General features: G+C 58.7%; 51 protein-coding genes and 6 pseudogenes (2 of these 57 running past the window's edge). 23 read left to right on the top strand and 34 right to left on the bottom strand.

Annotated elements, in window-relative coordinates:
- The 5 genes and pseudogenes from IPK17_RS17900 to IPK17_RS17885 form a co-directional block, all read left to right on the top strand.
- Position 1 carries a 1-nt sliver of an SWIM zinc finger family protein gene (locus IPK17_RS17900; protein WP_343419051.1) on the top strand. The gene continues 374 nt to the left of window position 1, outside the view, so just 1 of its 375 coding nucleotides falls inside the window; the start codon falls outside the window, past its left edge; its stop codon straddles the left edge of the window (only 1 of its three bases is visible, at position 1).
- 655 nt (positions 2 to 656) lie between these two features.
- Positions 657 to 1,097, top strand: a complete 441-nt coding sequence (locus IPK17_RS17895; protein ID WP_343419050.1) for a hypothetical protein — start codon at positions 657 to 659, stop codon at positions 1,095 to 1,097.
- Between the two features lie 242 nt (positions 1,098 to 1,339).
- Positions 1,340 to 1,723 carry a transposase gene (locus IPK17_RS41085; protein WP_502748912.1) on the top strand — a complete coding sequence of 128 codons (384 nt, stop codon included), beginning with the start codon at positions 1,340 to 1,342 and terminating at the stop codon, positions 1,721 to 1,723.
- 10 nt (positions 1,724 to 1,733) lie between these two features.
- A pseudogene (locus IPK17_RS41080) lies at positions 1,734 to 2,036 on the top strand (transposase); the annotation flags it as partial.
- Between the two features lie 441 nt (positions 2,037 to 2,477).
- The gene (locus IPK17_RS17885) at positions 2,478 to 2,792 is read left to right on the top strand and encodes a hypothetical protein (RefSeq protein ID WP_343419049.1); all 315 of its coding nucleotides are present in this window, start codon (positions 2,478 to 2,480) and stop codon (positions 2,790 to 2,792) included.
- 696 nt (positions 2,793 to 3,488) lie between these two features.
- Here IPK17_RS17885 and IPK17_RS17880 read toward each other — a convergent pair.
- The 25 genes and pseudogenes from IPK17_RS17880 to IPK17_RS17765 all read right to left on the bottom strand — a co-directional run bounded on the left by IPK17_RS17880 (position 3,489) and on the right by IPK17_RS17765 (position 20,463).
- Positions 3,489 to 3,965 (bottom strand): hypothetical protein, encoded by a 477-nt coding sequence (locus tag IPK17_RS17880; protein WP_343419048.1) that lies wholly within the window; start codon positions 3,963 to 3,965, stop codon positions 3,489 to 3,491.
- A 16-nt stretch (positions 3,966 to 3,981) separates the two neighbouring features.
- The gene (locus IPK17_RS17875; RefSeq protein ID WP_343419047.1) at positions 3,982 to 4,413 is read right to left on the bottom strand and encodes a tetratricopeptide repeat protein; all 432 of its coding nucleotides are present in this window, start codon (positions 4,411 to 4,413) and stop codon (positions 3,982 to 3,984) included.
- Positions 4,410 to 4,772, bottom strand: coding sequence for a hypothetical protein (locus IPK17_RS17870; protein WP_350341641.1), 363 nt, complete (start codon positions 4,770 to 4,772; stop codon positions 4,410 to 4,412). The genes IPK17_RS17875 and IPK17_RS17870 overlap by 4 nt, the downstream gene beginning before the upstream one ends.
- A 562-nt stretch (positions 4,773 to 5,334) precedes the next feature.
- Positions 5,335 to 6,006 (bottom strand): EsaB/YukD family protein, encoded by a 672-nt coding sequence (locus IPK17_RS17865; RefSeq protein WP_343419045.1) that lies wholly within the window; start codon positions 6,004 to 6,006, stop codon positions 5,335 to 5,337.
- Between the two features lie 3 nt (positions 6,007 to 6,009).
- Entirely contained in the window at positions 6,010 to 6,402 is a 393-nt protein-coding gene (locus IPK17_RS17860; RefSeq protein ID WP_343419044.1) for a hypothetical protein, read from the bottom strand.
- A gap of 37 nt (positions 6,403 to 6,439) precedes the next feature.
- On the bottom strand, positions 6,440 to 6,601 hold the full coding sequence (locus IPK17_RS17855; RefSeq protein ID WP_343419043.1) for a hypothetical protein: 162 nt from the start codon (positions 6,599 to 6,601) through the stop codon (positions 6,440 to 6,442).
- 66 nt (positions 6,602 to 6,667) lie between these two features.
- Positions 6,668 to 6,781, bottom strand: coding sequence for a toll/interleukin-1 receptor domain-containing protein (locus tag IPK17_RS40615; protein WP_350341638.1), 114 nt, complete (start codon positions 6,779 to 6,781; stop codon positions 6,668 to 6,670).
- Positions 6,732 to 7,574 carry a hypothetical protein gene (locus IPK17_RS17850; protein ID WP_343419042.1) on the bottom strand — a complete coding sequence of 281 codons (843 nt, stop codon included), beginning with the start codon at positions 7,572 to 7,574 and terminating at the stop codon, positions 6,732 to 6,734. Before IPK17_RS17850 ends, IPK17_RS40615 begins: the two co-directional genes overlap by 50 nt.
- A 6-nt stretch (positions 7,575 to 7,580) precedes the next feature.
- Complete coding sequence (locus IPK17_RS17845) at positions 7,581 to 7,973, bottom strand: hypothetical protein (protein ID WP_343419041.1); 393 nt, start codon at positions 7,971 to 7,973, stop codon at positions 7,581 to 7,583.
- 14 nt (positions 7,974 to 7,987) lie between these two features.
- Positions 7,988 to 8,674 (bottom strand): HesA/MoeB/ThiF family protein, encoded by a 687-nt coding sequence (locus IPK17_RS17840; protein ID WP_343419119.1) that lies wholly within the window; start codon positions 8,672 to 8,674, stop codon positions 7,988 to 7,990.
- 90 nt (positions 8,675 to 8,764) lie between these two features.
- Positions 8,765 to 9,865, bottom strand: a complete 1,101-nt coding sequence (locus IPK17_RS17835; RefSeq protein ID WP_343419040.1) for an MPN domain-containing protein — start codon at positions 9,863 to 9,865, stop codon at positions 8,765 to 8,767.
- Entirely contained in the window at positions 9,862 to 10,068 is a 207-nt protein-coding gene (locus tag IPK17_RS17830; protein ID WP_343419039.1) for a hypothetical protein, read from the bottom strand. The genes IPK17_RS17835 and IPK17_RS17830 overlap by 4 nt, the downstream gene beginning before the upstream one ends.
- Positions 10,069 to 10,416: 348 nt before the next feature.
- A complete protein-coding gene (locus IPK17_RS17825; RefSeq protein WP_343419038.1) occupies positions 10,417 to 10,797 on the bottom strand; it encodes a type III secretion system chaperone family protein in 381 nt (126 codons plus the stop codon).
- Between the two features lie 132 nt (positions 10,798 to 10,929).
- Entirely contained in the window at positions 10,930 to 11,364 is a 435-nt protein-coding gene (locus IPK17_RS17820) for a hypothetical protein (RefSeq protein WP_343419037.1), read from the bottom strand.
- Positions 11,365 to 11,698: 334 nt separating this feature from the next.
- A complete protein-coding gene (locus IPK17_RS17815) occupies positions 11,699 to 12,844 on the bottom strand; it encodes a HesA/MoeB/ThiF family protein (protein WP_343419036.1) in 1,146 nt (381 codons plus the stop codon).
- Positions 12,845 to 13,366, bottom strand: a complete 522-nt coding sequence (locus IPK17_RS17810) for an RING finger protein (protein ID WP_343419035.1) — start codon at positions 13,364 to 13,366, stop codon at positions 12,845 to 12,847.
- Entirely contained in the window at positions 13,290 to 15,089 is a 1,800-nt protein-coding gene (locus IPK17_RS17805; protein ID WP_343419034.1) for a proteasome accessory factor PafA2 family protein, read from the bottom strand. Before IPK17_RS17805 ends, IPK17_RS17810 begins: the two co-directional genes overlap by 77 nt.
- A 204-nt stretch (positions 15,090 to 15,293) precedes the next feature.
- Positions 15,294 to 16,400, bottom strand: coding sequence for a proteasome accessory factor PafA2 family protein (locus IPK17_RS17800; protein ID WP_343419033.1), 1,107 nt, complete (start codon positions 16,398 to 16,400; stop codon positions 15,294 to 15,296).
- 7 nt (positions 16,401 to 16,407) lie between these two features.
- Positions 16,408 to 16,896 (bottom strand): annotated as a pseudogene (locus IPK17_RS40610) (proteasome accessory factor PafA2 family protein); the annotation flags it as partial.
- 102 nt (positions 16,897 to 16,998) lie between these two features.
- A complete protein-coding gene (locus tag IPK17_RS17790; RefSeq protein ID WP_343419031.1) occupies positions 16,999 to 17,754 on the bottom strand; it encodes a hypothetical protein in 756 nt (251 codons plus the stop codon).
- Positions 17,755 to 17,833: 79 nt separating this feature from the next.
- Positions 17,834 to 17,965: an AAA family ATPase gene (locus IPK17_RS17785; protein ID WP_343419030.1), complete on the bottom strand. Its 132-nt coding sequence runs from the start codon at positions 17,963 to 17,965 to the stop codon at positions 17,834 to 17,836.
- 52 nt (positions 17,966 to 18,017) lie between these two features.
- Positions 18,018 to 18,113: pseudogene (locus tag IPK17_RS17780) on the bottom strand (hypothetical protein); the annotation flags it as partial.
- A gap of 341 nt (positions 18,114 to 18,454) precedes the next feature.
- Positions 18,455 to 18,605 (bottom strand): annotated as a pseudogene (locus IPK17_RS41075) (AAA family ATPase); the annotation flags it as partial.
- A gap of 1,190 nt (positions 18,606 to 19,795) precedes the next feature.
- Positions 19,796 to 20,146, bottom strand: a complete 351-nt coding sequence (locus IPK17_RS17770) for a hypothetical protein (RefSeq protein WP_343419028.1) — start codon at positions 20,144 to 20,146, stop codon at positions 19,796 to 19,798.
- A 146-nt stretch (positions 20,147 to 20,292) separates the two neighbouring features.
- Positions 20,293 to 20,463 carry a hypothetical protein gene (locus IPK17_RS17765; protein ID WP_343419027.1) on the bottom strand — a complete coding sequence of 57 codons (171 nt, stop codon included), beginning with the start codon at positions 20,461 to 20,463 and terminating at the stop codon, positions 20,293 to 20,295.
- Between the two features lie 120 nt (positions 20,464 to 20,583).
- Between IPK17_RS17765 and IPK17_RS17760 the strand changes: the two genes are divergently transcribed.
- Positions 20,584 to 21,462 carry a TIR domain-containing protein gene (locus tag IPK17_RS17760; protein ID WP_343419118.1) on the top strand — a complete coding sequence of 293 codons (879 nt, stop codon included), beginning with the start codon at positions 20,584 to 20,586 and terminating at the stop codon, positions 21,460 to 21,462.
- Here the strand turns inward: IPK17_RS17760 and IPK17_RS17755 are convergent.
- Positions 21,455 to 21,775 carry an IS110 family transposase gene (locus IPK17_RS17755; RefSeq protein ID WP_343419026.1) on the bottom strand — a complete coding sequence of 107 codons (321 nt, stop codon included), beginning with the start codon at positions 21,773 to 21,775 and terminating at the stop codon, positions 21,455 to 21,457. The two genes, IPK17_RS17760 and IPK17_RS17755, sit on opposite strands and share 8 nt — an antisense overlap.
- 999 nt (positions 21,776 to 22,774) lie before the next feature.
- On the opposite strand from IPK17_RS17755, the gene IPK17_RS17750 reads away from it, so the two are divergent.
- Positions 22,775 to 23,026: a helix-turn-helix domain-containing protein gene (locus IPK17_RS17750; RefSeq protein WP_343419025.1), complete on the top strand. Its 252-nt coding sequence runs from the start codon at positions 22,775 to 22,777 to the stop codon at positions 23,024 to 23,026.
- 84 nt (positions 23,027 to 23,110) lie between these two features.
- Positions 23,111 to 24,085: pseudogene (locus IPK17_RS17745) on the top strand (recombinase family protein); the annotation flags it as partial.
- A 1,165-nt stretch (positions 24,086 to 25,250) separates the two neighbouring features.
- Here IPK17_RS17745 and IPK17_RS17740 read toward each other — a convergent pair.
- Together IPK17_RS17740 and IPK17_RS17735 are read right to left on the bottom strand one after the other, a co-directional pair.
- A complete protein-coding gene (locus tag IPK17_RS17740) occupies positions 25,251 to 27,800 on the bottom strand; it encodes a heavy metal translocating P-type ATPase (protein WP_343419024.1) in 2,550 nt (849 codons plus the stop codon).
- Positions 27,801 to 27,804: 4 nt separating this feature from the next.
- Positions 27,805 to 28,248, bottom strand: coding sequence for a heavy metal-responsive transcriptional regulator (locus IPK17_RS17735; protein ID WP_343419023.1), 444 nt, complete (start codon positions 28,246 to 28,248; stop codon positions 27,805 to 27,807).
- 371 nt (positions 28,249 to 28,619) lie between these two features.
- Here IPK17_RS17735 and IPK17_RS17730 point away from each other — a divergent pair, with 371 nt between their 5' ends.
- Both IPK17_RS17730 and IPK17_RS17725 read left to right on the top strand, forming a co-directional pair.
- Positions 28,620 to 30,629: a methyltransferase domain-containing protein gene (locus IPK17_RS17730; RefSeq protein ID WP_343419022.1), complete on the top strand. Its 2,010-nt coding sequence runs from the start codon at positions 28,620 to 28,622 to the stop codon at positions 30,627 to 30,629.
- Positions 30,630 to 30,783: 154 nt separating this feature from the next.
- Complete coding sequence (locus IPK17_RS17725) at positions 30,784 to 35,016, top strand: type IV secretory system conjugative DNA transfer family protein (RefSeq protein WP_343419021.1); 4,233 nt, start codon at positions 30,784 to 30,786, stop codon at positions 35,014 to 35,016.
- 573 nt (positions 35,017 to 35,589) lie between these two features.
- Here the strand turns inward: IPK17_RS17725 and IPK17_RS17720 are convergent.
- The 4 genes and pseudogenes from IPK17_RS17720 to IPK17_RS17710 all read right to left on the bottom strand — a co-directional run bounded on the left by IPK17_RS17720 (position 35,590) and on the right by IPK17_RS17710 (position 40,425).
- The gene (locus IPK17_RS17720; protein WP_343419020.1) at positions 35,590 to 36,204 is read right to left on the bottom strand and encodes a tetratricopeptide repeat protein; all 615 of its coding nucleotides are present in this window, start codon (positions 36,202 to 36,204) and stop codon (positions 35,590 to 35,592) included.
- Positions 36,179 to 37,663 carry a DUF4062 domain-containing protein gene (locus tag IPK17_RS17715; protein ID WP_502748928.1) on the bottom strand — a complete coding sequence of 495 codons (1,485 nt, stop codon included), beginning with the start codon at positions 37,661 to 37,663 and terminating at the stop codon, positions 36,179 to 36,181. Before IPK17_RS17715 ends, IPK17_RS17720 begins: the two co-directional genes overlap by 26 nt.
- 7 nt (positions 37,664 to 37,670) lie before the next feature.
- Positions 37,671 to 37,766 (bottom strand): annotated as a pseudogene (locus IPK17_RS40605) (hypothetical protein); the annotation flags it as partial.
- Between the two features lie 196 nt (positions 37,767 to 37,962).
- Positions 37,963 to 40,425: a glycoside hydrolase family 65 protein gene (locus tag IPK17_RS17710; RefSeq protein ID WP_343419018.1), complete on the bottom strand. Its 2,463-nt coding sequence runs from the start codon at positions 40,423 to 40,425 to the stop codon at positions 37,963 to 37,965.
- A 178-nt stretch (positions 40,426 to 40,603) separates the two neighbouring features.
- Here IPK17_RS17710 and IPK17_RS17705 point away from each other — a divergent pair, with 178 nt between their 5' ends.
- Entirely contained in the window at positions 40,604 to 41,959 is a 1,356-nt protein-coding gene (locus IPK17_RS17705) for a DUF7282 domain-containing protein (RefSeq protein ID WP_343419017.1), read from the top strand.
- Positions 41,960 to 42,030: 71 nt separating this feature from the next.
- Here IPK17_RS17705 and mce read toward each other — a convergent pair whose 3' ends face one another.
- Entirely contained in the window at positions 42,031 to 42,447 is a 417-nt protein-coding gene (gene mce / locus IPK17_RS17700) for a methylmalonyl-CoA epimerase (RefSeq protein ID WP_343419016.1), read from the bottom strand.
- A gap of 126 nt (positions 42,448 to 42,573) precedes the next feature.
- Here mce and IPK17_RS17695 point away from each other — a divergent pair, with 126 nt between their 5' ends.
- From IPK17_RS17695 to IPK17_RS17665, 7 genes are all read left to right on the top strand, one after another.
- On the top strand, positions 42,574 to 43,764 hold the full coding sequence (locus IPK17_RS17695) for an acyl-CoA dehydrogenase family protein (RefSeq protein WP_502748906.1): 1,191 nt from the start codon (positions 42,574 to 42,576) through the stop codon (positions 43,762 to 43,764).
- The gene (locus tag IPK17_RS17690; RefSeq protein WP_343419015.1) at positions 43,764 to 44,795 is read left to right on the top strand and encodes a zinc-binding dehydrogenase; all 1,032 of its coding nucleotides are present in this window, start codon (positions 43,764 to 43,766) and stop codon (positions 44,793 to 44,795) included. Before IPK17_RS17695 ends, IPK17_RS17690 begins: the two co-directional genes overlap by 1 nt.
- A 164-nt stretch (positions 44,796 to 44,959) precedes the next feature.
- Complete coding sequence (locus IPK17_RS17685) at positions 44,960 to 45,442, top strand: hypothetical protein (protein WP_343419014.1); 483 nt, start codon at positions 44,960 to 44,962, stop codon at positions 45,440 to 45,442.
- A gap of 91 nt (positions 45,443 to 45,533) precedes the next feature.
- Complete coding sequence (locus IPK17_RS17680) at positions 45,534 to 47,117, top strand: Ppx/GppA phosphatase family protein (RefSeq protein WP_343419013.1); 1,584 nt, start codon at positions 45,534 to 45,536, stop codon at positions 47,115 to 47,117.
- A gap of 176 nt (positions 47,118 to 47,293) precedes the next feature.
- A complete protein-coding gene (locus IPK17_RS17675; RefSeq protein ID WP_343419012.1) occupies positions 47,294 to 47,896 on the top strand; it encodes a class IV adenylate cyclase in 603 nt (200 codons plus the stop codon).
- Positions 47,897 to 48,282: 386 nt separating this feature from the next.
- Positions 48,283 to 49,935, top strand: coding sequence for an acyl-CoA mutase large subunit family protein (locus IPK17_RS17670; RefSeq protein WP_343419011.1), 1,653 nt, complete (start codon positions 48,283 to 48,285; stop codon positions 49,933 to 49,935).
- Between the two features lie 96 nt (positions 49,936 to 50,031).
- Positions 50,032 to 50,787, top strand: a complete 756-nt coding sequence (locus IPK17_RS17665) for a TIR domain-containing protein (RefSeq protein ID WP_343419010.1) — start codon at positions 50,032 to 50,034, stop codon at positions 50,785 to 50,787.
- An 8-nt stretch (positions 50,788 to 50,795) separates the two neighbouring features.
- On the opposite strand, the gene IPK17_RS17660 is transcribed toward IPK17_RS17665, so the two are convergent.
- On the bottom strand, positions 50,796 to 51,236 hold the full coding sequence (locus IPK17_RS17660; RefSeq protein WP_343419009.1) for a hypothetical protein: 441 nt from the start codon (positions 51,234 to 51,236) through the stop codon (positions 50,796 to 50,798).
- Between the two features lie 93 nt (positions 51,237 to 51,329).
- Here IPK17_RS17660 and IPK17_RS17655 point away from each other — a divergent pair, with 93 nt between their 5' ends.
- From IPK17_RS17655 to IPK17_RS17635, 5 genes are all read left to right on the top strand, one after another.
- Complete coding sequence (locus tag IPK17_RS17655) at positions 51,330 to 52,763, top strand: aminotransferase class V-fold PLP-dependent enzyme (protein ID WP_343419008.1); 1,434 nt, start codon at positions 51,330 to 51,332, stop codon at positions 52,761 to 52,763.
- A gap of 379 nt (positions 52,764 to 53,142) precedes the next feature.
- Complete coding sequence (locus IPK17_RS17650; RefSeq protein ID WP_343419007.1) at positions 53,143 to 54,693, top strand: acyl-CoA carboxylase subunit beta; 1,551 nt, start codon at positions 53,143 to 53,145, stop codon at positions 54,691 to 54,693.
- A 79-nt stretch (positions 54,694 to 54,772) separates the two neighbouring features.
- Positions 54,773 to 56,302, top strand: coding sequence for an acetyl-CoA carboxylase biotin carboxylase subunit (gene accC, locus IPK17_RS17645; RefSeq protein ID WP_343419006.1), 1,530 nt, complete (start codon positions 54,773 to 54,775; stop codon positions 56,300 to 56,302).
- Entirely contained in the window at positions 56,299 to 56,793 is a 495-nt protein-coding gene (locus IPK17_RS17640) for an acyl-CoA carboxylase biotin carboxyl carrier protein subunit (RefSeq protein WP_343419005.1), read from the top strand. The genes accC and IPK17_RS17640 overlap by 4 nt, the downstream gene beginning before the upstream one ends.
- A 199-nt stretch (positions 56,794 to 56,992) precedes the next feature.
- Positions 56,993 to 57,671: the 5' portion of a phospholipid carrier-dependent glycosyltransferase gene (locus IPK17_RS17635; RefSeq protein ID WP_343419004.1), read on the top strand. It continues 659 nt past the right edge of the window; 679 of the gene's 1,338 nt are visible here — the first part of the coding sequence; its start codon is at positions 56,993 to 56,995; its stop codon lies off the right edge, out of view.

The raw sequence follows: 57,671 nt of genomic DNA, 5'->3' as shown, positions 1-57,671 counted from the left end.
ATTTCGATTCTGCTGGAATTAACACAAAGTGATCGAGAACTTCTCAACCAACTGCTCATTCACTTGGATGCAGGTGATTCCAAACCGATGGATTATCGGCGCGTTGTCAAAGATGCCCTGCGCGCCGGACGGGGTCTGTGGCTGCGCAAGGCGGGCACGAACGAGAGAATCTGTTGACCTATTGTTTGGAACGCGCTCGGAGGAAAGAGTTTCATAACTGGGACTGGGGATGGGATTTACTAGCGATTGCTGAGAAGTTAGTCAGTACCCCGCCACAACGCATTTTGTTTACGTCTGCGTTGGATGGCTCTGCAAGCTGAAATTTCGAAACCCAGCGACGGCGGGTTCATCAGCGACTACGGTTTTAGAACAGGTCGCGCTGTTCAGACTGGCGCTGATTGATCGATTTGACGGGCCGGAAGCTGCGCGCAAATTCCTGTTTGCCCATGTCCACCTTGACCGAAGTCCGCATGGAGTTAATTGACAGGTGTATCAAAGCAGGTGAACTAGAAGAGGCCATGCGTCGGATCCAGACGGGAATTGCGTCGAGCAATCAACGCCACGTATGGGGATTGACCAACCAATATCAAGCGCTGCGGGTGAAGCTGCTTCAGCAGACAGGTGACAAGACAGGGTGATTGAGGGCGCGCGCGCCTGTGGTTGACCGCGGCGCTGAGGAAGATTTTGAACTACTGCACTCGATGGTGCCATCAGCTGAATGGTTGGCGTTTGTCGAAGAACTGGTTAAGGCTACTCGCCGACCGGAGCAGCTGGCCTGGCTATACGCACGCGAAAATCGCTGGGATGATCTCTTGACGCTGGTCAAGACGGATCGTCAAGGGGATTGGTTGATCGATCCGTATCGCGCCCAGCTTGAGTCGCGTTTCCCGGCTGAAGTCGCCGAACTCTATGAGAAAATTGTCGGCGAAATTCTGGTAAGCGCCACTGGACGTGGAGGTTACAAGCAGGCCGTTGCCTATCTGCGTCAGATGAAGCAAATTGGACAAGCAGCGCGGGCCGAGGCGCTTGCAGGGCGGATTCGCGCCCAATATGCCAATCGCCCCGCGCTGCTGGATGAACTAAGCAAGCTGCGCTGACGGTCTGCGCTCTGGATCGGTAGCTGCCGAATGTTGCCTTTTGCTGCCTCTTAGGCGCAAACTGTTGCTGACGACAAATGCCGCGAAATTGGATGCACCATCGTAGTGGCTTAAGGCATCTAAAAATCATTGAGTTGCGCCTCCGATGCGCCATTATAATGTGCTGATTTGCATAAGAAGCGGTCTGAATATTCCTGTTTGGAAGAATAGCCGTCGCCAAACAAACAAACTACCGAACAGGAATGAAGAGAGTGTCGCATAAACGACGTCCATATTCCAGCGATGTGAGTGATAGGCAGTGGAAACGAATGGTCTGGTTGTGCCCGAAACGCCAGGGGCGGGGACGCCCAATGGAGCTCGACCTGCGGCAAGTGTTTAATGCCACCCTGTATGTTCTGGTGACGGGCTGTCAGTGGCGAAATCTGCCGACCGACTTTCCGCACCCGAAAAGTGTGTACTATCACATTCGCAAGTGGTGTCGAGATGGAACTTGGCAGCGGATCAATCGAGCGGCGGTCTGGCGCGAACGGCGCCGCGTGAAGCGGTTCGCCCGTCCTGGTGCCGGGGGTGCTGGACAGCCAGAGTGTCAAAACAACAGGACGGGGAGCAGAACGTGGGTAAGATAGCCACAAAAAAGTCAAAGGGCGGAAATGCCACATCTTGACCAACACGTTGGGCAATGTGCTGGAAGTGGTGGTGTTGGCGGCAAATCGGCTCGACCGTGAGGGGGCTATGGCCGTGCTGACGAAAGGTGAGCCGCTGATGGCCAAATGCCTGCTGAAGCTGTGGGTAGACCAGGGCTACCGGAGCGAAGACTTGGGTCAATGGTTGCTGGACGAATGGAACAGTGACCTCGAAATCGTAGTGGCTCAGCCTGACCAAGTCGGTTTTGCGGTTCAACCCCATCGCTGGGTAGTCGAACGCGCCTCGCTTGGTTAGGGCGTTGTCGGCGCTTGAGGGAGGATTAAGAGACATATCCCGTCAGCAGCGAGGGGATGATCTATCTCGCTTCGCTTTTCACCTTGCTCAAACGCTTTTATACCTAATTTTCAGACCGCTTCTATGACTATATAACCTTGTGAATCTCACATTTGCTATTTCAAACAAGTGATCCCCTGTAAGTCCAACGAACAAGATGCGCCATTATAGATTTGATATGCTTAGTTGCAAAGATAGGTTACGACAGTGAAATTAATGGACATGAACCAAAAACGAGAGAGTAAGTACGTTCTCTTTGCCCCGCCTTGCGTATGCTGTCGCCCAAGCGAGTGTGCCACGTTATGCCCATCCCAAAAGACCACAGCGGTTCAGCCAACCGCAAATCGTCGTTTGCCTAGTGTTGACCCACTGAACCTCAGCTACCGCAGTACCGAGGATTGGTTGCTGGCGAGTGCTGAAATGCGGGATACATTAGAACTGTCTGAAGAGCCCGACCACACGACCATTTCCCTCATGCTCAAACGGTTGACACTTGCCCGCCTCGAAACCATGCTGACGCAAATCCTCAACCAACTTGTGGGAAAACAGGATGTGGTTGCTCTCGACGCTACCGGGTTTCGTTTCACCCAAGCCAGTGCCTTCTACACCACCCGCAGTGGACAACAATACCGCGCCTGGGTGAAAGGCGTATATTCCAGTGGGCATCGCGTCTCAGATGATCTTGGCCGGAGCCCGCGCTCATCACATCGTGCATGACAGCCGCTTTCGCTCCCCTCAAATGTCGGATGGCACGGTAGGCCAGCAGAAAACGGCAAACGCGACTGGCTCGTCTTGGCGGATGTGGGCTTCGATACGGCCGCCTTGACCGACCGATCCGCCGCGGTGGCAAGCTGGTTAACCCAGAGCGCAAGGCTCGAGCGGATCTGGTGGCTCAGGCGCGTTTGGATGGCTTATTTGTCCAGCGGTAGACGGGTGAAACGCTCCATTCGGTGATCAAACGCTTATTTGATGATGTAATCCGCTCTCGCGCGTGGCGGCTTCAACAGCGCGAACCACTGCTCAAGGCTCTTGTTTACAGCCTGCATTGTTAAGTGCTAGCTAATTCTCAATTCATCTCTGCAACCGAGCATATTTCATAGTGTTTCATTAGTATGTTATTATAAAATTGATTATTTCCGTACATCAGATACCTCTGAAAAGCGTATACCTATCTCATCCCGTCGATTACTTTGTCGAAAGAGTGGATGCCTAAAACACAAACTGATCTGGCTTGAAACAAACTCAGTCCGACGGTAAAGTAGACGATGGACACACGTCGGCGGTAAAGGAACGGCATTTGGAGGAGACGATATAAGATGAAAATGCCTCCGATAGCGCCTGCCAACACCGACAAGTCCGTTAGATGAAGTGGTGAAATAGTAGATCGCGATCGCAACTGCTGCGATGGAGGAATCACACTGTACAGGGCGGTAATGCGGTTGCTTCCCTGATTGTCGCGGTGGTCATTCCCGGCGACGAAAGTGGCGTGCGCGAGCGCCTGTGCCACTGAGCAAGACCACAGTGAAGCGTGATCCACCATTCGCCAAAACGCTGGTGGAGGTCGATGCCGAGCATGATGCCCGGAAAGAGTCCGACCACAAAACCGATGGTTGCTTCGGCGGCGCGTTCAGCTTTGAGTTCGAGCTCAAACTCCTGCTGTTCCTGCGCCCGTTTCTGCTCGGCTTGACGCGCGCGCAGCATACCCGTGAGCTGCCCCATGACCTCACGAAACGCTATCGCCGAGCGCGCATTGGCTTCTTTCTGCGCCTCCTGCTGCTCGTGGGTCAGCACCTCGTCGGGAATATTGTTCAGGTCGATTTCGGTGCTGCTGTTCGATACGGAAGGCTGAAGGCGGGGCGGTTTGCTGTGATCGACGAGTGCTGTCGTCACATTGCAGAACGCGCACTCATAACCGATTCGATTCCCAACCAATCACGGTGTGTGCGGTCTTACACGTCGGGTTAGGGCAGATGACGATCTGATCGCCTTCCTTCAACTTACGCCGCGTAAAGGGGCAGCGCGCGCCGACTGAGGGTGAGTTCGGACCGAGCAGGTAGATGGGCAGCGATGGGGTGCCCGCTTCGACCAGCAGTCGCTTGTACAACTCCTGCTTCTCCGGCGTTTTGAGCGCCGCTAGTCGTGCTTTATCCAGCGCCTTGTTACAGGTATCGCGATCATTCTGGTCGATCACGTACCTGCCGAGCATAAACCATGCCGTCACGTTCTCGTCATCGACTTGGAGGGCTTGCTTGAAGTAGTTGCTCGCTTCTGCCAATCGACCCGCTTTGACCGCTGCTGTGCCTTTCGCGGTGAGCATTTCAACGATGGAATTTGTCATGTTTGCTCTCTTTCTTCCGATGTCCCAAGCGTTTCTTTCCCTTCACCGGCAGGTCTTCTGGATCGGCATACATGTTCGGGTACATAGGTAGTGATCCGAAGCCGTTGACCACTTGCTCGACAGTCGTCAAATCCGCACTGTACGTCAGAAATTCCCGACGCCAACGCGCTTGCCGGGTTGCGGAGAAAAATCCCATAATGCCGTTGGATGGGATCAATGACCACTGCCAACTGCCAGAGGTGCGTAAAGAACTGATTATGAATGCCGAGATCCATCCCCGAAAGAAAGACGCCAAAGCCGGGATGCGAGTGATACCAGCCCCAACATGCGGAGCGTCGGGAACTCGGATAGGTAGCGATTCATCAACTTCCGCCACGCTTCGCCAGTGAAAGTCAGTGATACTGGCGTCTGAATCACGTCGCCCTCTGCCTCATTGATCGCTTCGATGACTCGTTCTAGCCGCACCAGCAGACGTCGATCTTCGCGGCAGATGTACACCTGCCCCAAACAGAGTCCGCCCGCCTCCAACTCTGGAAACTGGGTGGTGTGGGTAACGGAATCCACAAATGCCTCGCGGGCAATATGCAAGCGCGGATAGTCTGGGCGAAAGTCGGGACAAGATCGCGCGGGTCGGTGACATCTGCCAGTTCCACTTCCTTAGGCTCTGATAGAGGGCTTCAGTCCCGCTTACCCTCTGGACAGTTATTTGCTTCATGGCGTTCATCCTAATGGACTTGTGTTCGCTCCCGACGAATCATTTTCCCAAAATGGTGATGTCGATCCCCGATGAAGCAGTTGTCGGCGCTGGGTTGTGCGTTTTCACCCGTTTACTCGGGTTCAGAATATCGCGGTCGTCGACGGGCAAGAACCGCTTATTTTCCGTTCTGAGCGCCCATTCCATCGCTTCCGGATTGAAGCCTCTCAGGCGGTGGCATAATTGCGATATTGGATCATCTCGCCGATCTTCTGCAGTAGGTCGGCAAGTGAAATCGCCGGTCCCCATTCGCCGATGCATACGGGGTGTCCGCTCGGATGAATGTTGGGGTTGAAGATGGGCGTAAGCCAATGGAGAAAGGGTTTGTCAGCGGGGTAGGTCGCCCCCAAGGTCAATTCCAACTGATGTTCTTCGCGCAAGACCGGCTGTTTTGCGAAATTTAGGTGATCTATCCCCTTGCACGTATACCGCACCCGGTAGTATTCCGGCGGATCGCCGCGCACGGCGATCAGGCTGAACAACCCGCCTAGCTCGTGCATTTCGACCACTTCTTCGTAGTCCGCCTCCAAGCGCATGATCCGTGCTTGGGGGGAGAGCATTCCCGCCGTGATTTCCGGGAACAGGCGAAGGGTCGCGCCGTCCTGAACATTGGCGGATTCCAGCGTCAAATCTTCCGCGATCCGCTCATATTCCGTGCCCTCGCGGCGGACATCAAGGTGATAGACGATGGGCTGCCCGTTCTGTTCGGTCGCTAGCCCCAAAGAGCTGACCAGTGCCGGAACCAGCCGTGTGACCGAGACATTGTTGGGGATCGCCACGTTCGTCTTGATGCCCCGCACATGATCCTCGACTGCGACATGTATCTTACTGTTTTCCATGAGTTAATTTCCTTCTCGATAACCCTGATTGACTTTAAGCGAATTGGCGCTTATCGCTCGATGACACTCGCCGCGACCGCGACAAAAAAGCGGGTCTTGCAGCAGTCGGTTCACCGGTATCTTCTCCCTGACGGCGATTGAGAGAATGCGCTGCGCGAGTTTGCGGCGCTCGGTCGGTGGCTGGCGACCACCGAAAAATTCGTCGATGCGCTCTTCCAACTGGTTAAGGATCGAGTCCACCACCGGATTGACGGCGCTGCGAAGGGCGAAGGCGAAACGCTTTTGCCGCCGCTTCTGCGCCGATGCTTTCGCTGAGCTCGTCAACCTGATGAACACGAACAGCAGCACCAACAGACAGATGACCAGCAAAAGATTGTCCTGTATCAACGTCAGCATATTTAGTCGTCTCCTGCTAACTGACCTCCGTGACTATTCAGCCTTCTTTTCGAGGCAGCAGCGTCTGCAACAACTCCTCCAGCCCCGCCTTGTAATTCTGAAAATCTATTCCCTGATAGCGGTGGACGCGCAGGGGCAGTTTCTTTAAGTCTTTCAGCCTCAAAATGGGGATGACGACCTTGTCGTTGTTGACCGCCACTCCTATCTCATCCTGTACATTGCGCGACGCACACGAGTCTTCGGTGGCGATGAATAGAAAACAGGTTTATGCTTCAATGCCCCGCTTGATGGCATCGTCCCACGTTTCCCCCCGCTTGATATTCTCCTTATCACGCCACGTCCGCAGTCCGTTTTGTTTCAAATCGTTTACCAATCGCACGGCAAAATCCTCGTCGTTGTGCGAGTAGCTGATGAAACAGTTTGGTGGGAGGAGAGTTTCTTGCCGCGAATCTCGCTCGCTCTCTGACGGCTGTACATCGATGATGATCGGGTCTTCTTTCCTTCTCCTTGGGTTTTGTCTCGATGACAATGGGGGGCGTGTCTGCCGGCATGTATTCGATCTCCGCGTAGTGTGTTTCCGCGCCAGCTTCATCCGGCTCATCGCTCCATGTGGCAATGCCTTTCACCGGAGTCAGTTGCAGTGCCATGCCGCTTTTCAGCCCCGCCTCGGCGAGCGTCTTGGACAGGAGATGCTCCGCATCGCGGGGGGGAGTGGGCACGTAGTAGACGGGATCGCCGTTCAGTGTGGTCGGCAGCTTCCATACCTTGTCCAAGCCGATGAGGAGGTCTACGAGCGTGGCATTCAGCGAGGAGAGCACGGTGAGTTTCTTGCGCTTATCGGGCGCGAGCACCCTAAAGACCGCCATATCGGACTCGCTGGAGAACACGATACCTTTGGGGACGCTGGTCAGCAGCAAGCGCACGATGGGCAGCGGTTCGAGATCGGCGATGGTCTTGAGATTGCAGTCAATCGCCTGTTTGGTGTCGCGATAAGACAGCGTATAGCCAATCGGGTCGCGGTCCTTGGTTTTAAGCGGCAGTTTCCAATGATCGATGAGCAGTTCGACAAGACTGCACAGCCGCATATCCGCCTCGGCGGCGACGACGAGGGCGAATTGGTTGGGATTGCGCTCGTTATTGTGCGCTGGTTTGATCGGTATTCCCGGCATCATTTTCCCTCATTCGAAGTCGAAGACGTGCGACACATCGCCCGTAAGTTCTAAGCCAAGAAAGCGCCGATTTTTGCGCGCGGTGAGGATCGCCAGCGGTGGAACGCCGAGCGCCGCCAGCGTCCAGTGGGCATGTTCCTCGGAACCCCTGAAACTGCTGATCACCTGCGGTTCGCGGATAGTGCCGCACACTGGGCAGAGCGCCTGCTTCTCGACCACACCGTACAGCGGGATATTTTGCGCGTCTGTGCTCTCGCATGTGGGACAGTTGAAGGCGATCAGGAAGTCGTAGCCGAGGAACAACTGCACATCGTCGCCGAGCTGCGTACGCGCAGCTTCGAGTAGATCGGCGGGGGTGGTTTGATCGGCGCGGGCTTCGGATAGTTCGATGATCGCTTCCAACGCGGTGTTATGGCTCAGGCAGCCTTTGCGAACCGCCAGCTACTCTGATAGTTCTCGTTAGTCAGCCCGTTGACGACGATGTTTGTTCCCGGCTGCACCGCCATGTGATGCAGCAGCTTGAGGGCTTCCTGTGTCTGGAGCGCGCCCACGATTGATGCGGCGGTGGGGGTAGTCGGCACCTTGCCTTGGGCTATATTCTCCCGCGCGAGCATTGAACATGAGCGGCGCATTTCGATGATCTGGAAATCACGCTCGGTCAACATGCATTCATAGCACGCACCCTCGCCGGGCACAAAGACGCGCGCAATGCCCATCAAGCTCTCAATCGCGCCGTCAATCCACGGATGGTTGATCTGGTAGCACATGCGATTGATGCTTAAGCGCGCTTCGCGGTTATCCAGACAGCCGATCACGACATCGGCATGGCGAAAAACCCCTGCGCCCAGATCGTGATTGACATCGGCGTGGAGGGCTTTGACCTGCACATCGGGGTTGAGTTCTTTGACGGCGCGCGCGGCAACCTCGGCTTTGCGCTGCCCGGCATCTGCCTGACGGAACAGCGGTGAACGGCTCAGATTGCCGATTTCGATAGTGTCAAAATCGACGATCAGAAAGCGCCCAATGCCCATCAGCGCCAGATTCTTCAGCACCTCATTGCCGAGCGCCCCCGCGCCAATGACGAGCGCCGTCGCCTCCCGCAGACGTTTTTGTTCCCACCACGAGGGATGAAACCGAAGGCGCTGTAACGGTCATGGACCGTATCCGGCACATCGATGATGATATCTTCGCCGTCAGTCTCCATAGAGATAGTACCCTTGTGTCTGGGCGATATGTCCGTTCTTACAGCCAAAGAATACGTCCGCGCGGAGTTTGACATCGAGGACGAGGTCGACGTCCCACATTTCCGGGAAGAAATTGCGATGTAGAAAAACATCTGCCTGAGAGAAGAAGGTGCGGTAATCCGCCTCATACTGACGCGGCATATCCACTACCGGCAGCAGCACCGCCTGACTGATCAGATGGGTGTGATACCAGCCAACGGGAAACTTATCTGGGAACTCGGCATCGATTTTGTCGAGCACCTGACGCCACGCCTGATAATTGAAGTCCAAGCGCACGTAAGTCCCCTTGGCTTTGTCCGTCGGCACGACTTCGGCGATCTCGACGAACATGCGCCCGTTTTTCGTGTCACGGCACACGTTGCCGAGCATGAATCCGCCGACTTCTTCGGTGACTTCCTTGCTCAACACCGCCGATTTGTGCGCTTCTGCCATTGCCCCGCGCCGGAAGAAGATCGGCATATCATCCTGCGCGATCAGTCCGCACATTTGTAGATTGGGGTAAGCGTCCATGCTCTTTTCGATGGGCTTGATCAGGTCCTCAACGTCGATCACTTCGATCTTAATGTCCTCGCTGTCCGCGCCCGCTGGCGGGGAGTCGGGTAAGGGCGTGATTTCGATGGGCGGGGCGTCGCTTTCGACCAGCGAGTTAGACGTAGTCTGCAACATATCCGCCGAGTCGCCGGAGGCGGGCGGGGCATTCTGCGCTTTGAGCATGATCGTCGGCACATCTGCCGATTTCACCTGCGCTCGGTCCAGCAGCGGGTTGATCAACATGGCGTCTCCAGTTCTTGCTGCCAGCGAGAAGTCGAAGCGCTCTCCCGCTTTGAGGACGCCAGAATCCATGAGTGCCTGTGACACCTCTAGCAGGGCGCTGTTCATCCACGCATCGTCGAGCGGCAGATCGAAGCTGTAGCCGAAACCGCGATCCGCTGAGTGCAGCATCAGCGTGATATAAGTGATGTCCTCCACAGCCGTCTGCTGCTCCGTTTCGAACTGGATCGACAGATAGCCCTTTTGATCGCCATCCGAGCGGATGTCCGACCCCTTCAAAATCTGCGGCTTGTCGAAGTTGGGATTTGAGTCTGGCGCGCGGTGATGAGCGCCCGGTACTTTTCACCTTGATAGAACAAACCGCGCTGCAGCAGCGCCGATACCAGATATTGAACTGGCAGATCAAAACTCAGGGGCGGCAGGTCAGTGACGAAAAATGGTTCGCCCGTCGGACGTTTGAGCGTTAACGTGAAATATTTCATGAGGTTATCTGGTTTCCTTTCCAGCGGTCATCTCCGGAAGGATGGAGCACCGCGCCCTCGGCGATACCTGCATCCGACAGCGTTTGTTGTTCGGAGAGCCGCTGTGCTTCCCCTCCGACTCCGTCGGTCGTCAGGCAATACTGCTGCGTTCCACCGCCCTGCCGTGCTGCCGGCAAGCCCAGATTTTGCACCAATGCCGGATGAGACGGGAGATCGGCACGTCGTTGGGCAGATGGACGTTCGTCTTTGTGTTATTCGTATGGTTGATGATTGACGCTCTAATCCGGTTGCTTATGCTGTTCGTCATAGCATATCCGCTCCTTACTGCCAGTGTGATGCTGGCACACTCTAAGCTGAGGACTCGTCCAAGCGCATCCCCATGTCCGTTTCGATTAACTTCCCGCGGGCGATCAATTTCAGCATTTGGGCGTTCAGAGTGATGTCCTGTGCAACAAGCTGTATGTCCGGGTAGTACAGGCGATAGTAGCTCACCAGCAGTTTGATCGCCTGCTCCAGTTCGGCGATGCTCACGTCCTCAATGTGCCAATCGATCATCAAAGACACAAACCCGTCTGGCGTCAGCCCGAACTTGGCGGCATTCAGTTCTTCATTGAGCCGGAGCACATAACGGCACAGGGCTTCATAATTTGACCGGTAGATGACCAACTGTTCCAGCGTGGCGTGGAAATAGATCATGTGGACGCCGAGCTCGATCCGAAAGCTGAACATGGGCTGGACGCCGTGATACTTTCACCTCCCAGTAATCCTGTTCCTTTGTTGTGCTCCCAATCCCATAGTTCGCGTTCGCGGTTTTTCAGAACCTCCAGACAGGTGCTGATGATATAGGCGTGCGGTGACATGCTATTCAACCTCGATGTTGATGTAGATTTCCCGTTCGCTGAATGTGCGCTGGTCGAGAAGCTGCCGTTTGTCGATGGGCAGCAGACCGCCGCCCTTCTCCGCCTCGTTTGTCCACAGCATGGCTTCCCCGTTGAACACGTCCGGCGCTCCGCGCTCGTTGAACAGCCGATAGTTCTGGTAGGTGATCATGCGTACAACCTCCACGCAGATGTCATAGAGCGAGAGTTCCGGTCGGAAATTGCCACCCTCCTCCGGTCGTTTCAGCCCATCGATGCAGATCGGATAGCCGAGCAGTCGCTTGTAGATGTCGGCATGGCGCCGTTTGAATTCATCTTCCGTCATGTGCGCCTGCTCAAGGATGACTTGATTGCGTTTTTCGGCTGCCCGTTCGACCGAGATGATGTTGGGATGAAAGATCGGCGTCTCGAACCACATTTGTGGGAACGTCCGGGAAGCGGCTCGGCAGTTGATTCGCATGACGTGGCTTTCGCCGATGTACCTTCGTTCGGAATGCGTCCGAAGAACACACTCTGCGGACCGGGATTGGCGATCAGCGCCTTACAGGAATAGGTGACGAGGTATTCCTCAGGATATTTGCCTTCCGGATCGTCGGCTCGAGTGAAGTAGTCAAAGCTGATCAGCGAACTGTCTTCGATAAGTTCGCGCATTCCTTCCAGTTCGGATGTCAAACGTCGATCACGTATCGTTGGCATAATTCCCCTTTGCCTCTAAAGTCGATTTGGTGAAAGCGCCGCCGGGAAATCGCCCGTCAATTGAAATAGGCGTCTCGATTACCACAGCGCGCATGAATGATGTGTCCCGGCGGAATGCCGACTTCGCTCAGTTTCAGCTCGAGATACGGATAGTCCTTGCCGATATGTCCTTCAGACAGCGGTCGGCGCGAGCTGTGACAGTGGGGGCAGGTGATCAGTGCTTCGCTCACTTGAAGGATGGAACCGAACCAGCGTTCGAAGTTTCCGCATTCACTGCACAGCAGCCCGCTGACCACCTCGTTATTGTCGAAGCGCAAAGCGGCACGTTCATCGTCGAAGTGGCGTTGCGCTGTGTGGAGTAGGTCGCGCAGCGTGAATGCCGCCGCCGCTGCTTCTGGTAGTTCGATGAGCGGATCGGCTTTTTCATGGCTGATGCAGTCTGCGCGCTCCGGCAGTTTGAAACGCTGGAGGTTCGGCGGCGTACTGGTGTAGACGATGCCAGTCCCAAACTCGACGGGCATCCCGTGCAGCCAGCGAATCACTTCCTGCACCTGAAGGGCGGCAATCAGCGAAGCGCCCGTCGGCGTGGTCGGGATCGTGCCTTCGAAGACGCCGCTGCGCGCGACGCCGGTACACGACACACGATCCCAGAGGAGGGCACGATCCTGTTCGGTTAAAATGCACTCGTAGCACGGCGCTTGTGCTGCCCCAAACAGATGTACATGCCCGTTCAAGCCATCCAGCGCGCCTTCGAACCAAGGAATGCCAACACGCCAGCAGTAACGATTGATCCACAGCCGTGCCGCGCGATTATCCAGACAGCCGATGACGGCGTTCATCCGGCGGAAGACGCCGACGCCGATTTGCCACGTCAGATCACCGTGCAGCCAGCTTAACTCGACATCAGGATTAATCGGATGCGCGCGTTCGGCTGCCATCTGCGCCTTCGGCTTGCCGACATCCCCGGCGCGGAATAACACCGAGCGGGATAGATTCGTCTCCTCGATCCGGTCAAAGTCCACGATGTAGATCGCCTTCACGCCGATCAAGGCGAGATTCTTGATCACCTCGTTGCCGAGCGCGCCCGCGCCTGCGACCAGCACCCGCGCCGATTGCAGCGTCGTCAGATTCCAGCCCGCCTGCAGCAAGCGGCTGTAGCGGTTTTCCTGCTCAACGTCGATCACTTCGACCAGTGGTTCCACTTACGCGCCTCCGCTGCTGACGTTGCCTAAATTCCTAGAATAGTCACAGGAAGCACAATGCCCGTTGTCGTGTGTTTGCCAGCACTCGACATGATGCGGCTTGCTGCACTCCGGGCAGATGATCACCTCTTCGCCCACGTGGAAAGAGGCTAAACAGTACGGGCATTTGCGCTTGCGTCCATAATCGTCGCACTCAAGCAGGTAAGAGCCGGGTTCGATGATGAAGCGATCAATTTCGTGAAACAACACCTTCAGGTTGTTGAGCGAAACGCAGTCATTTTCGCGGACGATCTTGAAGTCAGCAACGCGCAGCCCGCCGACTTTCGTTTGTGTGCCGGTGTAATCCAACACGATCCAGATTCCGCGCCGTGTGCGGAAGAAGGCGCACTGCTGCGGCGGTTTCTTGGCTTTTTGATCGTCCGTCCACACCGTGATCGTGCCGCGATCATTGTATATATAGTTGAGTTTGTCGCTCGCCAGCGCGAAGCTTTCGCGCGTGTCTTGGTTGATCAATCGCGCCATGCTGCCCTCCCGGCTGCTTATTCCAAAGGTTTTGTGTCAAGAATTTCGATTTCAAAATCATCATCGTCCGACGGTGGTGCGGGTGGGCGATAATCCGGAAATAACTTTTCAGAGACGACTCGTCGCTGTCCAGCGGATCGAGCAGCGCGAGGTCGATCCGAGGATCGTCGCCGCGAATATGATGCCAATCCATATGCAGACGCTTGCCGCGCGCTTGCGCCCCGTGAATAGCCTGACTTCGCACGTGGGCGCGCGTCCCGCTTGGCGCTTTCTGACGTGCCCGCTGTACCGGCGCTGGGTCGTGAATAATCGATTCAACATCCGGTAGGCGGTAAAACAAGCCGTTGGCGCGATCAATCTCGTGGTAGCGTAGATCGAGCGCGGTCAGCTTGAGCACAGCCGCGCGCGCCTTACCGTAGTGCGCCCAATCGAGGTGCGCGCGTTGGCGCAGTTCATCGACGCGCTGCCATTGATCGCGGTCGAGCTGGTTTTGGAACCACGCTCCCCACGGTGCTTGGGCGGGCGCCTTTGCCAAGGACGCAGTTCGCGCCAGCACCGGCTGCCACTGTTCCATCTCTTCCCACGTCATGTCCAAGTAGCTGAGACCTTCGGCGAGGATTTCGGCTTTGATCGCCCAATCCAGCAGGGTTGGCAGCGCGGGGGTATGGCGCTCAATCGCGTCGAGCACCCGCTGCCAGAGTGCCAACAGCTCGTGCGCGTCGGGGTCGTTCGGGTAGTACTGTGCGGTAAAGTTGCTGGCGGCGCGCCAGTACGCCCACTGAATCTCAAGCGCCGTTGCGCTTGCTTGCGCCTGACCCCGCAGCAGCAGTCGTGTCTTGAAGTTGAGATCATGCGCGACCGCATGAAGCGCCCGCACGGGGTTGACGATCTGAATTTCCGGGAAGGCGGCATCTGCTTCGAGCATGTCGAGCACCAACCCTGTTGTGCCCAGTTTGAGCAGCGACGCCACTTGCGCCATGTTTGAATCGCCGAGGATCAGATGCAGCCGCGCTGTGCTGCGCGGGTCGCTCAAGGGTTCGTCGCGGGTGTTCACGATGGGGCGATGGCTGCGGGTATCGACAGAGGCTTCGACGGTGATCAGATCGGAACGCTGCGACAACTGGAAGAAGGGCGGCTGATCGACGTCGAGCTGCGTCCCGATGCGTCCCGCGCCGCACATGATTTGCCGTGTGATCAGGAAGGGCACCAAGCGGCTGATCGTCTGATCGCGGGCACGTCCGGGAGCCATCAAGCGCGCTTGGATCGAATAGTTTTCATGACAGCCATAGCTGGCGTTCGTGCTGTAATTGATGTTGTTCTTGACGATCAGCACCCGCCCGCCGTTCAACTGCGCGGATACATGCTGCGTTGCGCCCGCCAGATCGTAATCGGCAGCGAGATCGTAGATGAGCGCCTGCTTCGGCGAGCTGGATTCCGGCGCTGCCCATTCAAACAGCCCGGTGTCCTGATAGAAACGCGCTCCGCTGGGGATGAAGAAGCCCTCGTCTACTTCGACGAGACTGCTGCGCGTGGTCGAACCGCGAACCAGTGTCGGATCGCAGATGGCATACGGACGCTGACCGAGATCGGTGGGTGCCAGCAGCCAATCACGAAGCTGTGCGTACAGCCGTTCGGTGGTGAACGGCTGCACAGTTCCCGCGCCGCCGGCGATATGGTGAGTCAGCGCGTATTCGGTTTCTAGGCTGTAGACCCGCTTGTGCATGATGTGCTATTCGCCACCCGTGCTGCCACGATTGAGATTCTCGACAATGCCGGTGTCTTCCATGAATTCACCCAGATTGAGACCCGGTCTGCGTTTACGGGGCATAGGGACCGAGCTGGTCCGTCAGGGGGTCTGATCCTGAAGGCGGCGGTGGTGGCTGTTTGGTCTTCGACACCTGTTTTTGCTGCTGTTTCTGCTGTTGAGTCACGGATTTGTGCTCCTCTCTGAGTGCGAATCGCTGGTGTAAAGCAAACGGATCAAAGTTTCTAAATCAGGGGATTGATCCCAGTACGCCGCGAGGCGGGTGATCCCGTCATCGCGGGGGTCGTCCAAGAACCAGCGCCAAACGGTTTCTTTCGCACCTTTGAAGACGAGCGAGTCCCAACTTGCCGCTTGAAGTTGTCTGCCGTAGCGTTCGAGACACGCTGTGCGTAAACGAGCGCGAGTCGAAGGCGGCGGGGCGGCAGCTGCCGTCTTCACTTGTTCAGCCGGAATCAGTGTTTCAGCGACCCCTTGGCTCTTCAAGTAGCTGAACAAGGTAGGCTGTACATCGATTTGGTGATATTTGATGTCCAACGCGCGGAGGCGTGGATCGTCCCAAGCACAGCCGAGCTCTTCCTGCTGTGCCAGAAGCAGATCGTATTTGATGATCCAGTCGATCCGTCCTGCCAGTTGAAACGGGTCGGCGGCTAGCTGGTCGAGGACATTTATCCAGTGCTGGCAGAGGTCGCGCCGGTAGCCGTGATCGCCTTGGGCGTCGAGGTACTGCCCGACCGCCTGCGCCAGCACCCGCTGAAGGTCTATCGCCGTTAGCTCTCTGCCGTCTTCCAGTTCGACCGTCGCGCGACAAGTGATCGTGAGGCGATTGCCGGTTCCCGCCCAGATGGGGTCTGCCAGTGCAAGATTGAGCCGCAGCCGCGATTCGGACAGCGCCTCCAGAACGAGGGCGGTAGTCCCCACTTTGAGGTAGGTGCTGAACTCGGACAGGTTTGCGTCGCCGACGATTACGTGCAGCCGTCGGAAGCGCGCCGGGTCGGCGTGCGGTTCGTCGCGCGTGTTGATGAGCGGGCGGTCGTGGGTGGTTTGAAGCCCCAACACCGTCGTGAAGAAGTCGGCGCGCTGCGAAATCTGGTATTTGACCTGCTGACCGATTTGGGCGATCTTGCCTGTGCCGCAAAGGATCTGACGCGATACGAGAAACGGAATCAAGCGCCGAATACAGTTGGTGCGAACGTGCGCCGAACAGATTGCGGTACTGATCCGCCGAGACGAGATAATTCTCGTGGCAGCCGTAAGAGTTGCCGCGCGCATCAACGTTGTTTTTGTAGAGGGTGAATTGTTCGGCTTCGGGACGGTTAGCATTGATGTGCGCGATCAAACTGCTCAACCACACTTCGCCCGCGCGATCATAGCAGACGACCTCCTGCGGCGTTGCGCATTCCGGGGTAGACCATTCCGGGTGGGTGTGATCGAGATAGAAGCGCGCTCCGTTGGGCAGCATGAAACTCGGAATCAGCTCCTTTTCGACGACGAAATCGCGCTCCTCCACCGGCTTTGTCAGGGTGTACTGCGGTTGAGTGGGGATGTTCCCGGCATCAATGAGCTGCAGCGCGCCCTGCGCTTCGATGGTTCCGGCTGCCGGGGCAAAACCGCGCGCATCAAGCCAAGGACGCTCGGTCGCATAATCCCAAGGCGTCGCGTAGCGCGGTTCCCATCCGGTGAACAGTTCGCGCGCATCGGCAGGACCGCCGCCCTTGGTAGCCAGCGCATACTCGGTTTCGATCCCGATAATCTGCCCGGTGATCATGGTGCGTTAGTTCCGGCGACGCGGGTCCACTGCTGTTTTTGCCGCCAGCCAAAGGACTTGGAGAAGTTGCGCACCAGCCAAGCTTCTTCGCTATCGTCAACCTCATCTTTCAACTCGACGCTGATTTCGAACTGGTCGCTGTCCATGTAAGCGCGCTGCAATTCCGGCTGATTGGCATTCCTGTTTGACGGCGAACCGCTTCGCCCGGGCGATGATGTTGTTCAGCATCGCGCCGCTCATGATTTCTTTCAGTTCTTTGGTTAGCGAACGCGCTGCGCCTGGCTTAGCGCCCTCAGTCTTGTTCAGTGCGACGACGCGCATAATGCTCCCATGGTTGTACAGCAGCTTGATCATTAAGTTGGTCAAGCGAGCGGCTTCGGTGATGCGCGCCTGAATGACCGCAGCAACGACCGGAAGCCAGTTGTCCTGAACGTAGCGCGCGACGGCGGCGGACAGCGGCGCGTGCGCATAATCCAGCGCCAAGACGCCCCACACGCGCGTCGAGTCATTGGGCGAATGCAGCACCCACAGCGCATAGCGATCAGCGGCGTTTTCTGTGTAGCGCACGTCGATGCGCGGTTCCTGCTCATCCAGCACCGCCTGTGCCGCTTTCAACCGCTGCTTGACAAACGGATCATCCTCGTCAGGCGAGAAACCAGCGGAGGCATACAGCGCGAATTTTTTCGCACGGCGGCGATTTTCATCGTACTTATAGGCATCGCTCAGGTACAAACTGGCGCGACTCCCCGGCAGCCGAGCGGTGAGCGTTTCCAGCGCCTCGCTCATCTGCTGAACCAGATTCTCCGGCATCTCGATTCCGTGTTCCGGCGCGTAGGTCGGAAAGACGGCGGCGATCATCTGCGGCGAGGCGTTCTCTGCCGGAACGCGAACAGCGCGGTGCGAAGGGGAGGTCGGGCGTGAGGTACTGCGTCAAGATTCAAGGTGCGCCTTCGTCATCCGGGCGTGGGATTTCGATCTTGAAGTCCATGCGACCGGGACGCTGCACCGCCTGATCGACGAGATCGAGACGATTCGTCGCGCCGATGATCATCGGGTGGCGCGATCTCAACGCCGTCGATTTCGGCTAGAAGTTGGGGAACAATCGTCTTTTGGATGTCGCTCGAAATCCCCGATCCGCGCTGGCTGAACATCGATTCGATCTCGTCAAAGAACAGCACGACCGGCGTATAGAACGTTGCTCGCTCACGGGCAGAGATGAAGACGTTGCGAATGTTGGACTCGCTTCACCCACCCATTTGCTGAGCAGTTCGTCCGTTGATGCTAATGAAGTAGCTTTTTGCGCCGTCGTTAAGGCCGACAGTGATTTTATCCTGCTCTTGATCGAGATTCCGTAGGTCAATGCCGCGCAGTCGCAAGAAGTGGCTTAGATCAGACGGAAAGTGTCGGATTGCCGTCGAACGCCGGATAAGCGCGTCCGCCGGTTTCTTGCCAGAAGCGGTAATCTTCGTCGTCGAGTTGGATGGCTTCGTCCTGCTGAAGATGCAGCATCAGCGTGATCGCCGCGAGGTTTCTTTCAAACTGCGCTCAATGTTCTGTGAGAGGCTGCGCGCGATTGCTTTGGCAATCATCGTCTTGCCACAGCCGGGAGGGCCGTGCAGCAAAATGCCCTTAGGACGATCCAACCGGTAACGGTTGAAGATGCTGGCGTAGGTATAGGGGGCTTCGATTGCCTCACGAATCTGTTCGATTTTCGTCTGCAAACCGCCGATTTCCTCGAAGGTCACATCGGGGATTTCGCCCAAAAACAATTCTCTGTTGCTGTGTTCGAGGAGTTCAACGGCGATGCCGAGACCGGGCAGCACCCGCAGTTTGTCGCCTACGCCGATGTTCTCTTGACGCAGATGCGGCAGTCCTTCGATGATGCTCTCACTTTGCCCGTTGCTGATCTTGATTTTGAGGTAGCCCGTTGAGGCGGCGGGCGCTGTGCCACTTTCCGTATCGTCGTCATCTAGCACCTTGACAACAGAGACGGTTTCACCCTGCACATAGGTGTCGAGCAGTTTGAAGATGTCGCGCGTCTGCTGATCTACCCAGATTTGGCGTCCCGCAACCAGTTCCGCTTCCTCGGGTACGGGGGTGATCCACATATCGACTTCATAGCGTTGACCGCCGACACCGACTAGATAACGATCATCGTCCGCGCGACCGAGCAGCACACCGTCGATCAGCGTCATAAACGTGTTTTGCAGGCGCACGACGGCGAGCGTCTCGCGATCTACCCAGACTTCGCGTCCGGGGATGAATTCGGCGGGGTCGGGGAACGGGGTAATTTTGACATCGACCTCGAAACGATCACTGCCCGCGCCGATCACGACCCGTTTGTGCTCATCCAACGTGCCGAACAACACCGCCTGCATGATCGTTGGCGGTTCGGCGGATTGTTCCAGCAGTTGATCGCGCAAGTGGCGTGCCGCTTCCAATCGCCGGAATTTGCCAAATAGAGCACGGCGTCCCAGGATTTTCTTCCAGCAGCGCTTGTGCCTTAGCTTCGATCTGCTCGCGCCCGGCAAAGGTGTCCTCCGAGACACGGGCGAGAAGTTCATCACGAAGTTGGCGAGCAGCTTTCCATTCCCTTTGACCGCGAGATACAGTACGCGCTCCCAAGGTTTTGTTTCTGCTTCTTGTCGAAGCTGATCGATGTCTTTGAGTGAGACTTCGCCGATCTTTTCTACAAGATCATCTATATCCTTCATGCTTTTCCCAACCCTTTGACGATTCGCTAGGAAGATGGCGAAAACAAGAGCTGTATTTTCCTTATGGCACCGGAATTATGAATCCGCTATCCATAGGTCAACTTATTATAGTGCTGTTTTATCTCGTACTTTATTCAATTGACGTAATGGAATTTACCTGCTGTAAGTCATGTAGTAGCTAGGAGCTAACTATCAAGCGCGTGAGCAGCAAACTGATGCTGTTGCGGGCCAGAAGTCAACACAACGAGGTGACTAATGAGCGTTCTCCGTAGATTCGCTATGTACAGCGTCACCAAGGACAAGGCGTTTCCACCAGCACCCGCTCGTTCCAGATGCCCCGCAAACAGCTTCAGGTTTGCGGGAATGCCGTTCGCATCGTTGAAACCGGTGTCGGCAAAGACAATACTCCCGTCCACCTGCGTAGTGACCAATGGCAGAGAGACTCGATCATGGACGTTGGCGCTGTGCCCCCCAACTGACGACTTGTCCCAGTCAATGAGCAACCAACACCGCTTCATGCCGACAATCCAACGCAAGTTCGATCTGCCTTTCTTGCAGATCTGAGATGGGCTGCGTTTCTCTCGGATCGGATGAATCAGTTCAATTCCATAGCGGTCGATGACCGTGAGGAAAGTGGACTGGCCAAGAATCGTCTAAACCAGTCTTGATGGGTTCGCAACAGTCATTGCAGGTGTGTTCGTTCTAATACACCTGCGAACAGCGCCGCGTAATCACCGCTCAACCAGCGGTAAAATGCGCGGAAGTAGCCGTCTTTGAGCGCGAAAAGCAGTCCAATCGTGACCAGTTCGCTCGGATACAGTTTCGCCTGTGGAAGTTTCTCAACACTGCCCATCTGGTCATCTACCCAACAAAATAATCCGATGATAAAGTCTTCTGTGGTTCTGGCTCATATCTTCAGCAGGCTGGTGACTATGGGTTGTATGATGTTCGTGACCTTTTTCAACTAGCACCAATGGATAGTAAAATATTCACGGGTGAAGAGAATAATGAACCCTTCTGGAACCCCTGTTGGGGTAGGCATCTGTACGAGATATACTTGTGTCAGCTAAGTTTTACGCCGGGATTGTTCATGACAAGAATATTCATAAACTATCGACGCGCGGATAGTGCCGCCTATACAGGCAGAATATATGACAGGTTAGTTGCTCAGTATGGAAGAAAACGAGTGTTCATGGATGTTAGCAGTTTGTGCCCCGGAGTCGACTTCATTGAAGAGATTGAAAAAAGCGTTAATGGGTGCAACATATTTATTGCTGTGATTGGTCCTCAATGGCTTTCTATCACAGATTCACAGGGAATACGACGTCTAGACAGTAGCGAGGATTATGTGCGGCTTGAAATAAGTATGGCCCTAAAAAGCCAAATACCAGTAATCCCTGTCTTAGTTGCTAAGGCTATAATGCCGAGAAGCGAGGACTTACCAGAGGCATTGATCGCTTTTGCAAGAAAACATGCACTTGAAGTGAGCGACGATAGATTCGCCTATGATGTTGGAAGGTTACTCTCTGCAATCAATGACTTAAGAAAAAACGATAGCAACGCTACGAAAATTCCGGTGGTGATTTTGGTTCAATCGAAAGGAAGGAAGTTTAAGGCTGAACTGCCAATTCATATAGAACTGAGGCGCTTGATCAGTCCTTTAATAAATCGTTTGGGATTGCCAGCAGAGAGCCAAGACGGCAGACCAGTAACATATACTTTTTACAGCGAAACGCAACAAAGACCCTTAAATTCTGTGCTGACACTTGATCAAAATGGTGTTGAGGCCAATGATGTACTGTCCTTAATTCTTCAAATGGTTGCGGGAGGGCCAATTCGCTCGGTTAAGTGAATGGTCGTATAGGCGAGCAAATAGGCATCGGAGGGATCTGACTTCGAGCGGCGTGGGCGGCGATGGGCAACGACGGATGAGGGCGTGACGTAAACGGCCCAGTGTTGTTCCAGCATCCAATCGACCAGCAAGCCATCCGAGCGCTCAATGTTGAGCCGAACCTGCACGGTTCCATACCGCTCAACGAGTGCTTGGGCTGCTCAAAACCTGCATGGGACTGCTTAATCGTCAGTTGGTGCAAAATCGTGCCGGCCGCGTCGAGTAAACACACATCGTGTTTATCCGTGGCCCAGTCAATGCCCAGAAAGAACATCGTGCTTTCTCCTTCCAACTCATCCCGACAGTGCATCCCACATTCCTACGCCAATGTGCAGGCTAAGGCGCTCACGGCGCGACAAGTTTATGACGGCGCAGCAATGCCCGACCTCGGCGAACGCTCGCCAGGAAGTTCTCGCGGAACGGCAAGCTAAGGGTTCTGCGGACGTCGGTGGCATGCAGGGCAAGTATGCCGTTTATCCTACAGGCCAGGCACACGGTGTGCGGAGGTACTCTGCGAACGACCTGGCAGTCGTTCGCCCTGCCGCTGTGCGGCAGGCGGCTAACGTTGGGAATAGCGTGCAGGGCACAGCGTCTGGTCGCTGTGTCCTGCACGCTATCCCTGCCGTGGCAATGTCTCTTCACATTCCCAACGTTAGCCCGCAAGCTAAAAGCTTGCCACCTCATGCGCCGGTGGGGCTATGTGCCGCACTCACGTGCCGCACCCCGCCGTCCCCTACGGGTGACGACGGGAACCTGAGCGCGACCTGTCGCGCTCAGCGGACGCACCCCGCGACGCGCGTCCGAAAAACCACCAACCGCCGACATTTTCCCGCCCTTCTGCAATGCAGATCCCTCAGCCTACCCTCTTGCACTGCAACCGGAGGATTCCGGTCCTGACTGGACGATTCCGGATACGAAGGCGGCCGACCTTGATAGACTGCAAGAGAAACAAAGCTGAATTGAGGCGGTTTACTTGAGCGGTTCGCAACTCAAAAACTCGACAACTGAATATCTCGAGCGGCAGCGCGATCAAACGTCTGACGGAATCGAGACTGCACCAAACATGTATGACTTGAGAGCTGCCTACAAAGCACTCATCCTCGGGTATGTGCGAAAGGGGGGTGTGAGCGCCGCACCAGTGCAAGGCGCTACGCCGGATGCAGCGCGGGCAAATGATGCACAACACTCGTGAGCTTGGGCAAGGCAATGTAGACTCTAGCCATTGAGATATTGTGATTGTACGGGTTATCCTGTACACTGTGAGAAGCTATCAATGGCAGAGGAACTGCTTAGCCCGCCACAAGCGGCTGAAATCGCCAAGGTTCACGATGATACTGTTCGCCGTGCGATCGAGTTTGGGCTGTTGAAAGCGCAGAAGGTTGGAAGAACATGGGCAATTCGGCGCGATGACTTGCAAGCTTGGATCGATGCGGGGAAACCTAACCATCGACGCAAGTCAACGCGAAAGCCTAAAGCTGACGAGGATGACAGTCAGCTAAGCAACGGCACTGACAGGAGTCAGTGAGAATGCAAAGTCGGGTGCCCGCCTAGGAAACTGACACCCGACTTAAGTCCAGACGCTAATCTAGACCTATAAGGATTCTACCACATGCCCGCGAAGCGGAAATATCAGCCGCAGCGCAGTGCCGACGTGCCTGCGCTCCCCGGTAGCTTGCCCCTTGATCGCGCCGTCGCCGTCTACTACCGCCAATCATCTATGAAGCAGGTAGGGAATGTCTCGACCGACATTCAGCAGATTGATCTACCCCGTTATGTGAACTCGCTTGGTTGGAGCCTCGATGCAATTCTACTGATCGATGAAGATGAGGGCGTGAGTGGTGCGAAACGTATTGACGAACGCAAGGGGATGAGCCGCCTATACAACCTCATCATCACTGGTTCGATTGGAACCGTCGCAGTGCAAGCTGAAGATCGCCTGTTTCGCGATGAAACGCAAATTCAGGTCAATGTGTTTATCGATGCCTGCGTCAAGAACAATGTCCGCGTGATCACGCCTTACTTCAAATACAACTTCGCTGACAAGCACGAAGGACCATACCATCGCTTGCTTTTCCGAATGCGCGCCGAACAAGCCGCTGATTACCTGAACTCGTATGTCCGTGGACGCCTCATGGCAGCTAAAGAACGTATGATGCTACAGGGCATGTGGGTAGGAGGAAACATCAACCTCGGCTTCATGGTAGATGATCGGAAAAATCTGGCCAGCGGCATTCCTAATCCGGCTTGGCGGCGCTATGTTCCATTTGAACCTGTTGCCGCTGTGGTTGTGCAAATCTTCGAAACGTTTGTTGCCAAAGGCGGTAACATCCGGGCGACACTGCGCCACATCTTCGACAATGGCCCGCATTTCCCCGACTTCGACGATCCCGCGCTCCAGCATCTTGTGCCGCCCGGTTTCATGTGGGCTAAGCCGCTGCGCATGCTTAAGCGCGGCAATGTTTACATGCCGGGCAATCTCGCGCTCGTAAACATGATGACCAATCCGGTATATCTGGGACATTGGATGCATAAGGAGCGGGTTGTTGTCTGGAATAATCATCCGGCAATCGTGCCCGAAGAGTTGTTCTACAAAGCTTTCAACTATCTGTCACCGTACACATTAGAAGGCGAAGAGAACCCGCACTACACGCCACGATTGGGGCGTGTGCATTCAACCAAGAAGAAGCTTCGTACCCCACCAAAAGCCGTCTATGAAGGGCTGCTCGGTAGTTTTCATGAAGGAAAATGGCGCAATGCCACTGTTGCTTGGCGTAACTCGATTGCGACCTATGCCTATAACTGTCACTACATGGATTTGGCCGATAATCAGCATTTGCTGTGGGCGCGGCACTGTGAATACTTCGACAACGCGATCACCGATATGCTGCACGCGAAATTGCGCGCCACGTTTGATCCTGCTGTGTGGGAGGAGGTCATTGCATCCGCCAGTGAAGATTTTGACACAGCGCGACGAATGCTTAGGCATCAGTTGGTCACGGTGGAACAAAAGATGCAGGCACTTGTCGCCAATTTCAGCTTTGTCCAATCAGAAACACTGTTCAAAGCGCTGGAACGCGAGTATGCCAATCATGATCTAGAGAAATCACGATTGGAAGGCAAGCTTGCCGATCTGGAACGGCGAGCCGAACAGCAGGACTCACTGATTGCCTTGGCAAAACAGGCTGAGGTTGTGCTGGCAACGTGGGATGAAATGGCAATTGACGCGCACCAGGCCGTTGCTCAGGCATTCATCGCGCGGATCATTGTTGATGTTCCCAATCGCTACAGCGTTGCCCGCGTTGAAATCTGCTGGCGAGATAATTCCAGCGATACCATCGAAGTCGCCTACCGTGCCGATGGCTCGACAATTTGGTTTCCATGGGAGGTTGAGGCGCTCACGGAGATGCTTAACGATGGCGTCGATCAGGTGACGATGGCGGCCACGCTGCCCGATCGCAACTGGCACGCAATTCGGTTGAAGGCCTACGAAATCATCGGCTCGCGCAATTTTCATATGTCTCCAAAGCCGATCCGCGACGAAGAGAAATATGCCGATTATCTGGAACGGCTTGAGCGCGACGGACACAAAGCCAACAAGACCAGTGGGAACCGTTGGCGCACGGATGAGTTGGAGAGTCTGGAGCGTTTACTGGATAGTGGGGCAACGCAGCTGGACATTGCCGCTGCGTTGCCCGTGAGAAGTTGGGAAGCAATCCGCAAGAAGATCGTGAAACTACGCGGACGTGGAATTACCGTGCCGGAGAGTGGGCATCTTGAGAACGACGAGACCATTCATGACTATCTAGATCGGAACCCTGAGGCCGCCGCTGCCATGGAGTTTTCATTCTCAGAGAATTCGTCACAACGAAGACGGACGAGAAGGCCATCGCCCCCGCGGCGAGCATGGGCACGAGCAGCCCGAGCATTGCGACCGGGATGAGGATGATGTTGTAGATGAACGCCCAGAACAGGTTTTGGTAAATTGTGCGCATGGTCGATTGGCTGAGCTGAATGGCGCGCGCGACGCTGCGCAGATCACCGCTCACGAGCGTCACATCCGACGCTTCAATGGCGATGTCCGTACCCGTGCCAATCGCCATGCCGACATCGGCTTGCGCGAGCGCGGGCGCATCGTTGATGCCATCGCCGACCATCGCCACCTTCTTGCCCTCGGCTTGCAGCGACTTGACCGCCTCCACCTTCTGATCGGGCAGTACCTCCGGCAGTACGCGCGTGATGTCCACCTCGTCGGCAATCGCCTGCGCCGTCTTCGCGTTATCCCCGGTGATCATTACGACTTCTAAACCGAGTCCGCGCAGTGTGGCGATGGCTTCGTGCGACGTCTCTTTGACCGTGTCCGCGATGCCGATCACGCCAATGACGCCGCTCTCGTCGGCAACGAGGATCGCCGTTTTGGCGTGCGCTTGCAGCGTTTCGACATGCGTGTTCGGTTCAGCGGAGATGTAGCGCGGGCTGCCCACACGGATCAGCTTGCCGTTGATGGTGGCGCTGACGCCGCGCCCTGACTCCGATTCAAAGCCCTGCGGCTGAGTGAGTGGCAGATTATTGGCCTTCGCCGCTTCAACCACCGCCTGACCGAGCGGATGTTCGCTGCCTCGCTCGACGCTGGCCGCGAGGCGCAGTACGTCATCCGCGCTGAGGCTGCCAGTAGCGATGACATCGGTGACGGTCGGTTCGCCTTTGGTGATGGTTCCGGTTTTGTCGAGCGCGATCACCTGCAAGCGATGTGCGTTTTCCAGCGATTCGCTGTTTTTGAACAGGATGCCCATCTCTGCGCCGCGCCCGGTGCCGACCATAATGGCCGTCGGCGTGGCGAGGCCGAGCGCGCACGGGCAGGCGATGACCAGCACGGCGACCGCGTGGACCATCGCCGTCGTGAAGCCAACCTGACCGATTACCAACCAGCCAAGGAACGTTAGCAGCGCTAGTCCGAGGACGATGGGCACAAACACAGCCGACACCTGATCGGCGATGCGCTGAATAGGCGCTTTCGACCCTTGCGCCTGTTCAACCAGGCGGATGATCTGCGCGAGGGCGATTTCTGCGCCGACGCGGGTGGCTTCGATGATCAGGCGTCCGCTTTTGTTGACGGTCGCGCCGATCACCGGGCTGCCCGTTGCTTTGTTGACGGGGAGGCTTTCGCCTGTGAGCATCGACTCGTCGACCGAGGAGCGGCCTTCGATCACCACGCCATCCACGGGGATGCGTTCGCCGGGGCGCACGATCAGCGTGTCGCCCGCAACGACATCATCCACGCTGATTTCCATTTCGACGCCTGCGCGCAGTACCAATGCCGTCTTGGGCGCGAGATTCATCAGCTTCTTGATCGCTTCGCTGGTCTTGCCCTTAGCGCGCGCTTCGAGCAGCTTGCCGAGCGTGATTAGGGTGATGATGACTGCTGCCGTCTCAAAGTACACATGATCGCCCACTTGATCCTGAACGCCAAGCACAATCGCGATTAACACGGCGACGCTGTAAATGTAGGCGGCGAGCGATCCCATTGCGATCAACGTGTCCATATTGGTGGTGCGGTTCTTGAGCGCCTTCCACGCGCCGACGAGGTACTGCCGTCCGACGTAGAACTGCACCGGGGTTGCCAGCAAACCGAAGACGAAGGGGAAACCCGCCCACAGCAGCCATGATACCAGCGGCGAAACCGTGGGTTCCATCGCCATCCCCATGCTGTCAACGGTCGGCGCGGACATCATGGCCTGCATGACGAAGTCGCGCCCCATGCTGAGGATGAACAGCGGCACGGTGAACAGCAACCCGATGAGCAGGTTGCGTTCCTGCCGCTGGATTTCAGCTTCACGCGCCGCGCGTTCGGCATCGACTTCTGTCCCCGGCGCGGCCTTCGAGAGATCGAGTACGCCGTAACCAGAGGCCTCCACCGCCTTGATGAGATCCGGGCGGCGGACCGCGCCGGGCAGATAGGTGACGGTCGCCTTTTCGTTGGCGAGGTTCACGTTGACGGATAGCACCCCCGGCGCTTTGTTGATCGCGCGTTCGACGTTGCGGACGCATGAGGCACACGTCATGCCCGTGATCGGCAGTTCGATAGTCGCCGTGGCGACGCCATAGCCCGCATCTTTGATCCGGTCGATCAGCAGGTTGGTGTTAAGTTTTGTTGGGTCAAAGACGACACTGGCGCGTTCGGTGGCGATGTTCACGTTGACCTCGGCCACGCCGTCGGCCTTCTTGATCGCGCGTTCGACGTTGCGCACGCAGGCCGCGCACGTCATCCCTGTCACGGGCAAATCGATGCGTACTTCCGTCAAGATACTACTCCTGTTCCAGCGCGGCAAACGCGCGTTCCATGTCTTGGGCTTCCGAAAAACTTTCCAGTATCGGGCATTCGCTGATCGGGTGTTCGCCGCCGGGGCAGTCCTCATTCAGCGTGACGAGCACATCGCGCATGGCCGTCAGCGCGGCGATCTTCTCGTCAATTTCGGCGATCTTGCCGCGTACGACGTTGCGTACGCTGCCGCAGGTTGCTTCTTTGCTGAACTTGAGATCGAGCAGCACCTTGATTTCGGTGAGTGAGAAGCCGACCGCCTGTGCCCGTTTGATGAAGCGCACGCGCTGCACCGTTTTGGGCGCAAACAGACAGTAGTTCGCCTCGGTCCGGTCGGGCGTGGGCAGCAAGCCGTTGCGCTCGTAATAGCGGATGGTTTCGCGATTGACACCGCTCTGTTTCGCCAGCTCACCGCGCGTTAGGTCGCTCATGACTTTCCCCGTTCAATCAACTTGGTGGTAACTCTACACCTTGTACTAAGGTACAAGGTCAAGAGGTAAAAAAGGGATGAGATTCATCCTATAAACCTGAGACGATGTATAGTAACGGGGTCTTACAACCCAGACAGGCGGAGACTGAACACTTTGACGATCCTACATGAAGCCGATGTTGTAGGGGCAAGGCATGCCTTGCCCCTACGCTGGATCAAGCAGCATCGTTTGCGCATCATCCATGCCGGGATATTAGCTACGTTCGCTCTCATCCCAGTGTGGTACCGTTTTGCCGACGTGCCGCCGCTGCTACCGCCGCTGTATGTCTCCAACTTCCTGATTCTGCTGCCGATGCTGATATCGATCACCGCGTGGGTGATCACGGGGTGCCGGGACTGCGCGATCTGCGCCGTTCGCGCTGGGGACGCTGGTGGACGCTGGCGCTGCTGCTGCTGGCCCTGTGGGCGTTCGCCTCGACGCTGTGGGCGTTTCAGCGGCGCAATTACCCGGAGGTCGGGCAGACGGCAGCGCTTCAATTCGGGATCGTGGCACTGTTCGCGGTCGTGTGTGCGTGTGCCGCGCCGCGTCCACGACACATCGTCGCGACGCTGGCGGTCGTGTGTGCGCTCAACGGGCTGATCACAGTCGGGCAGGTGTGGAATATGGGCGCGCTTGGTTTGCGCGCGCTGGGCGAGTTTCCGTACACCGCGGAGTCGAACTGGATCAGCATTTTGCGCGCGGGTGATTTGACCTATGTGCGCCCCTACGGCTTGATGCCGCATCCTAACGCGCTGGCGGGCACGTTGATGGTCGGCGTGCTGGCGGCCTGCGCGTGGGTGATCAGCGCGCGGCGCGGGCGCTGGTTGGCAGGTGTGGGCATCGTCACGCTGGGCGGGTGGGCGCTGCTGCTCACATTTTCGCGCGCGGCGTGGATCGCCGTGGCGCTCGGCGGGGGGCTGCTGCTCCCGTTCGCCCGCCTGCTGATCACGCGGCGGGCCTTACTCGGCATGGGCACGGTAGGGCTGGTTGTCGCTCTCTTCTTCATCAGCTATCGTCCCTTCTTGGCCGCGCGGGTGGGGGTTGGGGACGGGCAACAAGCGATTGAACTGCGCTCGATCTCGGATCGACTGGTGTTCACCGATTTCGCGCTGCGGTCGATTGCCGAACGTCCGATCTTCGGCGTTGGCATTGGCAATTTCCCGTGGCGGGCGAGCTACTTCATCGTCGGCACGCACTACGATCTGCGGGGCGACAATGTGCATCACGTGCTGCTTTCGGCGTGGGCGGAACTCGGCACGGTGGGGTTGGTGCTCGTTTTGATCGCGCTGATCTTCGCAGCCCTCGCTATCGGGCAGCGCCTGCGAGATCGCACGGTGCCACACGAAGACCGTGCCGGGTTGATCGCACTGGCGGCGATCACCGTGGCGTTGATCGTCGTCGGCTTCTTCGATCATTACCCGTGGACGATGGTCCAGATGCAAACGGCGTGGTGGGGGTTGATGGGCGCGGCGCTGGCTCAGAACTCAGTTGACCCCGTCGGACTGAACAGCGTTACCATTGTCGGCGGTTTAGGTGGCTGGTGGAGCTACCCGCATTGCTTGCAGGATGATGGTATGTACGACTTCTACGAAGCCTTCTACAAAGTTGTGGAGCACAGCGCCGCGCACGCTGAATTCTGTCGACGGGTGTTCGGGCGCAATTTGTGTCAGCATGGTTTCGCCGACATGGAGCAGGTAGACGCGCTGATCGCCACGCTCGACCTCCAACCGGGCGATCAAGTCCTCGAACTTGGCTGCGGCAACGGCATGGTCGCTGAATACATCGCCGACCAGACGGGTGCACACATCACGGGCATTGATTACAGCCCGCAGGGAGTCGACCAGGCGCAGCGGCGCACGGCAGGCAAGCGCGAGCATCTCACGTTCGCGGTTGGCGACCTCAACACGCTGGAACTGCCCGCAGCGACCTACGACGCGATTATCTCCATCGATTCGATCTATTTCAGTAACGACTACACGCGCACCGTCCGAGAATGGCGGGCGGCACTGCGTCCCGGTGGGAAGCTGGTGCTTCTCTACGCCTATGGACGGGAGCCATGGGTGGCGAAAGACGATTTCCCTGCGGAAAACCTCGCGCCGGAACGGACGCCGCTCGCTGCCGCGCTGATCGCGAACGGGCTGCGCTTCACGACGCAGAATTTCACGGCGCAGGATCACGCGCTCGCCGTGCGGCGCACAGCGGTGCTCGATGACCTGCGACCGCAGTTTGAAGCCGAAGACATCCTCTTCATCTGGGAGAACCGCTGTGGGGATGCTCAGGGGGTGCGACAGGCCATCGAGGAAGGGCTGCATGCACGTTATTTGTATCGCTCCGAAACGTGATCGCGCAGAGGTGAAACAGAACTCGATAGTTCTAAGAATACAAGGTATTACTCTTTTCGGTAAATAAGTTGTAATGCGGTTTGGATTGCGGATCGAGCATAACGGGTGTATAGCTGATCTATCTGCCCCGCACGTTGACCCGAGGTCGCCCGCTATGCCTGACTTCCTGTTGGAAATCCGAAGCCTTTTCGAAAGCGGCGAACAGGATGACGCTCTCGATCTCCTCCAACTGCACTTGGACGCGCATCCGCATGACGCCGACGCCCTGATCCTCAAGATCACCTTTTGTCTCGACCTGAAACAGCAGCATGAGTTCATCGGCACGGCACTGCTGGAACTCGATCCAGCACCGCAGCGCGCCGAGCTTATGCAGCGGCGCGACGCGCTCGTCAAGGATTTGCTGCGCGAGGGACGCGAACACCTGAAAACGCGCTCACCATTTCGCGCCTACGACCCATTCGACAAAGCCGCGCTGCTCGCCCCGCGCGAAGCCTATATCCCGCTGGCGGCGGGGCTGGCGCTCCTGCGTCACCCGCACAATCGCGTCGAGAGCCCCTTCGGTGGGCTGAATGCGCCGCCGTTCGGGTCTGGTCTGACGAAAGCGCCGAATCCTGGTTGGTCGGGGGCAGTGGAAAAGTATTTCCGCGCTGCCTACGACCGGGCGACCGACGACGCCATGCGTGAACGCGCGATCTATCATCTGGTCAAGCATTGGCTGGCCCAGGACAAGATCACGCAAGAGGCGCTGTCGCTGCTGTTGGAGATCAAAGCGCCGCAGCAGCGGACGCTCAAAGTGATCGCTGAGGCCGCTGACGAGGTCGAAGCGACAACGCTGGCGACCGCCGCCGTGTTCCTGACCGCCGAGCATGAGGTAGTGGCCGAACGCTTCCTGAAAGCGTGCGAACGAGCGCGCGTCAGACAACCGTTTGCCGCGCTGCTGCGCGCTGAACTCGCGCTCAACGACCCGCCGACCGCGCTCAATCACTACCAGACCGCGCTCAAGTGGAGCAAGGCGAAACGCGCGTCGATTGCGCTGCGCGATGCGAAGACGCTGCTCTTGTTGGTGCAGGAAACGCCGCTGATCTGCCCGCACTGCGGCAAAGAGGCGTCGATCTCGCTGGATGACTGCGGCATTTGCGGTTCCAAGCTGGCGATCCGCTCGCTGGTGGCGCAGCGCTATGGGCTAGATGAGGGCGCGGCAGCGCACTCCGGCGTCATCGCTTATGTGGGCTTGGCCGAAGCACACGAGAAGCTCGGCGACTTGGCGGCGGCCTATGCCCAAGCGCAGTTGGCGCTGGCCGCGCTGCCCGCTGAGCACAAGGCAGCACCCGCTTTACGCGCGCTGGTGACGCGATTGCACAGCGGCGCGCCGCCTACGCCCGATCAAGCCGCGCTCAAAGCGTACGCGCTGTTCCAACATGGTGGCTTGAATGCCGAAACGCTCCTGCAGGTGGGGCGCATCAACGAACGCCAGCCCACCGATTGGAAAGCGCTGCCCACCCAGCAGCGGACGCGTCTGGTCAAGGCGCTGATCGCGAGTGGACAGCTCAAACTTGCCGCCGAAACCATCGACGCGGCGTTCGCCGATAAGCCGAAATCCGTCCCCGGTCTGCGGGCGGCGCTGACCGCGCAAATCGAGGCGGAGATCGCCGCGCTGCTGGACGACCCCCCCGCCCCCGAAGCGCTGATCACGGCGGCGTCCAAGCTGCTCGAACTGCAAGCGGATCCCGATTTGTTCTATGCGCGGGGCATGGCGCGGCTGGTGACCGAACACGATCTGCTGGCGTTGGATGACTTCTACAACGTGATGCAGTCGGAGGCCGCTAAGCCGCTCAAGACGCGAGCGCGCAAACAGGCGGTCGGCGTGCTGGAACGGCGCTGGAATGTCGAAGGCGCGCGCACCATCCTCGATCAACTCGACCCGCGTGACCCGGATGTGCAGGTGATGCGCGAACGGCTGGATCGGCGCGAGAATGGCGAACCCGTCGTGCACATTGAAGCGGCCAACGAAGTCGTCATGGAAGATACGCTGACGCGCAAAGCCGCGCCGCCGTTCTATCACGGCTTCTTTGCGGTGGCGGTGCGCGAGATTGGTTTCCCCGGCGGCGGGGACTGGTATCAGAAGCTGATGACTGCGCACTACGAATTCGTGCAGGTGCTGGGCGCGCTGCGGGATGTGATGGGCGATGCGATCTTCGTGCTGCGCCTGATCAGTCAGCCGCACCCGCTGATCCCGGAGCGCGGCTCGATGACGGTGGCGCTGCTGGCGCGCGTATCATCGGCGACGCCGGAGCAGTGTCACGCTCACGCGCTGCAATTGTGGACGGACATGCACGCGATTCTGCCGCTGGCGCAGGAGAACATCTACATCTTCGAGCCGGTGGTCGACGAGGACGAACTGCGCAATCTGCTCACGCCGTTCGAATACGCGCACACTGCCGAAATCGCGCGGCGCGAAATTGAAGTCAACGAGGCCAAGTTCATCGCGCCGTTTACCCCCGGCACGTTTGACATCCACAATCTGCACTGGGTGTTCCTGCGCCAGAACAAGCCCGCTATGATCAGCATTCATCTCAAGCCGACGAGTTTGCTGCCGTGGGAGAAGCTGACGACCGCGCAGGCGCTGAACCGGGCGGGCGCGGCGGTCAACGACGACCCGACGGCACAGGCGGTGACCCCGGAAGGCTTCAAGATGATTTCGCGCGTGCAGTTGTGGGAAGAACTGCGCCAGACGCACGCGCACAACAACACGCTCAAATATGCCTACCTGCTGCGCGTGTATATTGCGGGCAGCGCGGGCACGAGTCAACTGCTGCCGGAGATGGCCGGCGCGGCGCTCTTTGGTCCGGTGCGCGACGCGGGGACGCTCGGCGGCTACGAGATTCTCCGCGCGACCAGCTCCGACGAAGCGAACGTGCTGCGGCGCAACCTCTCCCGCCTCGACGTAGAAGCGGCGGCGGGTGGATCGCGCATGCGCTACCTCGTCGCGGAAACGGAAGCGGCGAACATCTTTCGCCTGCCCGTGCCGCAAGCCGATGGTATCCCCGGCATGGTCAAGCTGGAAGGGCGTCCGGTTGTGCCGCCCGCGGGTATGCCGGACACGGGCGCGCGGCTCGGCGTGAGCGCGGCGCGCGTCAAAGGCGTGCCGATGGCGATTTTGCAGGGCTTGAACGACCGCCGCCGTCACATGTACGTGGTCGGCAAGACGGGCATGGGCAAATCGACGCTGCTCATGACGCTGATTTTGCAGGACATTGAGGCGGGGCGCGGCGTGTTCCTGCTCGACCCGCACGGCGACCTGTGCGAGGACGTGCTGGCACGCATCCCGTCGTATCGCGCCGACGACGTGATCGTGCTCGATCCGTCGGAAGAGGCGCGCCCGCTCGGCATCAACATCCTCGAAAGCGAAAACGAGGCGGACAAGTACCGCATCGTCAACGAATTCATCGCCATGCTCCAGCGGCTGTACGATCCGCATAATCAGGCCATCGTCGGGCCGATCTTCCAGCAGACCGTGCGCAACGCCATGCTCGCCGCCATGTCCATGCCCGACGGCACGCTGATCGACGTGTACCGCATCATCAGCGACCCGGAGTACATCAAGCGGGTGCTGCCGTTCATCAAAGACCCGCTGGTCAAGGGGTACTACGAGGACATCGTGCGCAAGATGAGCGGCGCGAGCGATCACTGGAAGGCGGAACTGCTGCCGTACCTGCTCTCCAAGTTCAGCCGCTTTGTCGAAGATGCGACGCTGCGCCGGATGATCGGCCAGCCGCGCACGAGCATCCCATGGCCCAAGGTCATCGACGAGCAGAAGATTCTGCTCGTCAACCTCGCCAAAGGGCGCATCGGGCAGGACAACGCTTCGTTCATCGGCGGGCTGGTATTGAGCGGCATGCTGCAAGCGGCTTTCAAGCGCGGTGAACTGCCGATCAACAAGCGCAAAGACTTCTTCATGTACATTGACGAGGTGCAAAACTTCAGCACGCCGATGTTGGCGACCATGCTCAGCGAGGGGCGTAAGTTCGGCGTGGTGATGACCATCGCCAACCAGTTTTTGCACCAGCTTGACCGCACGATTTTGGAGGCGGTGTTCGGCAATGTGGGCAGCATGGTGGCCTTCCGCGTGGGGACGCAGGATGCGCCCGCGCTCGCGCCGGAAATGTACCCGTCGTTTAGCGGCGGCGACCTGATCAACCTGCCGCAGTTCACCGCCGCGGTCAAGCTGATGGTGGACGGCGTGGCGGCGCGCCCCTTCACCATGAAGACGCTGCCGCCGATGCGCCCACCCGACCGCGCCAGCGCGGATACCATTCGCCGGATGTCCGGTCTGCGTTACGGGGCCGATATGGCGATCGTGCAGCGGGCGATCATGGGGAAGTTTTGAGGTCACCTTAAATCGTCTCTCCGATAAGAGGAGAGGGAAAAGCGTGTTTTGCGTAGGGACGCAATTTATTGCGTCCCCCGTCGCCTAAGGTGGGAGAAAGGGAACCTGATGATGACGAAAACGCTTGGACTATTTGGCGCTGCCGTAGAGGATGGCTCTCGAAAAGGTGTGTGGTTTGCGTCGATCCCATCTCCGGGCTGCCACTTGAAGGTGATAGCCGTGCCGAAGTCTTGATGATGCTGGACCGAGGCGCGATTGATGGGCTGGAACGGGCTCGCCGAGGATCCCCATTCCAGAACCCCCCGAGTGGCCTGCCTTGCGTGACCGGTGGCTCCCGTTCCAGCCGGAGAGGAGGTTGGGTGAGGTTGCCCCGTCCATTTCCGACCGCCACTTACTGAGCATGCTATCCTCATCTTTCGTGCTGATGTCGATGCCCACTCTGTGGGCGCGGGCGGTCTGCATGTACTCCATCGCCTTCGCCCGGTCGCCCTGTTCCCACCGCGCCATCGCTTGTTGAAAACTGAGGCCGCGTCAGGTGAATATTGCCGATCTCGCGATAGAGGGGAGCGCCCTTCAAAATAGGTCGAGTGCTTTTTGTTTGTCGCCCATCCTGTCCCATGCCGTGCCGATGCGTTTGAGATTGATTGCCTCGCCGCTCTTATCGCCGACCTCGCGGAGGAGCGGGAGCGCCTGTTCGAAATGGTCGAGGGTTTTGGCGTTGTCGCCAAGGTTCCGCAACAGGAAACCGATTCTGCTGAGGAGGTCCACAGCGCCATGTTTGTCACCGATTTTACGGAGGAGTCGAAGCGCCTTTTCGTAGTATGCGACGGCTTGTTTCACGTCGTCATCATCACCCCACATCAACTTATAAGCGATGTTTTGGAGAATGGTCGCCTCTTCCTGTTTATCTCCAAGCGCGCGTGCCATTGCCAGCATGCGTCCACTACTCGAGTTATCGTCGTCTTTGGCCAGCAAGAAACAGAGGACGAGGCCTGTGGCCGTCCGTTCGCCGATTATCTGTTGGGATTTCATCTGCTGCACGTGTCCTGGATCGGTTGTCCCCGCAAGGCGGGTGGCCAGATCATTGCCTAGCGTGTCGATTTGTTGGAGGTCGCGCAAAAAATCGCCGTCGATTCCGGCGACTTTGCCAACGCTTGCCAAATCACAGGTAATGGCGGTGGTTCGCATCTGCCTCGTCTAGTTCGTCACGTTCGCGCAATTGGGCGCGGGCGTAAGCGCGCAGTAGGCGGTGCTGCGTGTACCAGTCGTCGCGGCTTTCGTCCGCCGTGAGCAAGCCTTCGGCGGCGAAGTCGTCCAGCGCGTCGGCATCTTCGTCGCCCCAAATGGCGTAAACGTGCTTGGCGCGGAAGGCGAGATCGGGTGGCAGCGCCCCTAACGCGCGGAACTGCCTCAGCCGTTTCTCGTGCAGGTCAGAATTGTGGGCGTGGAGCGCATCGAGCGTCAATTTGAGCGTCAGGCTCACGCTGTCCTGCTTGCTGGCGGCATCGGCGCGTTCCAGCTTCAGGTCAGGGAAGGCGTCGCCGTCGCGCAAGCCCTTTTCGAGCGTGTCTTTCAGTTCCTTCACGCGCCGTGTCTGGAAGTTGCGCCGCAGTTGGCGCGCCGCCAGCGCCAGCGCCAGCGAATGCCCCGCCAGCAGCGTGCTGATCGCTTTGAGGTCGGTGCGGGTCGTTTCGGCGCGTTTGTCGCGGATCAAGTCAAGCATGAGATCCGCGCCTTCGTCCGGCGAGAGCGCGTCAAGGCGGGTGGTGTCGGCGTCGAGCGCGGCGGCCACGTCTTCGCTGCGCGTGGTGATCAGCACGCGGGCATTCGGCGGCGCGGCGGCGCGCAGGTTGCGGGCGGCGTTCACGGTGTCCGCCCACACATCGTCGATCAGCAGCAGGACAGGCGTGCCGCAGCCATCGTTCATCAGGTGCTGGCGCGTATACGCGATCATCTGGTCGAGCGGTGTTCCCGGCGCAAAGTGAAAGTCGCCGCCGATCCACGTCTCCATCACAGAGGATTCCAAGTTTTCGCGGTAGTTCTGGCCTAAGCTCGCGTACAGCTTGAGCTGGAAGCGATCATCCTGATTGGCATAAGCGCACGCCAGCGTCGTCTTGCCAATGCCGCCGATCCCCTTGAGCGCGGTGATCGCCGTGACCGCGCCGTCCGTACTCAGGGCGGATCGCAGTGCCGCCAGTTCGTCAACGCGCCCGACGAAGTGTTCGGGGTTGGGCACGAAGTTGCAGGTGGGACGCGTCATCTCGGCGATCAACTCCCGGGAGGTTTCCGCTAACGCAGCGGTGACGCGCGCTTTGAGATCATCGGAGTTGGTGAAAAAGCCGACGACGCGCTCTTTCACGCGGTCTTTGAAGGCTTTGAGCTTGACTTGATCGCTGGCGTCTTTGTCCTTGCGGTTTTCGGGGAAGGGGTGATCATCGCTCATGATGAAGCAGAGGCGCGGAATTTTGCGTTCGGTTGCCCAATCGTATTCCAGTTCGGTGATGCTCTTGCCGTCGTGACCGGGCGGACACCAGCCGTAGCGATAGGCGTAAATCCCGACGAAGAATTTCGGCATCGGCCACCATGCGACGACACAATTCGACGGGCGATTCGTCCTGCGGCGTCCATGTCTCCATACCGCTCGGATACAACCCCAACGTTAGGATCGCATCACGCACGGCGGCGCGGTATTCGGGCAGGTCGATGCTGGTGCTGCTGATGAACACGTCGATGCGCGGCTTGGGGGTCATGCACGCCTCTCACGGTGAGCGGATGGTTTATTCGATAGTAGCACGAATCGCGGGCGGCGCTAATAGGGGCGGGGACGTTCATTTACCCCTCACGCTGATCGACCCCTCTCCCACGCAAGCGGGGAGAGGGGAGAAGTGCAGGAGTCTTAAGTCCCCTCTCCTCTTTTCGGAGAGGGGATTTAGGGGTGAGGTTCGCTCAGCACGGAATCGGCTTGCACTGCGCGGCATCGGCGGTGAGCGTGAACGCCTCGCCATAGTGCTTGAGTTGCAGCGCGTTGCCGTCGACGAGCGCATACTCCGCCACGCACTGACCGCCCCCGTCGCGCCGCACGGTGACGCGCAGTACCTGTCCCATGTGCTTGAGCACGAGGCTGTAGGCCTCCCACTTCTCCGGCAGCGTTGGCCGGTAATGCGCGATGCTCGCGCCGAGGTGCGCGCCCGCTTCCAGCCGCAGCCCCGCAAACCCGTTGACGAGGCTCATCCACGTGCCCGCCATGTTGGCGATATGCACGCCGGCGGTCACGTTGCCGTGCTTGTCCGCGAGATCCATCAGCGCGGTGTCCCAGAAGTACGCATACGCCTTCTGTGGCTCGCCGATTTCGCTCGCCATGATGCTGAACGTGCAGGTCGAGAGCGACGAATCGTGCGTGGTGATCGCCTCGTAGTAGTCGTAGTTGGCACACTTTTGCTCCAGCGTGGGCGCGTGTTCCGGCAGCAGATACAGCGCCAGCACCACATCGCCTTGCTTGCACACGCGGTGCCGGTAAATCGTCAGGTAGTGGAAGCGTTTGAGCAGCACATCCTGATTCGATTTCTTGCCGAAGTCGTGCGGCCAATCGGGACGCCCGAAGAAGCCGTCATTCTGCTCGAACACGCCGTCCGCGTTGGTCTGCGGGATGATCAGCTTGTCGGCCACGTTTGTCCAGCTTGCGACCTCGGCGGCGCTGGGCTGCGCCGTCAAACTGTGACCGTGGCGCTGTGCCCATTCCGCAACCTCGACGGCGTAGCGCAAATGCGCCTGCGCCAGCATGTTGGTGTAGCAGTCATTGTCGACGATGGCCGTGTACTCATCGGGGCCGGTTACGTTGTGGATAGCGTAGGTGTCGCTGATCGGGCTGTAGCCCGCAATGCTCGCCCACATGCGCGCCGTCTCAAACACGATTTCCGCGCCAGCTTCCAGCAGAAAATCGGTGTCGCCCGTCGCCATGACGTACGACTTGATCGCGTAGGCGATATCGGCGTTGATGTGGTACTGCGCCGTACCTGCCGGGTAATACGCCGAGCATTCTTCGCCGTTAATGGTGCGCCACGCATACGCCGCACCCTGCAAGGCCAGCGTTCGGGCTCGCGTCCGCGCGTTGGAGAGGATGCGGTAGCGGTAGCCGAGCAGATCGCGGCAGATCTCCGGTTTGACGTGCTGGAAGAACGGCGCGGCGAACATTTCCGTATCCCAGAAGTAGTGCCCCTCGTAGCCTTCGCTCGTCAACCCCTTCGAGCCGATGTTGGTCTTGCCGGGGCCGCCCGCCGCTTGCAGCAGGTGGAACATATTGAAGTGAATGCCCTGTTGCAGCAGCACAACTTCGCTATCGCCGTCCCTGCCTGTGATCGTGACGTCGGCCTGCTGCCAGAACTTTTCCAGATAGTCGCGCTGCTCGGCGGCCAGTCCGGCGAACGTCTTAGCGCGCGCCTGCATGAGATCGGCGCGCAGCGTTTCGATCAGCGCGGCGGGGGCGCTGCGGCGGTCGGCGTACACATAGGCGAGATACTTGTGCAGCGTGATCGGCTGTCCCGCGACCGCGTCGATGGTGTAAATCACGGTGAACGTCCCCGTGTCGTCGTTGAATTCGTAGGCGCGTTTCACGGTCGCGTTGGTGCTGAGCACGTTGCTCATGCCGCTGGCGAGGCGCAGCTTGGAATCCTTCGTGTCGTGGATGACGATGTATTCTTCGCTGTTTTCGCCGGATTGATCAGCGTAGCGCAGCACCGAGCCGTCAAGGTGACTACCGATGCGCGGATCGCTGCCCGCCTTCACGTTCTGCACGTCGCCATCCAGCACGGACTCAAGGCGGATGCGTCCGCTGAAGTCCGGGATCAGCGTGAATTCGATGGCCGCGAGGTGCTTGTTCGTCAAGCTGACGAGGCGGCGCGCCTCCAACCGGAGCTGGCGACCGTTGAGTGAACGCCAGGTGACCGAGCGTGTCAGCAGACCGTCCTGCATATTGAGTGTGCGCGTGTAATCGCTGAACGAACTGTGCTCGGCGTCGAGCTGCACGGGTTCGGCGTCGTCGCCGAGAAACACGCGGATGATCTTGCCGTTCGGCACATTGAGCATCGTTTGACTTTTGTCGGCGTAGCCATAGGCTGATTCGGGATATTTGATTTTCTGGCTTTCGTAGAAGCCATTGAGATACGTGCCATCCACGCTCAGGAAGCGCCCGTAGCGGTCGCGCCCCGTCGCCGGGTGATAGTCTTTGGCGTCGTTAGGGTGAACGGCGCGTTCCAGCCCTTCTTCGAATGTGCCGCGTAGACCGAGATAGCCGTTGCCGAGCGCGAAAATGCTCTCGGCTTGGTACGAACGCTCATGCTCCCAGTCAAACGTCGTTTCGACAATATTCCACGCATCCCCGGCGTAGACCGGGGTGTTCGTCGCTGCTGTCATAGCCCCTCTGTCCCTCTGGAACTCGGTAATGTGATGCAAAGTGTAACATGCCGCGCGGTCGACGGGTGGTGGATGAGCATTGCTTTAGAGCCGACAGTCTAACGATCTGCATGTCTATCTGCTCATGCTATGGTGGATTCTGGCACATGCCGAATTGTGGTAAGTAGGAGAACGATGTATGCGCAAGACTCTGTTTATGCTGATGCTGCTGACGTTGGTCGTGGCGGTCCCTCTGTTCGCGCAGGAGGCGACGCCGGAACCCACTTCGGATATGATGGCGACCCCTGAAATGGGCGGCGACATGGGTAACATGATGACGGATCCCGCTGTACAGGTCACGAATCAGGTGGTGCTCAACGGCATGGTGAGTATCACGCGGATTGACTCGGAAGGCCCGGGCTTTGTCGCGATTCATGCGGATATGAACGGTCAGCCGGGGCATGTGGTCGGCGTGGCGCCGATTGCCGAGGGTGGGACGGATAACCTCGCCGTGATGATCGATGGCGCGATGGCGACGCCCGTGCTGCACGCCATGCTGCACGTCGACGATAACACGCCCGGCGTGTTTGAATACGAACTCAACCCGGCGGCAGACATGCCGCGCACAGGCAGCTACACCAGCTTCACGATTGCGGGCATCTTCGCCTACGATCAGCAGCCGATTGAGAACACGGTGATCTTCGCCTCGGTGATCACGCAGGACGGCGGGTGGCTCGTCGTGCATGCCGATAACAACGGGCAGTCCGGCCCGGTGCTGGGGCAGGCGCTGCTCAACCCCGGCACGAATCCGGCGGTGATCGTCCCGCTGGCCGCCGAAGGTCAGATGCCCGTGCTCTGGCCGATGCTCCATGTGGACGACAATACGGTCGGCACCTACGAATTTGGTCAGGTGGAAGGGGCGGATGCGCCCGTCGTGATTGAAGGTCAGGTGGCGACGCGTCCCATGAACGCGACCGAAACGCCGACCGTCATGCTGGCGGATGGCACGATGCTCGAGAACGTCAACACGCCGATTATCATCCCGGCGATGAATCAGATGCTGGATACCACCAGTCCCGGCGGCACAGGCCAACTCACCATCGACAATGTCGTCTCGATTGGCGCGGGTTTCATCGACGTGCACTCCGACATGATGGGGCATCCGTCCGCGTCAATCGGCGTGACTCCGGTCGCGGATGGCGAGAACACGGGTGTGGTTGTGCCGCTCGCGCCGCCGCCCGCTATGCCGGACATGCTGATTTCGCCGATGGTGTGGCCGATGCTGCACGCCGACACGAACTCGAACGGCATCTATGAATACCTGAAGGTCGTCGGTGCGGACCTGCCAGTGATCTACAATGGCGCGGTCGTCACCGTGCCGACGATGGTTGGCGCAGCGGCTGGCGGCGACAGCGGCATGGGCGGCATGGCGACCGACGAAGCGGGGATGATCGCTACGGCGGATCCCGAGCCTGATGGCGACGCCGGAAGTCACGCCCGCGGGGTAGTCCAGCCTCACCCCCTTTGCCCCCTCTCCGAGCGGGAGAGGGAGTAGGATCTGCTTTTGCCCCTCGCCTTCTGGAGAGTGGCGGTTGAGCGCAGCGAAACGGGGTGAGGTGAGGTTCGTTACGCCGTCTGCTTGACCGTTTGGTAGAGTTCGAGGAGGACGCCGCCCGTGCTCTTGGGATGCACGAAGCCGTAGCGCGTGCCATCGGGCCGCGTCTTCGGCGTTTCGGTGATCAGTTCCGCGCCCGCGCTCTTGATCTGCGCGAAGGCCGCTTCAATGTCTTCGACTTCGAGGCACAGATGATGCAGTCCCGCGCCCTTCTTCGCCAGATACTTCGCCACGCCGCTCGTTTCGGTGAACGGGGCGATCAGCTCAACTTCGCCTTCGCCAACGGGCAAAAAGGCGATATCGACTTCTTCACCTTCATTGTGTTCCACATGCTGCAGCGGCAGGCCAAGCGCGTCTTGCCAGAATTTCAACGCCGTGTTGACATCTTCCACCACAACGGCGATATGATTGATTTTGATCGGGGCCATGACAGTCCTCTCTAAATTGACGTTGCACCTGACATTATAACGGGGCGGCGCGTGAATGTCGGCGCAGGGTTCGCTATAATCACCCCTGATGTTTGTCACATATGTGCACCACTAAAAGAGGTTATTATGGTCAACCAACTCTCCGATCAGCCGCTCATCCCCCAGATGACACCCGAACATCAGGAACTCGTCAAAGCCGTCCGCAATTTCGCGCAGAAGGAAATCGCGCCGATTGCGGCGGAGCATGATGAAACCGGCGACTTCCCGCTCGCCACCGTCAAGCAGATGGGCGAAATGGGGTTGATGGGCATTGAAGTCAGCGAAGAATATGGCGGCGCGGGCATGGATACGCTCGCCTACGCGCTGACGATGATCGAGATCGCTAAAGCCGATGCCAGCCACAGCACCATCGTCAGCGTGAACAATTCGCTGTATTGCAACGCGATCACCAAGTTCGGGACGGAAGCACAGAAGCAGGCGTTCCTCGTGCCCGTCGCCAGCGGCGCGAAGATCGGCGCGTACAGCCTGACCGAACCGATGTCCGGCAGCGACGCCGGGACGATGGAGAGCCGCGCGGTGCTCAATGCCGCCGGGACGCACTACATCATCAACGGGCGCAAGAGCTGGGTGACCAGCGGTCCGGTCGCCGATTTCGTGATCGTGTTTACGATGACCGCGCCGGAACAGAAACACAAGGGCATCACCGCATTTTTGATCGACGCGGCGCAGCCCGGTTTCATCCGTGGCAAGAAAGAGCCCAAGCTCGGCATTCGCGCCAGCGCTACCAGCGAACTCGTGTTTGAAAATTATGCCTGCCCGGTCGAAAACGTGCTCGGCAAGCCCGGCGACGGCTTCAAGATCGCCATGGCCGTGCTGGACGCGGGGCGCATCGGCATCGCGTCGCAGGCGGTGGGCATTGCCGAAGCGGCCTATGAAGCGGCGGTGCAGTATGCGCGCGAACGGCAGGCGTTCGGCGGACCGATTGGTCAGCTCCAGATGATCCAGCAGAAGATCGCCGATATGAAGACCCGGCTCGAAGCGGCGCGCTTGCTCGTCTACAACGCCTGCGCGGCGAAGGAACGCAGCAAAGTGACCGGCGAACGCTTCACCACCGAAGCGAGCATGGCCAAGCTGTTCGCCAGCGAAGCGGCCATGTTCATCACCGACGAAGCGGTGCAGATTCACGGCGGCATGGGCTACAGCAAGGAACTGCCCGTCGAACGCTACTATCGCGATGCCCGCATCACGCGCATTTACGAAGGCACGAGCGAAGTGCAGCGCATGGTGATCGCGCGTAACGAATTGGGGCTGCGCTGATGCGCGCGGCAGTTTTCTACGAGCATGGCGGTCTGGAGGTCATTCAGTGTGTGGATGACCTGCCTGTGCCCGAACCGGGGGCAGGCGAAGTCCGCGTGCGCATGCAGGCGGCGGCGCTCAATCGCCTCGACCTGTGGGTGCGTGCGGGCTGGAAGGGTCTGAACATCGCCCTGCCGCATGTGATTGGTTCAGATGGGGCGGGGATTGTGGATGCGGTCGGCGCGGGCGTGACCAATGTCGCGGCGGGCGACCGCGTCGCGATCAACCCCACGCTGATCGATCAGGACTGCCTCAATCTGCGCGGGTCGGAGAGCGACTGCCTCGACATTCAGATCATCGGCGAACATGCGCCGGGGGTAGCGGCGGAATACGTCGTGCTGCCCGCACGCAATCTGCATAAAATGCCGGACTCGGTCACGTTTGAGGAGGCCGCGGCGGCGGGCCTGGTGTTCGTCACCGCGTGGAATTCGCTGATGAACCGCGGCGGGCTGCGCACGGGCGAATCCGTGTTGATCGTCGGCGCGGGCGGCGGCGTGAACAGCGCCAGCATCCAGATTGCTAAGTTGGCCGGGTGCACAGTCTACGTGGTCGGCAGCAGCGCCGAACGCTGCGCGCAGGCCGAGCAGCTCGGCGCGGACGTGACCATCGACCGTTCCACAGAAGAGAGCTGGTCGAAGGCATTGGCCAAGCTGACCAACCGCGTGGGCGTCGATGTCGTCGTCGACAATGTCGGGCAGGCGACGCTCATGGACAGCATGAAAGCGGTCAAGCGCGGCGGGCGCATCCTGATCGTCGGCAATACGAGTGGCTACAACGCGCAGATCGACACGCGCTACCTGTTCGCCAAGCAGATCAGTCTCATCGGTAGTTCGATGGGCACGACGGCGGATTACGTCAAGGTGATGAACCTCGTGTTTGCGGGGAAGCTCAAGCCGGTGGTCGGCAAGGTCTTCCCGTTGAGCGACGCGCGGCAGGCTGAAGAAACGCTCGAAAAGTTTGACGTGTTCGGCAAAGTCGTGCTGGCGATCTAGGTAACATCACCCCTCTTCTAGAGGCGAGGGGGAATCTGTAGGGACGTGCAACGGGTGTCCACGGGCGATTTTGTAGGGGCGCACCTGTGTGTGCGCCCTTGGCTGGGCAGACACGTAGGTCTGCCCCTATGCGGTGGATTGGGCATTACAATCTCTGAGGCGACATGAGTCTATTGGGTTATCACGTGCCGCTGCTCCGGTCGATTCCGGAAGAACTGGGACTCGCGCCGGTTGGTGCGGTAGCGCAGCGCCCCGGTGTGGCCGACGTGTGCCGCATCACCGTGCATTACTACGACCGCCGCGCGTGCGATTCGGTCGCCACAGTGATCAACTCGCGGACGAGCGGCGCGTCATTGGAGACGGTCTACCGCCGGGCTTTGGGGCACAAACCGCTCACGCATCCGCTGACCGAAGCGCGTTACCGCGCCTTCTTTCTCGCGCTGCGGGCGGCTGGCTTCGACAAGCTGGTCGATCAGGACGGCTTGCCCGCTTACGACTCAACCGACGTGTGGATGATCGAGCGCGCCGCCGGGACGTTCATTCGCAGCGTGGTGGTCGCTCCATCGATTGTCCATTCCGCGCCGCACAAGGCGCTGATCACCGCCGTGCAAACGCATTTACCCGAAGCTCTCCGTATGGTCAAGTAGAGCGGCTTGGGTTCAGCGTGAATAATCGAAACAGTGGTTGTCGGGACGAGGTTAGCCTCGTCCTTTTCGCTAGCCGATCTAGGAAACCGATTTGAACAACCTGCAGCAGTTGGATAGTCTGGCGGCGCACAGCGATGTGTACCGCGATTCGCAGCGCGTGGCGATCATCGACATGGGCAGCAACAGCTTCCGTTTGATCGTCATGGAATATGTGCCGCGCCTGAGCTTCAAAATGGTTGACGAAGTCCGCGAAAGCGTGCGCATCGGCGAGGGCATGGCGCAAATGGACGTGCTGCGCCCGGCAGCCATGGATCGCGCGGTGCGGGCAGCGCAGATTTACGCCTCATTCTGCCAATCCTCCGGCATTCAGGACATTGTGGTCGCAGGGACAAGCGCCATCCGCGATGCGCGTAACCAGAGCCGCTATATCGAACGGGTAGCGCGCGAAGCCGGGCTGAACGTCCGTGTGCTGAGCGAAAAGGAAGAGGCCTATTACGGCTATCTGGCGGCGGTCAACAGCACGACGCTGCACACTGGCTACGTGGTCGACCTCGGTGGTGGCTCGATGCAGATCACGCGGGTCGAAAATCGCCTGACCACGCACAGTGTCAGCTTTCCGATTGGCGCGGTCCGCTTGACCGAAGGTTGGCTCAAATCTGATCCCGTGTCGCGCAAAGAGATCGAGCAGTTGAGCGATCATCTACGTGAACGCTTCCAGGCGCTGGACTGGTTTCGCTATGAAGAGGGCATGACCATGATTGGGGAGGGCGGCTCGCTGCGCCTGATCGGCCACCTGATTCAGAAGCGCATGGGCTATCCGCTGGATTGGCTGCATGGCTACACGATGTCGGTTGATGAGGTGGAGGCAGTGCGCGACGAGCTCGCCAAACTGAGTGTGGCGCAGCGCGGTAAAGTCGCCGGGATGAAGCCAGATCGCGCGGATATTTCACTGGCGGGCGCGGTCGCCATTCACGAGGTGCTGAAGGCGGGCGGCTTCGACGCGATGACGATTTGCAGTCAGGGTTTGCGCGAGGGGTTGTTCTACGAGCGCTTCTTTGAAGCGCCCGCGGGCGAAACGCCCATGTTCGCCGATGTGCGCCGCGCGTCGGTGCTGAATCTCGCGCATTTGTACCGCTTTCAGGAGCATCACGCCGAGCACATCGCGCATTTGACGCTCGCCATGTTCGACCAGATGCCCGCCGAGCATCTGCAGTGCGGCGCGGGCGAACGCGATATCTTGTGGGCGGCGTCAATGCTGCATGATATTGGCGTGAGCATCGACTATCATGATCATCATAAGCACGGCAGCTATTTGATCACGAATGCGGGGCTGCCGGGGTACACGCACCGCGAAATCGCGTTGATCGCGCTGCTCGTGCGCTACCACCGCAAGGGCAAGCCGACGCCGGACGAATTGGCGGGACTGCTCGAACCGGGGGATGATGTGCGCCTGCTACAACTGTGCGCCTTCCTGCGCCTCGCCGAACAGCTCGACCGGGCGCGTGATGGCTTGGTGCGCAATGTGCGCTTGCACCTGAACGGGGGCATGGCGCAGATGGAACTGATCACGCGCGGCGACGAGACGGTCGCGCTGTGGTCGGCGGCGCGGCACGTTGATATTTTCGAGCAGGCATTTGGCATCCCGTTAGAGTTGGTGGCGGTACCGGAGGAATAAGTTCTCACCCCACCCCCGACCCCTCCCCGAATTCGAGGAGGGGAGACAACCGTTCCTGCAGTTCGTTCTCTCTGCGTACAGGTTTTGATCCTTAGGGGCGGGACTTGTCCCGCCCACCGCACTCGGCGAGGTAGAACTTGCCATGACAAGCTGGATGGATAGGAGAAGGTTGACTGATGGCAAAGCTCCAAGAGACAGAACTGAAAATGCATGTGGCCGATCTGGACGCGATTAAGGCGCGGATCGAAGCGGCGGGCGGCACCGTGAGCGCGCCGCGCGTGTTTGAGAAAAACATTCGCTTTGAGGATGCGCATGGGGAACTGGCGAAAGCGTCGAGCGTGCTGCGTTTGCGCTACGACACGCGTGCCCGCCTGACCTACAAGGATGGCCAGAAAGTCCACGATCAGTATGGGAGCACGCGCTTTGAGGCGGAAGTCGAAGTGAGCGACCTCGATACCATGCAAATCATACTGGAGCGCTTGGGGTTTTACCCCATGTTCATCTATGAAAAATACCGCACGACCTACGAACTGGCGGGCGCGGAGATCATGCTGGATGAACTGCCGTACGGGAACTTTGTCGAGATCGAAGGCGACGAGACGACGATCCGCGCCGTGCTGGACGCGGTCGATTTTGGTAAGTCCAAGCGTTACACCAACAGCTACAGCGTGCTGTTCCTGGTCGGGCAGCGCAACCGCGGTTGGTCGTTCCGCGATCTGACGTTCGACAACTTCAAGGGTATCGCGCTGGACGAAGCCATGTTCGCCGGGGCGGTGTAATAGACTTTCAGATCTGGGGTGTAGTTGAGGACGAGGCATGCCTCGTCCCTACACAAGCGCCTCTTCTGTCTCCCCTCCTTGAATTCGGGGAGGGGATGGGGGTGGGGTCGGAATCTGACCTTTTTCAACATCCTCCTGTGTGCGCCCGCGACCACGGGCAGACACATAGGTCTGCCCCTACAGCGTGTCGTCTGCAGGGGGATGACTTCGAAACACGAACACTTCTCTTGCCCCTCTCCCTCTGGAGAGGGGCAGTTGAGCGAAGCGAAACGGGGTGAGGTTGCCTAAACATGTTATTCTGCACGACAAAGGGGGGATGATCGTCGGTAGGCGGCGGCGGCCATCCGGTTCACAATCATTGTGGTAAATTTCACAAGGAGCTATGAATGCGACTGCATGATGCGAAGCGGCGCTGGCAAGACAATGTCGTCCGCCGTGTGATGGAGAAAGCCCCCGAACGCTCAGCGGCGTTCGTGACCTCGTCGGGCATTCCGCTCGACGCGATTTATGTACCCGATGACTCTGCCGATTACGAGGCGAAACTCGGCTTCCCCGGCGAATATCCGTTTACGCGCGGCATTCAGCCGACGATGTACCGCTCACGTTTCTGGACGATGCGCCAGTACGCGGGCTATGCGACCGCCGAAGAATCGAACGCCCGCTACCGCTTCCTGCTCGAACAGGGGCAGAGCGGCCTGTCGGTCGCCTTTGACCTGCCCACGCAGATCGGCTACGACGCCGATGATCCGATGGCGCTCGGCGAAGTCGGCAAGGTCGGCGTGAGCATCAGCTCGCTGCGCGACATGAAGCAGTTGTTTGCGGGCATCCCGCTCGACAAAGTCTCCACCAGCATGACGATCAACGCGCCCGCGACGGTGCTGCTGGCGATGTATATCGCCGTCGGCAAGAGTCAGGGCGTCGAGTCGGCCAAGCTGCGCGGCACGGTGCAGAACGACATTCTCAAAGAGTACATCGCGCGCGGCACGTACATCTATCCGCCCAAAGCGTCGATGCGCCTGATCACCGACCTGTTCGCCTACTGCAAGACCGACGTCCCGCACTGGAACACGATCAGCATCAGCGGCTATCACATCCGTGAGGCGGGCAGCACCGCCGCGCAGGAAGTCGCGTTCACGCTGGCGAACGGCATCGCCTACGTACAGGCCGCCATCGACGCCGGACTCGACGTGGACGACTTCGCGCCGCAGTTGAGCTTCTTCTTCAACGCGCACAACCAGTTCCTCGAAGAAGTCGCCAAGTTCCGCGCGGCGCGCCGCCTGTGGGCGAAGATCATGCGCGAACGCTTCGGCGCCAAAGACTCGAAGAGCTGGCAGCTCCGCTTCCACACGCAGACCGGCGGCAGCACGCTCACCGCGCAGCAGCCGGATAACAACATCGTGCGCGTGGCGCTGCAAGCCTTCGCCGCGGTGATCGGCGGCACGCAGTCGCTGCACACCAACAGCAAAGACGAAGCGCTGGCGCTGCCGACGCAGGAAGCCGTGCAGATTGCGCTGCGCACGCAGCAGATCATCGCCTATGAGACGGGTGTCGCCGACACCATCGATCCGCTGGCGGGCAGCTACCTGATCGAAACCCTGACCGACGAGATCGAAGCGCGGGCGCAGGCCTACATCGACCGCATCGACGAGATGGGCGGGGCGCAGCAGGCAATTGAGCTCGGCTATGTGCAGGGCGAAATTCAGGACGCGGCCTATGTGTATCAGCGCGCGGTGGAACACGGCGAACAGACGATTGTCGGCGTGAACAAATTCACGGTCGGCAAGGAGCCGACGCCCGATCTGCTGCGCGTCGATCCGTCGATTGAGCAGTCGCAGCGCCAGCGCTTAGCGGAACTGCGCGCGAGCCGGGACAACGACAAGGTGAATGAACTGCGCGGTCGGCTGGATACGGCGGCGCGCGGCAGCGAGAACCTCATGCCGCTGCTGGTGGAATGCGTCGAAAACGATGTGACGCTCGGCGAAGTGTGCCACACCCTGCGCGTCGTGTTCGGCGAATATCGTCCGGAAGTGTCGATCTAATCCGTCGGGACGCAATTTATTGCGTCCGATAAAATCTGTGTAGAATGGCGGTTAACTCTCAGTGGGGTTAGCCGCTTTTTCTTAGAGGAAATTGATATGAATGATGGCGATAAGTTTTCTGTATTTTTGGAACAGGTGTTACAGAGGTCTCTTCCTCTAGACCCAATTGCTAGGATTAGGATATTAGCCAAAGAACTGGCGGAAGGTGCTGTAAATGAACTGTGGTATCCAACTATAATTAGTTACGATGAAACGGGCACAAAACTTGATATACAGTCTCAAGACTTAAAATCCTATTTTGAAAAGAGATGGTATAAAACCCAACCTAGTTTTTCACTTTTGCTAAGATATGGATATCTCGATGAAAGAGCTAATGCAATCAGGCTCACTAAGCAAGCATTTGACTTATTGGAGGAAATCGAACCTGCGAAAGTGTTTGTTTCGTATAGCCGTACGGTAAGCAGTGCATTTGCTCTACTGATTGCCGCACAGTTGAAGAATCACGGTATCAACGCCTTTGTAGATATGTCTATTCAACCGGGTGATGACTGGCACGCCCATTTGAAGGAACAGGTAGAGAAACGCGAGTATTTTGTTCTGTTGTTAGGCGGCAAACAATCGGTTGAATCCCCGTATGTACAGGGGGAAATAAAATGGGCATTGCAGTCTAACTCAGTGATCATTCCAATTTGGCACAACCGATTTGAATATAAATCGGGAGATTTTGATGTGTCCCCTGAGATAGATAATCTGCTCTCCATGAAGCAAGCAATACCTGTGCTGTCCGAGAGTGCTTCAGGGTATAACACTGCGCTTGTCCAATTGCTCAATCGTTTTGGCATCACCCCTTAGCTTTGGTTCTATTCCCGATATTTGATCCGTCTCCGGTAGGCGGCGTCCGCCTCGAAGCGGTGCGGGGCGCGCCAGAGCGTGTAGCCGATGGCGATGGCCCAAACGAGCAACCCGATGACGAGCAGCCCGGCGGCGGTCTCATGCGGTAGGGAGGGGAGCGCGCTGCCGAGGTCCGCGGGCAGCTGCAAAAACACGACGATGCCCACCCCGCCGATCAACGCGGGGCGCAGCACCATCCACGCTTTGAAGCGCTCCCACGATGTCGGCGGGCGCACGCCACGCTGCAACCCATCCACAGTTGCCGCGCCGCAGAGGAGCGTCAGCCCGGTCAGCACCAGCCCGCCGATCACTTCACCTCCGCGCCAGTTGAACAGCGCGATCACTGCGAAGCCGATGGTCAGCACCGTGAACAGCAGTACGTCGAGGATATTGGTTTTGTCGCGCGGCATCGCAGCCCTCCTGTCGATCAATCCCCATGAAACGTGAATTCCTGCGGTATAGTTAAGGATATAGTGCTTTTTCGTCAAAAGGGGAAGTTTTACATGGCTGCGCTACTTGAAACGGATGTCGCCCTGCGCCAAGCCTACGCGGATTTCAGCGCCCGGTATCCGGCCTACACGGCCACCCGCCATCTCGATGATCTGCGCGCCGCCGAATACAGCCGCCTCGACGAGCAGGGGCACATCTATGTCGACTACACGGGCGGCGGGCTCTACGCTGACCGTCAACTACGCGAACACATGGGGCTGCTGCAAAAAGGCGTGTTCGGCAACCCTCATTCCAGCAATCCCACGTCGCTGGCCGCCACCGAACTCGATGAACACGCGCGGCACTTTGTGCTCGAATACTTCAACGCTGATCCTGACGTCTACACGGTGATCTTCACGCAGAACGCCAGCGGTGCGCTCAAGCTGGTGGGCGAGTCGTACCCGTTTGCGCCCGGCGACCGCTATGTGCTGACCTTTGACAATCACAATTCGGTCAACGGGGTGCGCGAATTCGCGCGGGCGCGTGGCGCGTCCGTGCATTACATCCCCGTGCTGCCGCCCGATCTGCGCGCGGACACGTCCGTGTTTGAGCAATTGCTCGCCGAGACCAAACCGGGGCAAAAGACGCTGTTTGCCTATCCCGGCCAGTCGAATTTCTCCGGCGTGCAGCATCCGCTGGAGTGGATCGCGCGGACGCAGGCGGCGGGCTGGGACGTGCTCGTCGATTTTGCGGCCTTCGCGCCGACTAACCGGCTGGATCTCGGCCAGTGGACGCCCGACTTTGTCGATCTCTCGTTTTACAAGCTGTTCGGCTACCCGACCGGGATCGGCGCGTTGATCGCCCGTAAAGACAAGCTAGCCAAATTGCAGCGTCCGTGGTTTGCGGGCGGCACGATCACGATGGCGTCGGTGCAGGGCGACGGCTACTACCTCGCCGAAGGTGAGCGCGGTTTCGAAGATGGGACGATCAACTACCTGAATATTCCCGCGGTCGAGATCGGTCTCAAGTTCCTGCAATCAGTGGGCATTGACGCGATTCACACGCGGGTGATGGCGCTGGCGGGCTGGCTGCTCGAACAACTGCTGAGTTTGCAGCACAGCAACGGTAAGCCGCTCGTGCGCCTGTACGGGCCAGCGACCACCGAAGGACGCGGCAGCACAGTGACGATTAACCTGTTCGACGCCAACGGCAGCCTGTTCGACTTTCGGGATGTCGAACGCGCCGCCAACGAACGCCAGATTTCACTGCGCACGGGGTGTTTTTGTAATCCCGGCGCGGGCGAGGTCGCCAACAACCTGACCGCCGACGACATGCGCGGGTGCTTCGGGCAGGAAGAACGCCTGACGTTTGAGGAATTCCTGTTGGTGATGGACGGCCGGGCGTCCGGCGCAGTGCGCGTCTCGCTGGGGATCGTGTCCAACTTCAGCGATGTGTATCACCTGATGCAGTTCGTGCGGACGTTCGTGGATCGGTCGGCGGGCAGATAACCTCACCCCCAACCCCTCTCCTAGAGGAAGGGGAGACACCAGTGTTTTTAAGTCCCCTCGCCCGTGGGAGAGGGGATTTAGGGGTGAGGCTAGCTTCCGACCCCACCCCCGGCCCCTCCCCGAATTCAGTTGAGGGGAGCCAACACCGTTCGCCGAACCGAATTGGTTTTCGTAGGGACGCGATAAATCGCGTCCGCTGGCAGCTAGGCAGACTCTAGAGATACTCTCTAAGTGACTCTCTAGACTCAGCAACATCGCTTCCGAATCTTGTCCCGACGGGCAAGACGCCGAATAAAGAGGGTTTTTTGTGAAAAGATGTGCATCGCAGCGGTAGGTAACGTGTTATAGTTTTCGCCTTGATCACTTGGAGACAACTTTTATGACCGTGAATCCGAAAATAGAACGGCTGCGCCAACTGCGCGAACAGAGCCGCTTGGGGGGCGGTGACGAGCGCATCAAGCGGCAGCACGAGGCGGGACGAAACACCGCCCGCGAACGCCTGGACATCCTGCTCGATCCGGGCAGCTTCCGTGAATTAGACGCGTTCGTGACGCACCGCTCACGCGATTTCGGCCTCGACAAACAGAAATTCCACGGCGACAGCGTCGTGACCGGCTGGGGCACGATCAACGGGCGCCTGGTCTACGTCTATTCGCAGGACTTCACCGTGATGGGCGGCAGCTTGAGCGAAGTCCACGCCGAAAAGATCATCAAGGTGATGGAAATGGCGCTCAAGACCGGCGCGCCCTTGATCGGCTTGAACGATAGCGGCGGCGCGCGCATTCAGGAAGGCGTGATCAGCCTCGGCGGTTATGCCGACATCTTCCTGCGCAACACGCTCGCCAGCGGCGTGATCCCCCAATTGAGCGTGATCATGGGGCCGTGCGCGGGTGGCGCGGTCTACAGCCCGGCGCTCACCGACTTCATTTTTATGGTCAAAGACACCAGCTACATGTTTATCACCGGGCCGGACGTGGTCAAGCAGGTCACGCATGAAGATGTGAGCTTCGAAGACCTCGGTGGTGCGTCGGTGCATGCCAGCAAGAGCGGCGTCTGCCACATCGTCGGCGAAAACGAGACGCAAACGCTGCTGCTCGTGCGCGAAATGATGTCGTACGTGCCGCAGAACAATATGGAAGACCCGCCCTTTGTGCCCACCAAGGATGATCCGCTGCGTGCGGACCCGGATCTCGACACGATCATCCCTGACAACCCGAACAAGCCCTACGACATCAAAGAGATCATTCAGCGTATCGTCGACGACGGCGTGTTCTACGAAATTCAGCCGGAATACGCGGCGAACATCGTGGTTGGCTTTGCGCGCTTGGGCGGGCACAGCGTCGGCATCGTGGCGAATCAGCCGATGGTGTTGGCGGGCGTGCTCGATATCAATGCCAGCACGAAGGCGGCGCGCTTCATCCGCTTCTGCGACAGCTTCAACATCCCGATCATCACGCTGGTCGACGTGCCGGGGTACATGCCGGGGACGGCGCAGGAACACAACGGCATCATCATGTCGGGCGCGAAGCTGGTCTACGCCTACTGCGAAGCGACTGTGCCTAAGCTGACGGTGACGACGCGCAAAGCCTATGGCGGCGCGTACTGCGTCATGAGCAGCAAGCACATCCGCGGTGACCTGAACCTCGCGTGGCCGACCGCCGAAATCGCGGTCATGGGGCCGGAAGGCGCGGTCGAAATCATCTATCGCCGTGACCTGAAGGACGCGGACGATGCGGCGGGACTCAAGGCGCAGTTGGCGGGCGATTACCGCGAGAAGCTGGCGAATCCGTACATTGCGGCGGAACGCGGCTTCATCGACGACGTGATCGAGCCGCGCGAAACCCGCGCCCGCCTGATCAACGGGCTGGAGGTGTTCCAGAACAAGCGCGACACCAATCCGCCGAAGAAACACGGGAACATCCCGCTATGAGCGCAGATTCTCGTAGGGACGAGGCATGCCTCGTCCGCGCTTTCTCACAGGCGTACCATGTAAGGAAGGGAGATCGCTCATGGTGATGGAAACGCAGCAAACGAAAATCACGAAGATTCTGATCGCGAACCGCGGCGAGATCGCCGTGCGCGTGATCCGCGCGTGCCGCGACCTCGGCATCGACACGGTGGCGGTCTACTCGGATGCGGATCGCACGAGCTTGCATGTGCGCTATGCCGACGAAGCCGTGCATATCGGCCCGCCCGCGCCGCGCGAGAGCTACCTGAAGATGGAGAACATCATCGCGGCGGCCAAGAAGACGGGCGCGGATGCGATTCACCCCGGCTACGGCTTTTTGTCGGAACGCGAGGATTTCGCGCAGGCGTGCGCTGACGAAGGCTTGATCTTTATCGGGCCGCCCGCCAGCGCGATTTACCTGATGGGCGACAAGCAGATGGCGCGCGAGACGGTCAAGAAGGCGGGGGTGCCCGTTGTCCCCGGCACCGAGCCCGGCTTGCGCGACGACGAAATCATTGCCGCGGCGGAACACATCGGCTTCCCGGTGATGGTCAAGGCGTCGGCGGGCGGCGGCGGCAAGGGGATGCGCGCGGTCTACAAGCGTGAAGACCTGCCCGGCGCGCTGGCCATTGCGCGGCGTGAAGCTGAAAGCGCCTTCGGCGATGGCAACGTCTACCTCGAAAAGCTGATCGAGAACGCGCGCCACATCGAATTCCAGATTCTCGCGGATATGCACGGCAATACCGTGCACCTCGGCGAACGCGAATGCTCCATCCAGCGGCGGCATCAGAAGCTGGTCGAAGAAGCGCCGAGCCCGTTCGTGGACGACGATCTGCGCAAGCGGATGGGCGAGATGGCGATCCGCGCGGCGCAAGCGTGCGGCTACGTCAACGCCGGGACGATTGAATGCCTCGTGGACAAGGACAAGAATTTCTACTTCTTGGAAATGAACACGCGCTTGCAGGTCGAGCATCCGGTCACCGAGCTGGTGACGGGCGTCGATCTGGTCAAGGAGCAGATTCGTATCGCGCGCGGTCGCCGCATGGGCTTGACCGAGAGCGTGCTCCAGCCTAAAGGTTGGGCGATTGAGTGCCGCATCAACGCGGAGGACCCGTATAACAACTTCATGCCGTCGGTGGGGACGATCTCCACGCTGCTCGTGCCGACAGGCCCCGGCGTGCGCGTCGACAGCGGCGTGTACAGCGGCTACACCATCACGCCGTACTACGACAGCATGATCGCCAAACTGATCTGCTGGGGCGATGATCGCGGCGAAGCGGTGCTGCGCATGCGGCGGGCGCTCGAAGAGTTCACGATCATGGGCCTGAAGCACAACATCCCGTTCCATCAGAACCTGTTGAGCAGCTTCAGTTTTCTGGCCGGGCGCTTCGATAACAAATTCGTGGAAGAACGCTTCAGCATGACGACCTACGAGCAAGCGCCGAGCGCGGTGGAACTGGAAACGGCCGCTATCGCCGCGACGCTGTTCGCGCACCGCAACCGACAACTTGCGGGGCAGATCGTCAACCGCAATGAGCGCGACACGAGCAACTGGAAGTGGCTCAGCCGCTGGGAGCGCGTACACCGATGAAATACGTCACCTATATCAACGACAAGAAGTTCGAGATCGAGATCCAGAAGGATGGCACGCTGCTCGTCAACGGCGAGGTGCGCAACGTCGACTTCCTCACGCTCGACGAATCGCTGTTCTCCGTGCTCATGGACAACAAATCGTACGAAGTCGTCATCGATGAGACCGACGGTCAGTACGAGGTGCTGATTCAGGGACGCCTGTACACCGGGCAAGTCCTTGACGAACGCGCGCAATTGCTGGCGTCGCGCAGCGGCGGGGTCGGCGTGGACAGCGGCGAGATTTCGATCAAGTCGCCCATGCCGGGGCTGATCGTGGCGATCCCCGTGACCGAAGGGCAGGAAGTCAAAAAAGGCCAGACGGTCATCATCCTCGAATCGATGAAGATGCAGAACGAACTCAAAGCGCCGCGCGACGGCATTGTGCAGCGCATCAGCGTGACGGCGGGTATCAGCGTTGAGCAGGGCAAGCTGCTTGTGACGATGACCTAAAAGACAGGACTGAGGTGAAAGGACTGAGGACTGAGAAAGACGCGAGGATGGACAAAAGTTGAAAGTCGAAAGTTGAAAGTTAAAAGTGCAACGACAAACACCCGATCAAACCAGGCCGTCAGCACAGTCTGGTTCAGCTTTTAACTCAGTCTTCAGTCCTCAGTCCTCAGTCCTTATCCTGCTGTACCTCGCTGCGCTCATGCTCTACGTGATCGCGGGCGCGGCGCTCACCCCGTTTCACGGCGATGAGTCCACGCAGGTCTATATGAGCCGGGATTACGCCTACCAGTTTCTGCAGCGCGATCTCAATCTCGTCATGTTTCACGATCCGCCGCTCAGCGCGCAGGAGCAGGATTTACGCTTGCTCAACGGCACGCTTAACAAGTACCTGATCGGGTTAGCGTGGCATCTTGGCGGCTTTACCCTTGCTGACATCAACGAGCAATGGGATTGGGGCGGCGCGTGGGACTACAACCAGAGCAGCAACCACGCGCCGACTCCCGCGCTGCTCAACGTTGCTCGCTTGCCTTCGGCGATTTTCTTGGCGCTTGGCGTCCCGGTGATGTTCGCGCTCGGCTGGCTGACAGGCGGCGCGTGGGCGGCAGTCACGGCGAGTCTGCTGTACGCGCTGCACCCCGCGCTGCTCATCAATGGGCGGCGGGCGATGATGGAGGGCAGCCTGACATTTTTCAGCCTGCTGACCGTGCTCGCCGGCGCGTGGTGGCTGCGGCGGCGCAATTGGATCGCCGCGCTGGCGCTCGGCCTCGCGGCGGGGCTGACGGTCGCCAGCAAGCACACCGGGGCGTTTACAGTGGCGGCGGTGTTTGGGGTGGTGGGGGTGGTGGCACGTTGCGACCCCTCCCCTGACCCCTCCCCCT

The sequence above is a fragment of the Candidatus Flexifilum breve genome (assembly GCF_016713355.1).
The sequence above is the reverse complement of the archived record's forward strand: the minus strand, read 5'-3'. Positions and strand labels throughout refer to the sequence as shown.

Bases quoted from the DNA above. Each gene is read 5' to 3' on its own strand.
- IPK17_RS41085 (WP_502748912.1), top strand. From the start codon at position 1,340: ATGAAGAGAGTGTCGCATAAACGACGTCCATATTCCAGCGATGTGAGT.
- IPK17_RS17875 (WP_343419047.1), bottom strand. From the start codon at position 4,413: ATGACAAATTCCATCGTTGAAATGCTCACCGCGAAAGGCACAGCAGCG.
- IPK17_RS17865 (WP_343419045.1), bottom strand. From the start codon at position 6,006: ATGGAAAACAGTAAGATACATGTCGCAGTCGAGGATCATGTGCGGGGC.
- IPK17_RS17860 (WP_343419044.1), bottom strand. From the start codon at position 6,402: ATGCTGACGTTGATACAGGACAATCTTTTGCTGGTCATCTGTCTGTTG.
- IPK17_RS17850 (WP_343419042.1), bottom strand. From the start codon at position 7,574: ATGATGCCGGGAATACCGATCAAACCAGCGCACAATAACGAGCGCAAT.
- IPK17_RS17830 (WP_343419039.1), bottom strand. From the start codon at position 10,068: ATGAAATATTTCACGTTAACGCTCAAACGTCCGACGGGCGAACCATTT.
- IPK17_RS17825 (WP_343419038.1), bottom strand. From the start codon at position 10,797: ATGTTCAGCTTTCGGATCGAGCTCGGCGTCCACATGATCTATTTCCAC.
- IPK17_RS17820 (WP_343419037.1), bottom strand. From the start codon at position 11,364: ATGTGGTTCGAGACGCCGATCTTTCATCCCAACATCATCTCGGTCGAA.
- IPK17_RS17810 (WP_343419035.1), bottom strand. From the start codon at position 13,366: ATGGCGCGATTGATCAACCAAGACACGCGCGAAAGCTTCGCGCTGGCG.
- IPK17_RS17805 (WP_343419034.1), bottom strand. From the start codon at position 15,089: ATGCACAAGCGGGTCTACAGCCTAGAAACCGAATACGCGCTGACTCAC.
- IPK17_RS17800 (WP_343419033.1), bottom strand. From the start codon at position 16,400: ATGCGCGCGGCAACTCTTACGGCTGCCACGAGAATTATCTCGTCTCGG.
- IPK17_RS17790 (WP_343419031.1), bottom strand. From the start codon at position 17,754: ATGATCGCCGCCGTCTTTCCGACCTACGCGCCGGAACACGGAATCGAG.
- IPK17_RS17765 (WP_343419027.1), bottom strand. From the start codon at position 20,463: ATGGGCAGTGTTGAGAAACTTCCACAGGCGAAACTGTATCCGAGCGAA.
- IPK17_RS17760 (WP_343419118.1), top strand. From the start codon at position 20,584: ATGGATAGTAAAATATTCACGGGTGAAGAGAATAATGAACCCTTCTGG.
- IPK17_RS17755 (WP_343419026.1), bottom strand. From the start codon at position 21,775: ATGTTCTTTCTGGGCATTGACTGGGCCACGGATAAACACGATGTGTGT.
- IPK17_RS17750 (WP_343419025.1), top strand. From the start codon at position 22,775: ATGGCAGAGGAACTGCTTAGCCCGCCACAAGCGGCTGAAATCGCCAAG.
- IPK17_RS17735 (WP_343419023.1), bottom strand. From the start codon at position 28,248: ATGAGCGACCTAACGCGCGGTGAGCTGGCGAAACAGAGCGGTGTCAAT.
- IPK17_RS17725 (WP_343419021.1), top strand. From the start codon at position 30,784: ATGCCTGACTTCCTGTTGGAAATCCGAAGCCTTTTCGAAAGCGGCGAA.
- IPK17_RS17720 (WP_343419020.1), bottom strand. From the start codon at position 36,204: ATGCGAACCACCGCCATTACCTGTGATTTGGCAAGCGTTGGCAAAGTC.
- IPK17_RS17710 (WP_343419018.1), bottom strand. From the start codon at position 40,425: ATGACAGCAGCGACGAACACCCCGGTCTACGCCGGGGATGCGTGGAAT.
- IPK17_RS17705 (WP_343419017.1), top strand. From the start codon at position 40,604: ATGCGCAAGACTCTGTTTATGCTGATGCTGCTGACGTTGGTCGTGGCG.
- mce (WP_343419016.1), bottom strand. From the start codon at position 42,447: ATGGCCCCGATCAAAATCAATCATATCGCCGTTGTGGTGGAAGATGTC.
- IPK17_RS17695 (WP_502748906.1), top strand. From the start codon at position 42,574: ATGGTCAACCAACTCTCCGATCAGCCGCTCATCCCCCAGATGACACCC.
- IPK17_RS17690 (WP_343419015.1), top strand. From the start codon at position 43,764: ATGCGCGCGGCAGTTTTCTACGAGCATGGCGGTCTGGAGGTCATTCAG.
- IPK17_RS17685 (WP_343419014.1), top strand. From the start codon at position 44,960: ATGAGTCTATTGGGTTATCACGTGCCGCTGCTCCGGTCGATTCCGGAA.
- IPK17_RS17675 (WP_343419012.1), top strand. From the start codon at position 47,294: ATGGCAAAGCTCCAAGAGACAGAACTGAAAATGCATGTGGCCGATCTG.
- IPK17_RS17670 (WP_343419011.1), top strand. From the start codon at position 48,283: ATGCGACTGCATGATGCGAAGCGGCGCTGGCAAGACAATGTCGTCCGC.
- IPK17_RS17665 (WP_343419010.1), top strand. From the start codon at position 50,032: ATGAATGATGGCGATAAGTTTTCTGTATTTTTGGAACAGGTGTTACAG.
- IPK17_RS17660 (WP_343419009.1), bottom strand. From the start codon at position 51,236: ATGCCGCGCGACAAAACCAATATCCTCGACGTACTGCTGTTCACGGTG.
- IPK17_RS17655 (WP_343419008.1), top strand. From the start codon at position 51,330: ATGGCTGCGCTACTTGAAACGGATGTCGCCCTGCGCCAAGCCTACGCG.
- IPK17_RS17650 (WP_343419007.1), top strand. From the start codon at position 53,143: ATGACCGTGAATCCGAAAATAGAACGGCTGCGCCAACTGCGCGAACAG.
- accC (WP_343419006.1), top strand. From the start codon at position 54,773: ATGGTGATGGAAACGCAGCAAACGAAAATCACGAAGATTCTGATCGCG.
- IPK17_RS17640 (WP_343419005.1), top strand. From the start codon at position 56,299: ATGAAATACGTCACCTATATCAACGACAAGAAGTTCGAGATCGAGATC.